The organism is Anabaena cylindrica UHCC 0172 (assembly GCF_034931625.1).
In the GTDB taxonomy this organism is placed as follows: Bacteria; Cyanobacteriota; Cyanobacteriia; order Cyanobacteriales; family Nostocaceae; genus Anabaena; species Anabaena cylindrica_A.
Window position 1 is genome coordinate 25,758 of sequence record NZ_JAYGGY010000012.1, and the last position, 54,994, is coordinate 80,751.

At 38.8% G+C, this 54,994-nt stretch carries 43 protein-coding genes, 1 tRNA gene and 3 pseudogenes; 22 read left to right on the top strand and 25 right to left on the bottom strand.

The features are described from left to right. On the bottom strand, positions 1–1,416 hold a 1,416-nt coding region (locus VB713_RS05430; RefSeq protein WP_323310560.1), incomplete at its 3' end, for an MFS transporter. A gap of 348 nt (positions 1,417–1,764) precedes the next feature. On the opposite strand from VB713_RS05430, the pseudogene VB713_RS05435 reads away from it, so the two are divergent. After that, positions 1,765–2,136, top strand: a pseudogene (locus VB713_RS05435) (extracellular solute-binding protein); the annotation flags it as partial. Here VB713_RS05435 and VB713_RS05440 read toward each other — a convergent pair. Next, entirely contained in the window at positions 2,120–3,097 is a 978-nt protein-coding gene (locus VB713_RS05440) for a hypothetical protein (RefSeq protein WP_323310561.1), read from the bottom strand. The pseudogene VB713_RS05435 and the gene VB713_RS05440 sit on opposite strands and share 17 nt — an antisense overlap. Positions 3,098–3,336: 239 nt before the next feature. Between VB713_RS05440 and VB713_RS05445 the strand changes: the two are divergent. Further along, a pseudogene (locus VB713_RS05445) lies at positions 3,337–3,531 on the top strand (hypothetical protein); the annotation flags it as partial. A gap of 149 nt (positions 3,532–3,680) precedes the next feature. Here VB713_RS05445 and VB713_RS05450 read toward each other — a convergent pair. The 3 genes from VB713_RS05450 to VB713_RS05460 are packed head-to-tail and all read right to left on the bottom strand — an operon-like array spanning position 3,681 to position 7,114. Next, entirely contained in the window at positions 3,681–4,589 is a 909-nt protein-coding gene (locus VB713_RS05450) for a mechanosensitive ion channel family protein (RefSeq protein ID WP_323310562.1), read from the bottom strand. Between the two features lie 2 nt (positions 4,590–4,591). Then, positions 4,592–5,752, bottom strand: coding sequence for a winged helix-turn-helix domain-containing protein (locus VB713_RS05455; RefSeq protein ID WP_323310563.1), 1,161 nt, complete (start codon positions 5,750–5,752; stop codon positions 4,592–4,594). Between the two features lie 21 nt (positions 5,753–5,773). Next, entirely contained in the window at positions 5,774–7,114 is a 1,341-nt protein-coding gene (locus tag VB713_RS05460) for a mechanosensitive ion channel family protein (protein ID WP_323310564.1), read from the bottom strand. A gap of 637 nt (positions 7,115–7,751) precedes the next feature. Here VB713_RS05460 and psbV point away from each other — a divergent pair. From psbV to petJ, 3 genes are all read left to right on the top strand, one after another. Next, positions 7,752–8,243 carry a photosystem II cytochrome c-550 gene (psbV, locus tag VB713_RS05465; protein ID WP_323310565.1) on the top strand — a complete coding sequence of 164 codons (492 nt, stop codon included), beginning with the start codon at positions 7,752–7,754 and terminating at the stop codon, positions 8,241–8,243. 285 nt (positions 8,244–8,528) lie between these two features. After that, on the top strand, positions 8,529–8,948 hold the full coding sequence (gene petE / locus VB713_RS05470; protein WP_323310566.1) for a plastocyanin: 420 nt from the start codon (positions 8,529–8,531) through the stop codon (positions 8,946–8,948). 288 nt (positions 8,949–9,236) lie between these two features. After that, entirely contained in the window at positions 9,237–9,626 is a 390-nt protein-coding gene (gene petJ, locus VB713_RS05475; protein ID WP_323310567.1) for a cytochrome c6 PetJ, read from the top strand. Between the two features lie 95 nt (positions 9,627–9,721). On the opposite strand, the gene VB713_RS05480 is transcribed toward petJ, so the two are convergent. The 4 genes from VB713_RS05480 to VB713_RS05495 all read right to left on the bottom strand — a co-directional run bounded on the left by VB713_RS05480 (position 9,722) and on the right by VB713_RS05495 (position 14,388). Then, on the bottom strand, positions 9,722–11,137 hold the full coding sequence (locus VB713_RS05480; protein WP_323310568.1) for a hypothetical protein: 1,416 nt from the start codon (positions 11,135–11,137) through the stop codon (positions 9,722–9,724). Between the two features lie 586 nt (positions 11,138–11,723). Then, positions 11,724–13,340 (bottom strand): ATP-binding protein, encoded by a 1,617-nt coding sequence (locus VB713_RS05485; RefSeq protein WP_323310569.1) that lies wholly within the window; start codon positions 13,338–13,340, stop codon positions 11,724–11,726. A gap of 70 nt (positions 13,341–13,410) precedes the next feature. After that, positions 13,411–14,016, bottom strand: coding sequence for a chemotaxis protein CheX (locus tag VB713_RS05490; protein WP_323310570.1), 606 nt, complete (start codon positions 14,014–14,016; stop codon positions 13,411–13,413). Between the two features lie 6 nt (positions 14,017–14,022). Continuing rightward, positions 14,023–14,388, bottom strand: coding sequence for a response regulator (locus tag VB713_RS05495; protein ID WP_323310571.1), 366 nt, complete (start codon positions 14,386–14,388; stop codon positions 14,023–14,025). A 674-nt stretch (positions 14,389–15,062) separates the two neighbouring features. On the opposite strand from VB713_RS05495, the gene VB713_RS05500 reads away from it, so the two are divergent. From VB713_RS05500 to VB713_RS05525, 6 genes are all read left to right on the top strand, one after another. After that, positions 15,063–17,249 carry a chemotaxis protein CheA gene (locus VB713_RS05500; RefSeq protein WP_323310572.1) on the top strand — a complete coding sequence of 729 codons (2,187 nt, stop codon included), beginning with the start codon at positions 15,063–15,065 and terminating at the stop codon, positions 17,247–17,249. Next, a complete protein-coding gene (locus tag VB713_RS05505) occupies positions 17,242–17,712 on the top strand; it encodes a chemotaxis protein CheW (RefSeq protein ID WP_323310573.1) in 471 nt (156 codons plus the stop codon). The genes VB713_RS05500 and VB713_RS05505 overlap by 8 nt, the downstream gene beginning before the upstream one ends. A gap of 17 nt (positions 17,713–17,729) precedes the next feature. Further along, positions 17,730–19,028: a methyl-accepting chemotaxis protein gene (locus VB713_RS05510; RefSeq protein WP_323310574.1), complete on the top strand. Its 1,299-nt coding sequence runs from the start codon at positions 17,730–17,732 to the stop codon at positions 19,026–19,028. 135 nt (positions 19,029–19,163) lie between these two features. Further along, positions 19,164–20,237, top strand: a complete 1,074-nt coding sequence (locus tag VB713_RS05515) for a chemotaxis response regulator protein-glutamate methylesterase (RefSeq protein ID WP_323310575.1) — start codon at positions 19,164–19,166, stop codon at positions 20,235–20,237. After that, positions 20,237–21,073, top strand: a complete 837-nt coding sequence (locus tag VB713_RS05520; protein ID WP_323310576.1) for a protein-glutamate O-methyltransferase CheR — start codon at positions 20,237–20,239, stop codon at positions 21,071–21,073. The genes VB713_RS05515 and VB713_RS05520 overlap by 1 nt, the downstream gene beginning before the upstream one ends. Positions 21,074–21,372: 299 nt before the next feature. Further along, a complete protein-coding gene (locus VB713_RS05525) occupies positions 21,373–22,023 on the top strand; it encodes a cytochrome b N-terminal domain-containing protein (protein ID WP_323310577.1) in 651 nt (216 codons plus the stop codon). Here VB713_RS05525 and VB713_RS05530 read toward each other — a convergent pair. Continuing rightward, positions 21,975–23,906: a cation:proton antiporter gene (locus tag VB713_RS05530; RefSeq protein WP_323310578.1), complete on the bottom strand. Its 1,932-nt coding sequence runs from the start codon at positions 23,904–23,906 to the stop codon at positions 21,975–21,977. The two genes, VB713_RS05525 and VB713_RS05530, sit on opposite strands and share 49 nt — an antisense overlap. Positions 23,907–24,240: 334 nt before the next feature. On the opposite strand from VB713_RS05530, the gene VB713_RS05535 reads away from it, so the two are divergent. Together VB713_RS05535 and VB713_RS05540 are read left to right on the top strand one after the other, a co-directional pair. Beyond that, positions 24,241–24,313, top strand: a tRNA-Glu gene (locus tag VB713_RS05535). 381 nt (positions 24,314–24,694) lie between these two features. Continuing rightward, positions 24,695–26,368: an AarF/ABC1/UbiB kinase family protein gene (locus VB713_RS05540; RefSeq protein WP_323310579.1), complete on the top strand. Its 1,674-nt coding sequence runs from the start codon at positions 24,695–24,697 to the stop codon at positions 26,366–26,368. 167 nt (positions 26,369–26,535) lie between these two features. Here VB713_RS05540 and VB713_RS05545 read toward each other — a convergent pair whose 3' ends face one another. Further along, positions 26,536–28,563 carry a GAF domain-containing protein gene (locus tag VB713_RS05545; protein WP_323310580.1) on the bottom strand — a complete coding sequence of 676 codons (2,028 nt, stop codon included), beginning with the start codon at positions 28,561–28,563 and terminating at the stop codon, positions 26,536–26,538. A gap of 614 nt (positions 28,564–29,177) precedes the next feature. Continuing rightward, the gene (locus VB713_RS05550) at positions 29,178–29,513 is read right to left on the bottom strand and encodes a hypothetical protein (RefSeq protein WP_323310581.1); all 336 of its coding nucleotides are present in this window, start codon (positions 29,511–29,513) and stop codon (positions 29,178–29,180) included. A gap of 83 nt (positions 29,514–29,596) precedes the next feature. Here VB713_RS05550 and VB713_RS05555 point away from each other — a divergent pair, with 83 nt between their 5' ends. From VB713_RS05555 to VB713_RS05565, 3 genes are all read left to right on the top strand, one after another. Next, entirely contained in the window at positions 29,597–29,833 is a 237-nt protein-coding gene (locus VB713_RS05555) for a hypothetical protein (RefSeq protein ID WP_323310582.1), read from the top strand. A gap of 81 nt (positions 29,834–29,914) precedes the next feature. Beyond that, entirely contained in the window at positions 29,915–30,433 is a 519-nt protein-coding gene (locus VB713_RS05560) for an HNH endonuclease (protein ID WP_323310583.1), read from the top strand. A 16-nt stretch (positions 30,434–30,449) separates the two neighbouring features. Next, complete coding sequence (locus tag VB713_RS05565; RefSeq protein WP_323310584.1) at positions 30,450–30,845, top strand: alr0857 family protein; 396 nt, start codon at positions 30,450–30,452, stop codon at positions 30,843–30,845. Positions 30,846–30,853: 8 nt separating this feature from the next. Here VB713_RS05565 and VB713_RS05570 read toward each other — a convergent pair. Then, positions 30,854–30,958, bottom strand: a pseudogene (locus tag VB713_RS05570) (polysaccharide deacetylase family protein); the annotation flags it as partial. A gap of 364 nt (positions 30,959–31,322) precedes the next feature. Between VB713_RS05570 and VB713_RS05575 the strand changes: the two are divergent. The 3 genes from VB713_RS05575 (at position 31,323) to VB713_RS05585 (ending at position 33,233) form a co-directional block, all read left to right on the top strand. Further along, positions 31,323–31,688, top strand: coding sequence for a hypothetical protein (locus VB713_RS05575; protein WP_323310585.1), 366 nt, complete (start codon positions 31,323–31,325; stop codon positions 31,686–31,688). A 203-nt stretch (positions 31,689–31,891) separates the two neighbouring features. Continuing rightward, positions 31,892–32,428 (top strand): Dps family protein, encoded by a 537-nt coding sequence (locus VB713_RS05580; protein ID WP_323310586.1) that lies wholly within the window; start codon positions 31,892–31,894, stop codon positions 32,426–32,428. A 37-nt stretch (positions 32,429–32,465) separates the two neighbouring features. Next, positions 32,466–33,233: a ChaB family protein gene (locus VB713_RS05585; protein WP_323310587.1), complete on the top strand. Its 768-nt coding sequence runs from the start codon at positions 32,466–32,468 to the stop codon at positions 33,231–33,233. A gap of 243 nt (positions 33,234–33,476) precedes the next feature. Here VB713_RS05585 and VB713_RS05590 read toward each other — a convergent pair whose 3' ends face one another. From VB713_RS05590 to VB713_RS05625, 8 genes are all read right to left on the bottom strand, one after another. Next, complete coding sequence (locus VB713_RS05590; RefSeq protein ID WP_323310588.1) at positions 33,477–34,049, bottom strand: RNA 2'-phosphotransferase; 573 nt, start codon at positions 34,047–34,049, stop codon at positions 33,477–33,479. A 20-nt stretch (positions 34,050–34,069) separates the two neighbouring features. Beyond that, a complete protein-coding gene (locus VB713_RS05595; RefSeq protein WP_323310589.1) occupies positions 34,070–34,483 on the bottom strand; it encodes a hypothetical protein in 414 nt (137 codons plus the stop codon). A 4-nt stretch (positions 34,484–34,487) separates the two neighbouring features. Next, positions 34,488–35,789, bottom strand: coding sequence for an amino acid permease (locus VB713_RS05600; protein WP_323310590.1), 1,302 nt, complete (start codon positions 35,787–35,789; stop codon positions 34,488–34,490). 104 nt (positions 35,790–35,893) lie between these two features. After that, the gene (locus VB713_RS05605; RefSeq protein WP_323310591.1) at positions 35,894–37,120 is read right to left on the bottom strand and encodes a DUF1501 domain-containing protein; all 1,227 of its coding nucleotides are present in this window, start codon (positions 37,118–37,120) and stop codon (positions 35,894–35,896) included. Between the two features lie 63 nt (positions 37,121–37,183). Next, positions 37,184–38,785: a DUF1800 domain-containing protein gene (locus VB713_RS05610; protein WP_323310592.1), complete on the bottom strand. Its 1,602-nt coding sequence runs from the start codon at positions 38,783–38,785 to the stop codon at positions 37,184–37,186. A 151-nt stretch (positions 38,786–38,936) separates the two neighbouring features. Then, the gene (locus VB713_RS05615) at positions 38,937–40,142 is read right to left on the bottom strand and encodes an AAA family ATPase (protein WP_323310593.1); all 1,206 of its coding nucleotides are present in this window, start codon (positions 40,140–40,142) and stop codon (positions 38,937–38,939) included. Positions 40,143–40,557: 415 nt separating this feature from the next. Continuing rightward, a complete protein-coding gene (locus VB713_RS05620) occupies positions 40,558–41,682 on the bottom strand; it encodes a hybrid sensor histidine kinase/response regulator (RefSeq protein WP_323310594.1) in 1,125 nt (374 codons plus the stop codon). 42 nt (positions 41,683–41,724) lie between these two features. Further along, complete coding sequence (locus VB713_RS05625; RefSeq protein WP_323310595.1) at positions 41,725–43,065, bottom strand: ATP-binding protein; 1,341 nt, start codon at positions 43,063–43,065, stop codon at positions 41,725–41,727. A 1,116-nt stretch (positions 43,066–44,181) separates the two neighbouring features. Between VB713_RS05625 and VB713_RS05630 the strand changes: the two genes are divergently transcribed. Further along, on the top strand, positions 44,182–44,904 hold the full coding sequence (locus tag VB713_RS05630; protein WP_323310596.1) for a response regulator transcription factor: 723 nt from the start codon (positions 44,182–44,184) through the stop codon (positions 44,902–44,904). Positions 44,905–44,910: 6 nt separating this feature from the next. On the opposite strand, the gene VB713_RS05635 is transcribed toward VB713_RS05630, so the two are convergent. After that, complete coding sequence (locus VB713_RS05635) at positions 44,911–46,251, bottom strand: lipid-A-disaccharide synthase-related protein (RefSeq protein WP_323310597.1); 1,341 nt, start codon at positions 46,249–46,251, stop codon at positions 44,911–44,913. A 322-nt stretch (positions 46,252–46,573) separates the two neighbouring features. Here VB713_RS05635 and VB713_RS05640 point away from each other — a divergent pair, with 322 nt between their 5' ends. Beyond that, positions 46,574–48,568 (top strand): BamA/TamA family outer membrane protein, encoded by a 1,995-nt coding sequence (locus VB713_RS05640; RefSeq protein WP_323310598.1) that lies wholly within the window; start codon positions 46,574–46,576, stop codon positions 48,566–48,568. Positions 48,569–49,049: 481 nt separating this feature from the next. On the opposite strand, the gene VB713_RS05645 is transcribed toward VB713_RS05640, so the two are convergent. Both VB713_RS05645 and holA read right to left on the bottom strand, forming a co-directional pair. Further along, positions 49,050–49,541: a DUF4168 domain-containing protein gene (locus tag VB713_RS05645; RefSeq protein WP_323310599.1), complete on the bottom strand. Its 492-nt coding sequence runs from the start codon at positions 49,539–49,541 to the stop codon at positions 49,050–49,052. Positions 49,542–49,642: 101 nt separating this feature from the next. Beyond that, positions 49,643–50,632: a DNA polymerase III subunit delta gene (gene holA / locus VB713_RS05650; RefSeq protein WP_323310600.1), complete on the bottom strand. Its 990-nt coding sequence runs from the start codon at positions 50,630–50,632 to the stop codon at positions 49,643–49,645. Between the two features lie 91 nt (positions 50,633–50,723). Here holA and VB713_RS05655 point away from each other — a divergent pair, with 91 nt between their 5' ends. Next, positions 50,724–51,512 carry a DUF1868 domain-containing protein gene (locus VB713_RS05655; RefSeq protein WP_323310601.1) on the top strand — a complete coding sequence of 263 codons (789 nt, stop codon included), beginning with the start codon at positions 50,724–50,726 and terminating at the stop codon, positions 51,510–51,512. Positions 51,513–51,885: 373 nt separating this feature from the next. Here VB713_RS05655 and VB713_RS05660 read toward each other — a convergent pair whose 3' ends face one another. Then, positions 51,886–54,585: a DUF3536 domain-containing protein gene (locus tag VB713_RS05660; RefSeq protein WP_323310602.1), complete on the bottom strand. Its 2,700-nt coding sequence runs from the start codon at positions 54,583–54,585 to the stop codon at positions 51,886–51,888. Positions 54,586–54,994 lie beyond the last annotated feature (409 nt).

Consider the following 54,994-nt stretch of genomic DNA (forward strand, 5'->3'; position numbering starts at 1 on the left):
CTCTGTTCTCTGTTCTTTGACAAAAATCAGCGGTATTAATGCTGCTAGTCTGAATATAGTAGAGAGGGCAAATAAACCTAATAAACCGCCAAAATGCGGAGATTGGGCGATAAAACCACCAATTGTTGTTCCTAGCGCACCAGTGACTCCAGCAATAGCAGCTGCGATCGCAAAATAGATTGATTGATTCCTCACCGGTGTAATCCCAATCTGCATATTGTTATTACATAAATCCACCCCCGCCCCAGTACCACCCACAAAAAGATGTAATAGTGGTAGCCACAACCAAACATCTAACTTACTGTTGCCAATTCCAAACCACAACAAAGGCGTAACAGCAACAATAATCCCTACAAATATCAAAATAGGGCGATTTCCCACCTTATCTGCTAACTTACCCCACAGCACAAACATCAGTAAATTTGCCCCTGCTTGCAAACTGCTATAAACCGTCACCCAACCCACATCTACATTTAAAGTTTCTAGCAGATAAAGATTAACAAAAGGGGCGCAGAGATTGAAAGCCAGCATCCATAAACTAAAATACAGTATAAATATCCAAAAATTCGAGTTTTTCCAAATATTCTCATCCCATTGCTTTTGAGGAACTGATACCGTATCACTAATAGTTATTTTACCCAATTCGATCTTGCTGCTTACCGAAGAATTAACTATACAAGTATTTTGTAATTGGGGATTAACATCAACTTTGAAATACTGACATCCTAAACTAATCAACCCAAACAAAATCCCTACAAACAAAACCACCCCATAACCTTGGAGAGTTCCCCCATACCAATGAGAAACAGCTAACCCAGCCAAAGGTACACACAACAAATTAGTCAAACTGGTAGCACTATTACGGATTCCAAAATACCTCCCACGCAACCGTCGGGGAACAATTATCGCTAACCAACTCATCCAAGATGCGCTTCCTAGTCCACCTGAAAGATGACTAAAAAAAACAATTAACAGAGTTAATATCACCAACTGTTGAGAATTTATAACTCCCCAACTTGTACCGATAATACCTATTACTAAAATCAGCCACAATAGCCGAGAAATCCCATAAACAAGCGCAGAATACTGAAAACGGCTAGTAGTGCGTTCTGAAATATAAGCACCCAACGGCTGAATCAGATTTACCAGCATGGGAATCGAGGAAAGCATTCCAAAAATAACTGGACTAGCATCCAACTCTACCAAAAAGTTACCAAGTAAAATCCCCCCAGTAGTAATAGAAAAAATCGCTGCAAAAATAGCATCTAGAGTAGATGCTTGTAAACTGGTACGAATAGCATTTTTAGAAAAACGAGAGCTAGATTTAGATTCAGAAGATAGAACTGTTGTTAATGAATCAATCTGAGGAATTTCCAGATTTAAAGATGCAACCGTTTCAACTTGAAGAGAGTCCATAAGTTATCATCCACAGATGACGCAACATAGCACAAATTCAGTAAATGACAATTATTTGTTATTTTATCTACTATTTCTCAACAAAAATTTAGATTAGTTAAATATCAGTCCTGAGTTACAGCAGATGTAAGAAAATAAAGAAAAATTTTTATCTGTCTGTGAACACACGTAAATGGTTATATTTTTGGGCATTAGTAACAGCAACTATTTTTATTAGTTGTCACCTTCTGCCACCACCCAGTACATCATCAGTCACCATTAAACTCAGTGGTTGAGGCAATTCCCCCGTAGAACAAAAACTCCTCAAACAGGTATTACAAGATTTTGAAACCAAACACCCAACTATCAAAGTTAAGTATGATGGTTTATACTGTTGCCTATGTAATGAATAAGCAAACAAAGCATAAAAAAGCCGCTTGGGAATTAATTTCTTACCTCACAGGTAAAGAAGAAATGGAAAAGTGGACAGGAACAGGTTTCGCTTTACCAACTCGTAAATCTGTAGCGGAGAAATTAGGTTACGATCAAGATCCTTTCAGATCTGCTTTAGTAGCGGGAGTTAATTACGCTACTCCTTGGCAAGTAGGGGAATATCCAGCAGCTATTGTGAATAATTTTGAAAATCAATTTTTAAGTGCCTTGTTGGGGGAACAGCCGATAAATCAGGCGATGTTGAGGGCGCAGAATAACGCTAATCAGCAGATTAAAATGATGGAATAGTAGGTTGGGTTGAGGAACGAAACCCAACATTTTCTAAAAATGTATTTTGCTCTATTTCTAGTGGAATTTTCTCCTCATTATATGAAGCATTAAGTTCTGGGAGAAAACCATAGCCTTCAAATAATTTTTCTGTGAGCCTCAAAATTTCCTGCATTTCTAATGTAGCAAAACTTTCCATCACACCTTTTGCTCTATTTTTACCATATTCATCTATTATTGATTTTGTATAAGCATTAAATTTATCATCGTCCTGAACGATTTCTTTACTTAGTTTTATGAGGCATAATTTAGCTTCCATAGAAAGTGCTTTTATCTTTTCAGATAATATTGTGAATTTAGTTGTACCGATGAATCCATTTATCTTTTCATAGCTATTCAGTATCTCATCCATATCAGAACTGATATTTCTAGAATATCTATAGATAAAATCTATAGTTTGACTGTCAAATATTCCTACTAATTTTAAAGCAGATTCATATATATAATCTGCTTTAATGCGGTTAATTATGCTTTCAATATTGTTTATATTATATTTATTTAAAGTAATGCTTAGATTTTGTTTTATTTTATTGAGATATTCTAAGTGAGATTCCATACTTGCAATAAATATCTTCGCTATTTTCTTTTGCTCCTGAGTTTTCCTGAAGCTCTCTAAAGCTCTATTTCCAATCCAGAAGCTGATAACTGCTCCAAAAGTTGTTAATACTTGTACAAGTATTTTATTGTCAACAATCTGATTAAAATTTGGTGGTAGATTATGGAAAATATATGTAGATAAAAATGGAGAAATCAAAAAAAGTAAAGAAGGCAAGATAATAGGTCTATCCCTAAACCAGTTAACTAATAATTGCAATATATCAATCTCAGAGTTTATCTTTACAGCCTGCCAAATTAGCCATAAACCTATCAGACTTGTTACGACTAAACTCCAAATATCTTCTGAAGGTAAATTTATATTCATATTTGATTTAAAAGGAACTTATGTAATCATAATAAAACAGTATTAATAATTACGCAACTAAGATGAAACTAGATATAATACGGTTTTTCTCTCGTTTGTCTCGTTCCCAGGTAGAACCTGGGAATGCAATTTAGAAGGCTCTGCCTTCTGTTATTATGTAAAGATACTAAAGATGACTTTTGAACAGTAGGTAGAACCTCGCAGAAGGCATTCCCAGTCAGAGACTGGGAACGAGATAAAAAGCCACCATTGGTTTTGTGGGAAGACGAGTAATTGAGCAAACCTTGAGAGAAAAACTACCTGAAGATTTCCAAACCGCTGAAGATTTACTCAAGCATGGGTTTGTGGATGATATTGTTCCCCGTACCCAATTAAAGAACACGGGGAAAATAACAACTGTCACCTATTCCCTATTCTCTATTGAGGGTAAATAAACCTAATAAACCTCCAAAATGCGGCGATTGGGCGATAAAACCGCCAATAGTTGTTCCTAGCGCACCAGTGACTCCAGCAATAGCAGATGCGATCGCAAAAAAGATAGATTGATACCGTATCTGTTATTTCACCCAATTCATTTTTAATGTCACAACTCACATTCGGCAACCATTGGTGTCGCAATTGATTTACCCAACTGATTTGTTTTGGGATAAGAAAGACCATATTTTGCAAACGCTTGTTTAGCCCGCTTGATCAAATCTGTTTTATAAACAAACTCATCTCTAGCATCCATTGGGTAAGACTTAAGTTTAAAGAGAGTACTCCAAGGTAGTTCTTCCATAATCACAACAATCGGCAGCTTTAACTGTGTGTACCGACTACTGTAAGCTGCCTGGTATAAAACTCGGATTATCTTTTCTACATCTACTTGATGGTCTAAATAAAATTCTGTAAGTACTTGTGCTTCTAGCTTCCCACTGTTGGCATTAGAGATGGCATCAGTCCAAGTTTTATTATGGGGAATAGTGACGGTATTATCGTCGGGGGTTTGCAGTCTGAGTCCACGTAAGCCGTAACCAATAACTTCGCCATAGTGTTCGCCTATGCGGATGCGATCGCCTACCCGATAAGGTGCTTCAAATAAAGTCACAATCCCGGCAATAATCGAACTCACATAGTCTTTAAAGGCAAATCCCAATGCCACAGCCAGAGTACCAGTGAGTGCCAAAAGATTACTTTGAGACAGATTGATAAACAGGTTGAGCAGGTAAAATATAGTAGTAATTAAAATTAAACCTTTCCAAAAAGGTGCTGATTGTTTAATTAATAATCTAAAGCGTCGCGGTACTCGCTCAGATAGCCAATTGATAAAAGATTGAATTGTAATTGAGATGCCGTAAGCAATTAAAATGCTAATTAGGGCTTTAAATATCTTGTTGACTGTGATGTCAGTCAAGATATTTTCGGCTGCACCATTACCATCTATAAATTGAGCAAACAGGCTAGTTTTAACTAAAAAAGTAGAACTTTCTGCCAAAAACTCAGGTAAAAGCATGATTATTTGTCTCCAATCAAAAAATTGTTGTTACTCAACTCTGTTTTGAGTGTGGGATAGTAAACAGGATTGAGACTTAATTCTTCTTGCTGTTGGACTATTACACCTGCACGTTCAAGCATTTGTATATGCGATCGCACAATCTGTTCACTTTCTCCTAAACTCAAAGCTAGATGAGGTCTGGTCATCTGACCATGAAGCAATAAAGAATGTAATAAGTAACGATCAAAGGCAGTTAAATCAGGTATGCTCGGCAAAATTGGCTTTGTCTGTCGCAGGTTAACAGCAACTTCTAGAGCTACATCACGATTCTTCAGATCCTGTTTGACTTCAGAATCAGGTACATCAGCAGCACGAATTCTTAGTGATTGCAACCAAAGATTTGCGGACACGCTGCTGATTCCGTTGGCAATACTGGCAAGAGATTTCCAGTCAGATAGATCAATCTCTTCTTGCTCTTCTTGGGGCTTTAATTCTGCGGTAATGGGTGCTAACCACTTCTGAATTTCGTCTCCTTCTAACTTAGTTAAAGGTTGAACTTGTTCTAAGTAGGAACTTATTTGACATATCTGGTTAAGAAATTTCCAAGCCCAATCATTACAACCAATTAGCCAGAATTGAGATTTATTTTGAATAACAGTATTTTGCAGAAACTCAATTCCTTCCCAACCTTGGATACATCGCAGAAAGCACTGTGTCAAAGAGGGAATTACAATCAGGGTTTGCCGTTCGCTGAGTTCTGAATCAACAGACTGAGATTCTAATTTACAGGAGAGAGCATTGCTAATTACTGTTTGCAGTGCTGAAGGGTCGGTTGATCGCTGCCATTCTGTAAAAGGATTAATTACCTCTATCTCAGGGAGAAAATCTACCGTCAAACTCTCTTGGATAATTTGAGCGATCGCTTCTACCGGAGAACCTAAAATTACAAGACTATTGGCAGCTTTAGGATTTTGTTGCCAGTTCTCTATGGCTAGACTCAGTGTTTCTTGAACAGTTGTGCGATATTTTAACGGCTGGGGCAGTTGATCGATTTTTTGAGCAAATTCCGCAATAATTTCTTCAGGAGGCTGATTGAGGAGATCATCAGGATTTGTGGTTTTAGCTTGAAAAAACCAAGATTGAAACTGGTGGATGGCAGACTGAATTTGTGCTTTTATCATCTTTAAGCGGTTTGATTCTTTTTAGGAATCTGAGGCAGACTGGGAGTTTGTTTCCCTACTTTCGGGTGTGGTTAGTTGATTGCGGAAAACTAAAGTATATATGTCAGTAGGCATTTCAATATTTTCTTGCTGTAACTTTTCTTTAATTACCTGTGTGGCTGCTGATGTAACTTGCAAAAATGACTGTCGGCGTGAATTTACCCAAAACCGCACTTCTAGATTCACCGTACTAGCCGCTAACTCTCGTACCAAGACAATTGGAGGTGGATCTGACTCTACCCCCTCTAAATTAATCACAGCATCAGCGATCGCTTGCTTGGCTTTGCTAACATCAGCATCATAATCAATCCCCACTGTGATACTACTACGTCGCACGGTAGAAGCTGTATTATTTATAATGCTGCTTTGAAAAACATCTTGATTGGGAATATAGACAAAGCGCCCATCATAAGTTTGTATGGTAGTCGCTCTTAACTGAATTTGAATGATTGTACCTTCGTATTCCTCAATCACCACTTGATCGTTAATTCGGAAGGGACGAGCCGCTAACAAAATCACGCCAGAAAGATAGTTACTCAACACATCTTTGAGACCAAAACCAATCGCAACACTGGTTAATCCCAAAGTTCCTAAAAGTACGCCAAAATCTAGCCCCAACACACCTAACGCTACAATCGAACCTAAAACCCAAACTCCTCCATAGCAAATTTGAGCAATTAAAATTTCTGTGTTGCGATCGCCTTCTGTTTGTTCAGCCCAAACCCGTGCTAATTTTCTCACACCTTTGGCTACCGCCCATGTAACAAAAACTACTAGTACTGCCCCCATGAAAGATGGTAAATTATTGATGGCACTACGAACCAGTTGCCTAGCAGTACCATCCAGGCGTTGTATCACATCTACGGCTAAGTTAGGTTGTGTTAAGGTGCTATTGAGTATATCTGCCCATTGTTTCGCTAAATCTTCGACTTTAGTATTAAAATCCAGTGCATCCTGTTGTGTTATTGTCATTAACACCCGGTTCTTAACCCGCAAACTAGCAATATTATGCTCAGTATTATATTGTACAGTGACTGGATCTAGGGATTGCGATTGACTCAATAATCCAGCAATCCGGCGATTAATAATTTTGGCACGTTCAGCAGCACTGAGGTTAGATAAACTTCCGACTTGTAAAATCGGTTGTCCTCGCACAAGCACATCAGCAAAAAAACTAGATTCTTCAGTACTTGTTGCTTCTAGTGAGGGTATTAAAGATTCTGTTTGCGCTTGGGATCTTTGAGGCATCAGTTGTGCTTTCGCCAAAAGCAGCATTGACAATAATAAACAAATGCCCCACAAACGAGATTGAAATTTAAACATACATTTTAACTTTTTATAATTTCTCCAGTGATGCGATTGCCCTCAGCAGTGCGCTCCGTGCAATCACGCGAGTATTCGCAGTTCTTTGGCAGGTAGGGATTGCCGCCAATTTTGCTTTGCCAGAGTTTTAGCGGATCTCCGGTGGAAATAAGTCAACAACTGTGATTATAGAAGCGATCGCATTTTTAGCAGTCATCATTACCATCACTTTAATTCAGCGGAAAGTCTAGCTATTGGAATTTACGCCTTCTTCAACCGCTACTTTATTCAAGGCATAACTTTTACAGAGGGAAAAGGTTAACATTGCAATTTGTAAATTTATTTATAAAGATTTATATCAAAAAATAAAATGTCCCCATTCTCATACCCGCTCTTGACCCTATTCTTACTTATAGAGAAACTCAGTTCAGCAATAGCATAGAGCAGCTAATGGTAAACTGATTCATGCTGATGTTAATGATAGCGAGAACATTTTACGTAAAGTAATCCCCATAGCTTTTAGCCGAGGGATTAGGGGTGTTCTAGTTCTCCCCGTCGGACTGATACCCGGCAAACTTTTAGCATCAGATAAATATCTATGCTTTTGGAACTATTAGTGTCTTAGCGATGTTGAGCATTAAAAACTGAGAGGGGAAATATGTTTAGAAGATTAATTGGCGTTGTTGTAATTACTGTTTTGTTGACTTTTCAGATGCTTGTCGGTAGTGCAACAGCCGTGGAAGTGAATAAAGCAACCCGGACAGTGCCATTGAATGAACAAGGTGATACTGTTGTCATCAGCGTCAAAGAACTGGCCAAAGGTAAACGCTTATTTAATGATACTTGCGCTCAATGTCATGCTGGTGGAGTAACAAAGACTAACCAAAACGTGGGACTAGAACCACAAGCTTTAGCAGGAGCTACACCCAAGCGTGACAATATTGCAGGGTTAGTAGATTACATGCAAAATCCTACAACTTACGACGGTGAAGAAGAAATTTCTGAAATACATCCCAGCATCAAGAGTGCGGATATCTTTACAGAAATGAGAAACCTGACCGATGATGACTTAACAGCGATCGCAGGTCACATTCTCATCCAACCAAAAGTTGTTGGTACAAAATGGGGTGGAGGTAAAATTTATTACTAAACATCTCCTAGTTAGCCTTTGTAACAAGTGAAGTAGGGCAATAATATTGCCCTGAGTGTAAAAAAAATCTGAGTTCCCAGTCCTGATACCTAAGTGCATTTAAGCGCAACCTTCATCATTAGTTACAGATGATTTCGGTTTTTGCTTGACTTTGTTCTCTGGAAGCAGGACTGGGAACTTTGTATTTTGGTTTAAAAAAATTCATCTATGACAGATTGTCATATTTGGTGTTGATTGTATTTAAAATGGGAACAGGAAAATAAAAATATATCTCAGGAGAGAGCCATGAAATTAATTGCAGCAAGTTGGAAACGCTTGACTCTAGCTGTACTGACCGTTCTTTTAGTTGTGAGCAGCTTTGCTGTTTTTGCTCCCACCGCATCTGCTGAAACATTTCAGGTCAAATTGGGTAGTGACAAAGGATTGTTACAATTTCAACCCAGTAAGTTGACAGTTAAACCAGGTGACACAATTGAATGGGTTAACAACAAACTTGCTCCCCATAATGTTGTTTTTGATCCTGCCAAAAACCCTGCTCAAGATAAAGCTTTAGCTGCATCTCTGTCTCACAATAAATTGCTGTTGAATCCTGGACAGACAGTAACAACAACTTTTGCCGCAGATGCACCTACTGGTGAATACAATTTCTATTGCACTCCTCACCGTGGTGCTGGTATGGCTGGTAAAATCATTGTTCAAGGCTAGAAGAGTTTCTGCGTGAACACCAGATAATTGTTTTTCGCTTATAAGTGGCACAAACTCTTGAGCAGAAGCGGTAACGAGTTGTATCCCCAGGTAATTATGGAGGGATAAGCTAGTTACCGCTAATTTTTATCAAATTATTCACAAAGGGAATCCGTATTATATTATACGTAATAGCTAATAACTGGAGATGTAACTAAATATTTGAGGCTGCTATTAGCCCTAGATATATTTACTAGCAACAGTTGTTCGGTGGCAGAATACTGGTTGCGAGGAAAGTTTCTTGAGGATATGTTTATTAAATTTATTGTTAGCGATAGCGTACAGCGCTCCCTAGGAATCGCTTTACTCACATTAGGCATCGCTTTTTTTAACTGGACAATGATTTATCCAGCCTTAGCAACAGAAACGTTTAACGGTAGAAAAATTTTTAATGCTAACTGTGCTTCTTGCCATATAGGAGGCACTAACATTCTGGTTGAACATAAAACTTTAGAAAAGGAAGCATTAGCAAAATACTTAGAAAACTATGATACTGAACCTATCCAGGCTATTATCCACCAAATACAAAACGGAAAAGGTGCTATGCCCAACTTCAAGAACAAGTTGAGCAATCAAGAAATTATAGAAACAGCAGCTTATGTTTTCCAAAAAGCTGAAAAAGGCTGGAAAAGCGAGTAGGGCTGAGTGTTCAGCTATGAATGATCCTATAACAGCGGAATTTAAGTAATGTAAAGGCTACTCGCGGTTATAGCGGTAGCCTGACCACAATAATTTTATTTTGCTTTATTTGACTTTTGTTGTCTTTCTTCCTTGATTTGACGTAAATTTTGGATCAGCTTTTGAGTAGATTGTGTAGAGACAGTAGGCTGATTTTCCCCAACGGATATCGGTGAAGGGTTGGGAATTACCACAGATTGAGCATTCGACTGATTTTTTCTATCTTCTGGTTTAGATACTGTTTGAGAATCTTGATTTTGTGAAGGCTGGATTTTTACAGTCGTTTCTGAAGTATTATCGCGATCGTTATTTTTCTGAAACCGTAATTGGAATGGATAAGAACTAGTCTGCTTGAAAACTTTAGGTGGATTAGCGCTAAAAAATTCCCTAGTTTTCGATTGCAGTTGAGGAGCTATTGACCTATCTTGAAACTTAATATCTAAAACCTTACCATCGGGATCTATAACCAATCGACCCACTACAGTACCTTCCATATCTCGTTTATCTGTCGAGATAGTTTCACGAATGACTGCTTGTTCTTTAACGTTGGGATATTCTTGCTGAATTGTTTTTCTGAGGGCATTGTAAGAGTTGAGGTTAGCCAATAACTCTTCCCTTTTTTGGGCTTGTGAATCAGACTGATTGAAGTTAGTCCGTTCTGGTTGTTGCCTCGTTGTAGTTTCTGGGGATGGCATTAACCTGCTTGGTGCTGATGCTAATTCGCCTTTACCTGGTAAAGATTGTTCAGCAGCCAAGTCAGATGGAGAATTTGCAGCAATTTGAACTCCATTTTCTCCCAACTGCATTTCTTGTGGTTGAGCAATTCCTGAAGCTGTTGTTCTAGAGCCAATGTCAATTGGGTCAGGAGATGGGTTATTTAGCGGTTCTCCAAATTTATTATCTGCCTGGACTTGTGGCAACCTATTGATATTCAGTGGTTGAGTTTCTTTAATTTTGGCATCTAGGTCATCAACAAACGGAGAAGCTGAGGGATAAAATGTACTTTTAGGAACTCGAAAATTAGAAATTTGCGTCCGAAAATCGTTTCGAGCAAATCTCTGGACGGGCTGCCTTCTGGGCAAATAAGAAAGATTATAGTTGGCAGATGATTGGGGAATGGGTGGCAGTACTTGCTGGCTAGATAAAGGTGGCTGCAAGGGTGGCATTATTGTTGATTGACTGCTCAAGTTTCCCGAAGGCAGTTGCTGTTGTAGAGGCAGTTGGGGTGTTTGTAATGCAATTTGGGATGGATCAATAATTTGTGGCAAACGGCTTTGGTCAGATGGACTCAATTCCATTAATCCGACCGCTTGTGCTTGAGATGAATCAGTTTTTGTAGATTTGGAATCAACAGGCATTAAGGGAACAATCAAAGCGATAGCACCGTGGATGCCAAGAGAGGCTATAGCTGCTATCCCAGTTGGTTGACTTAATATTTCTGGTATATTTTTCAGTACGGAGGTGTAAGACATAGCTGTTATCGTTCACTCGGCTCGGTTGCATTTGACTAGTCTAAAAAGGCAGAAGTCAGGAGATAGAAGACTGTAACGCTGATAAAATCTACTTTTTGTCTCTTGCTAACTACTGAGCCATTTCTGCCGTGCTTTACTAGCTATTTTATATTTTTCGATTATATTCCCATCTTCAGAGATGGGTTCCTCTAACCAAATAATAACTTCTTATATTGGCATTCAAAACAGGAAGATTCAAGTAATCTTAAGTTTTTGCTTTTTTTCCCATTTTTCTCGGATTATACTGCAAACGGGTCAAACTTGGACTTATGTCATACTGACCGTAACGTAGTGCAGGGAAGTATCTCGGAGATTCTTCACTTCGTACCCTACGGGAAGCAAGCTACAGAATGACACTTTTAACCCGTTTTTAGTATAAGTATAATTTCAGTATGACATAAGTCCAGATTTCACCCGTTGGCAGTATAATTCAGAGACTTGAAAAAAGTATAAATAATATTAGGTATTAAACAGCGACACTTTTAGGAGATCGGAGTTTGTTCAAGGATTTTCAACAATACATCCAGAAAACCTTTTGATTAAGCAGTTAGTCCTCAACGAGTGCTGTAATTGCAGCTACTAATTTTGAGGGATCGGCTGGTTTAGTGATATGAAGTTGGAATCCAGCGGTTAAAACCTGTTTTTGTGTGGTTTCTGCGGCGTAAGCAGTTAGAGCGATCGCGGGAATCTGTCCACCTTGACTAGCAGGCATTGCTCGTAATTTTTTGATCAAAGCGTAGCCATCAACTTCTGGCATACCCAAATCGCTCAACAGCAAATCGGGTTTTGACTGTGCTATGATCATAAATGCTTCGCTGGCAGATGCTGCGCTCGTCACAATTGCGCCATGCTGTTCCAATAGGAAGACAAGAAAATCGCGCGTATCAGCATCATCATCCACAACTAATAACCGTAACCCTTCTAATGGAGTATGGAGCATAGAGAATGGATGGGAATCGTCAGATATGTTCCGATCTTCAATTTTAAATTCCAGACTCTGTTTAACCACTGGTAGGCAAACTGTAAATGTCGCGCCTTGTCCCTCACCAGAGCTTTGTACCCAAACTCTACCACCATGCAGCTCGACAAGTTGACGTACAATCGCCAAACCAAGTCCTAATCCGCCAGAACTTCGGCTTGTACTACTATCTGCCTGACGGAAATACTCGAATACGTGTGGCAAAAAATCAGGATTAATACCTTTACCCGTATCACGGACTCTCAGTTCTATCTGAGAATCAATCTGTTCTAAGTAGACTTCGACTTTTCCACCGGCTGGTGTGAATTTAATGGCGTTAGAGAGTAAATTCCAAACAACTTGTTGAAGACGACTACCATCACCCTTAATTTGTCCAATTTCTATATCTAGATAAAGACTAATTTGAATAGACTTTGCTTCTGCTGCCAAATGCACTGTCTCTAAAGCAGCTTTAATAGTAAAAGCAAGATCAACAGTTTCTAAATTAAGTGCTAGTTTGCCTCGGAGAATGCGGGAGATATCCAACAGGTCTTCAATCAACTGAGCCTGTAGCACAGCATTGCGTTCGATTGTCTCAAGGGCCCGCGCAGTAGTAGCTTCGTTTAATGAGCGGTTTCTGAGTAGCTTTGCCCAACCTAAAATTGGATTAAGAGGGGAACGAAGTTCATGAGAAACAATTGCGAGAAATTCATCTTTGATCCGGTTTGCCATTTCAGCAGCTTGTTGAGCTTTCCGGCGTTCTTCCGCTACTGCTAGTGCTTGATCTCGTAAGTTTTTATATTCCTGAACTCGAAAAGTTAAAGCTGTGACATCCTCAATTGAGAAAAGGGCATAAAAACTATTTCCGTCGATTGCAGGCACAGCAGTTACAGTTGTCTGCTGAATGCGATATTTATTTTCAGATAACGGTATAGGAATAATATATTTATGCAATTGAGAAGAAAAGATTGTGGGAAGACCACCTTGAAAAATTTGATCTAAGCGACTTGTATAACGAGGCTGATTCAAATGAGGAAAATATTCATGAAGAGAATTTCCTAAAATTTGACTTCGGGAAATTTTTGTCCATTCCTCTAAGCAGCAGTTCCAGAATAAAACAATGTAATCTGACTGTAGAACAAAAGCTCCTAAAGGAATTTTATCTAAAAGGCTAAATTGTTCATGAGTTCTTTCTATGATATTCATTGTTTCATCGTCGGGATTTGATCAGAAGATTTAAATATTTTTATCTAGCTAGATGAGGAAGTTTTCTAGATCACATGACTGCCATTTCATCATTAATTGCATTGATGAGCGCATCAAATGTGCCTACGTGAAAGATTAAAATAATATCACCAATAATTTCTAACTGTTCAATTATAAATTGAGCTTGTGCTAGCAATATTTTGGAATCGCTTTCATAACTAGATAATAATAAGTTTTCAATTGTATCTTCTAAGTAAATAGGTAATGTATAGTTTACATGCTGCTTAAGCACATTACTAAGTGAACCCATGACCCCGTTGATGACAATGTTACCAATTTCACTCAGAGTGCCAATTTTCACTGCATCTAGATCGGCAGAACCTGGCTCTTCACCTGTAAGCACTGAAACTAGTGATGATGCACTGTCAGTAGGAAAAATCAAGCCAGCAGCACCAGAAAAAGAACCTGTAAAGCCTAGTCTTACAGATGCCAAGCTGTCATTATGGAATCGTGTTGCTAATTCCTGATAGACTTCAGCAGAAGTTAATATTTTCACAAATGGAATTTTGAGGCCAATGTGAGAGTCTACCATCTCATTCAGTAGACTTGCGGCTCGACCAATGCCAATATTAATCAACTCTTGAAGTGCATCCAGTTGTTCTGCTGTTACATTCATCAAAACTTATTCCTTAGTATTAAGAACTTGCTGGACTGCTTTTCGCAATTCATTTTCTTTTGCTGGCTTATTAATAAAGTTAATAGCTCCAAGACTATAACATTGATTGCGCGCCCCTTCTTGGATATCGGCTGAGACGATAATTGTGGGAATTTTTAATTTTTCATCTTGTAAAGCTTGCAAAAATTCAAACCCATTCATGTCTGGCATGAGTAGATCCGCTAATACACAATTGGGTTTGCGCTGATGAACTAATTCTAATCCCTCACGCCCATTAGTTGCTTCTATAATTTCGTAACCATCAACTTGCAAATACTTGCGGATCATTCTGCGAGAAAAGGCTGCATCATCAATAATCAAAACCAATGTCATTATTTCTGCCCTTTTATGTTTTAGCTCAAGAATTGTTGATTTATCTCAGTTCACTAATATTATTAATCAAATGGCATCCATACCATCAAAAATTATTTAAAATTAGTTGCTTAAGTTGGAAATATTTAAAATTTATCTACGGGAAGTTTAATGGTATAGGGTATAACTTAACTAAAGTTAAGTATTTGGAGTTTCATCTATAGCGGTTCTCGGTTGAGTGAGATACAAGAACCCCACACCCAAACAAACCCCTTGTATCTCATCCAAGTGCATACAGCTATAAGTCAAACCTGGCTTTTACGAAGCTAATGCAAAATTGTCGTGTAGTGAATATCTTTTGCCCGCTCGCTCGATTTCTCGCAGATTCATGCTTTTAATATGTATCTTGAGACACAATTACTTACCAAGTTTGATTAGCACCAAACTTGATAAGTTCGAGGAACTGATGACCACATTGTTTACATTTGTAACATTGTCTGCCTTTCAGAAAACAATTCTTGAGCGTTTGAGTTGAATAGCAACAAGAATATTGCATATTTATTATTTTACCATTAAAATAACATTATCTTTTCAGCATGATAAATATAAATATTATTTGAAAACGGTATATTGCTGAGATTTAAAATTAAATTACCATAAACACAATAGGATATAGATTTTAAACTGAAAAGGCAATGGAGTTAACTGAAATTAACGATGATGATGATATAGAAGCGTTCCTGATTGAGAGCTATGAAAATCTTAATCAAATTGAACAAGATATTATTGCTATAGAGAAAGGAGCAGAACAAGGAGAAGCCCTAGTTCGCATTTATCGCTCACTCCACACAATTAAAGGAAACTGCGGCTTTTTACCGTTTCCCAAATTGGAATCACTTGCTCATGCGGGAGAAAATTTGCTCTCGTCTTTACGCGATCGCCAGTTAGTAATCACTCCCACGATTATCAATACTTTCCTAAAAATACTTGACAGCATTCGGCAGATTCTGTCCCAAATTGAAGCAACGAGGCATGAGGGCGATCGCGATTATTCAGCACTGATTACGACTTTAACTCAATTGCAGTTAACTGAACAGGTAGCGATCGCATCTGCTATTAATCCGCAAGGGTTACAAGTAAATCCAGATATTACCCATCTCAATCACGAATTTCCTGAAATTTCAACCTTGACAGCATCAGAATCTTCTCAGATCCGAGTCAATGTTAACTTGCTAGATCAGGTGATGAACCTCATGGGTGAACTCGTTTTAACCCGTAATCAGGTGATGGGATTTAGTACCAAGTTTAAGGATAGTAAGTTTGCTGCTGCTTGCCAACACCTTAGTCTTCTGACATCCCAGTTGCAGGAAGAGATCGTGAAAACTCGACTGCAATCAATTAATACCATTTGGCAAAAGTTTCCTCGCGTAACGCGCGATTTGGCGATCGCATCCGGTAAACAATTTAAAGTTGACATGGAGGGAATAGATACTGAACTAGATAAAAGTATTATTGAAGCGATTAAAGACCCCTTGACTCACTTAGTCCGCAACTGTATAGATCATGGCATTGAGTTACCAGCCGAGCGGACTGCTGGTGGAAAGTCATCTGTCGGGCGGCTATTTTTAAGGGCTTTTCATGAAAGCGGCAAAGTTAATATTGAAATTGGCGATGATGGTCGTGGAATCGATGTAGAAAAACTCAAACGGCGATCGCAGCAACTTGGTTTAGTCAGTGCCGTAGAAGCTGCGTCCATGAGTGATTCGGAGGCGATTAACTTAATTTTTTTACCAGGCTTTTCTTCTTCAGAACAGGTGACAAACCTTTCGGGGCGTGGAGTCGGCATGGATATTGTCAAGAGTAATATTGATAAAATTAACGGCACGATTGAAATTCAGAGCCAGCCAGGACAAGGAACGACATTCAAAATTAAGATTCCCCTGACCTTGGCGATTATTCCCGCCTTAATTGTCACAAGTGGCTGCGATCGCTATGCTATTCCCCAAGCAAATATACAAGAGCTAATACGTATAGATGCACAAGCGGTTCATCAGATTGAGATGTTTTACGATATACCTGTGTATCGCTTGCGGGACACTCTTGTAGCATTAGTTTATTTAAATCAAGTATTACAAATACCCAATAATGATACCAAATTAGAAATATTCAGTCTAGTAATTGTGCAAGTTGATAACTATCAATTTGGATTAGTTGTGGACACAATTGAAGACATCCAAGATATTATGGTGAAACCTTTAGGGAAACAGTTAAAGGCGCAATCTTTATTTGCCGGAGCCACTATTCTAGGGGATGGCACAGTGACATTAATTATTGATGTTGTTGGTTTGGCAAACCGATCTGGTGTAACCGCAACACAAAAGCAGCAGTTATTGATTAAAAACGCTATCAAAGACCAAGTTGTTGCCCGTCAAACCATATTATTGTTTGAGGGACCAGGAGGCGATCGCATGGGCATTCCCTTGACCATTGCCTTTCGGCTGGAAGAGATTCTTGGCTCTGCGGTAGAGAAAGTAGGTAATCAGGATGTTATACAATCCTACGGGAAAATTTTGCCGTTAATTGACCTGAACAAAGTGTTTTCCCAGAGTTATGAAAATGACCTCCGCGATCGCACTAAGGCAACTGTTGCAGAGACTCTCCAGATAGTGATTGTCTCACCCTCCTCAGAACTCAGCGTTGGGCTAGTGGTTGAGCGGATTCTTGACATTGTAGAAGAACCACTGATAATTACAGGTGTCTCTAGTAGACCAGGTGTGCTTTTGTGCGCCGTATTTCAGGGTCAAATTACAGAAATCCTGGACATTGAGGCTGTAATTCGCATTGCTAACCCTCATTTGCTGCAATTGATTACTAATGGCTGAACAACAAATTTGTACATTTTTTCTCAAAGGAGTTTTTTTTGGTATTGACGTGCTACACGTTCAAGAAGTGATTCGCCCCCAAGCAATAACTCGTATACCTTTAGCCCCACCAGATATCTGTGGCTTAATTAATTTACGTGGACAAATTATTACTGTAATCGATTTGCAGTGCCGATTAGAGATGAGCGAACCGCAGACACAATTAAATATAAAACTTGTAGATGAGCCGCAAGGATTTAATATTATTCTACATTTTGAGGATGAAGTAGTCAGTTTGCTCGTCGATAATGTTGGTGATGTCTTAGAGTTTCCACAGAACACATTTCAACTTCCACCTACAACCTTAAAAGGTAAAATGCGTGGGATGCTAGCAGGGGCTTACCCTCTCCCAGATGGATTTCTGCTAGTTTTAGATGCCAAAAAAATTCTAAATGTTAATTTGACAAATCACGTTACCGAGTAATTGAGGAGCGCCTTGCAATGACTACGAATCGGGCTGCAAAAACAGCTAACTCTAAATCTTCCTCTGAGGATAGTGTCGCTTCGCCGAATGATGGTGTAACAAAAGAGCAACTACAAGCGTTACTATTAGCACTAAAATCTGTAAAAAATGGTGATTTTAGCGTCCGTTTACCTGCCGAGGATAATGAACTAGGTGAAATTGTCTTAGTTTTTAATGAATTGGTAAGTTTAAACCAAAACTTTGCCCAAGAAGTTTCTCGCTTGACAACCGAAATTGGTACAGAAGGGAAGCTCGGCTCTCAAGCTGTTGTCAAAGGAGCAGAGGGGAGTTGGCAAGGATTGCTTGATAACTTTAACCAAATGTCTACAAATTTAAAAGAGCAAATTGAAAGTGTTAATGAAGTCACCCTAGTCGTTGCCCAAGGAAATTTAGCCAAACAAATTGAGGAACGCAATGCTGGAGATTTTAAGCAACTCACAGATAATGCCAATCAAATGATTAGCAGCTTGAGGTCTTCAATCAGACAGATGGCAGAGGTGGCAACGGCAGTTGCCTCTTCATCAGAAGAATTGACCGCAGTCAGCACAGAAATGACTCAAAACGCCGAACAAACGGCTGAACAGGCAACTTCTGCATCTAGCTCCGCCGAACAGGTGAGCCAAAATAGCAGTACAATTTTGACTGCGGTAGAGCAGATGAATGCCAGCATTCAAGAAATTGCAAAAACCGTCATAGAAGGGGCAAAAGTCACGACTCAAGCTGTTAAAACGGCTGATAACACCAATGAAACAATTAATAAACTTGGTCAAAGCAGCATTGAAATTGGCAAAGTAATTAAAGTTATTACTGCGATCGCAGGGCAAACAAACTTGCTGGCGCTGAATGCGACAATTGAGGCTGCCAGAGCCGGAGATGCCGGCAGAGGATTTGCTGTAGTGGCAAATGAAGTGAAAGAATTAGCCAAGCAAACAGCAAATGCTACTGAGGATATTAGCCAGCGCATTGAAGCGATTCAGACAGATACTAAAGCTGCGGTTCAAGCCATTACTCAGATTACTGATATTATCAATCAAATCAACGACTTTCAAAGCACGATCGCTAGTGCTATTGAAGAACAAACAGCAACGACAAATGAAATTAGCCGTAATATTGCTGAAGCAGCCAAAGGGACATCTGATATTGCCAAAAATATCGCAGTTGTCGCCTTAAATACTCAAAGTACAACAATTGGTACGAGTAATACGTTACAGGCAGCCACAGAATTATCCCGGATGGCAGTAGATTTGCAGAAAGTCGTTAGCCAATTTATATATTAGTTTTTTCATTGTCCCTTGATTTGTCAAGAGGATATCTCACGCAAAGGCGCAAAGGCGCAAAGGAAAACAACGGATGTACACCACCACCGTAGGTTCCCCAATGCCCCATGCCCAATACCCCATGCCCTATGCCCCATGCCCAAGATCCGTGTACTAGTTGTTGATGACGCGGTAGTAGTTCGTAGCCGAATCAGTAAAATTTTATCTATCGATCCAGAACTAGAAGTGGTAGGAGTCGCTGCTAACGGTCGCATTGCCCTGGCCAAAATTCCCCAGGTCAATCCTGATGTTGTGATTCTGGATATCGAAATGCCAGAAATGGATGGTTTACAAACTCTCTGTGCGATTCGACAAATCTATCCGCACTTGCCAGTGATTATGTTCAGTACTTCTACACGGACAGGAGCGATCGCCACGCTGGAAGCTCTCTCTTTAGGGGCTTCCGATTATGCCACAAAACCCAGTAATTTAGGAAGTGTAGAGGCGATAAATCAACATATTCAAACGGATTTAATTCCCAAAATCAAAGTATTTGGTGCAGGAACTACTCTATTTCCGACACTAAGCACAGTTGCTCATCCAGTAGTTTTTCCCCTTAATACCAATCCCAAGCAGGTAGAGGTTGTAGCAATTGGGGTTTCTACTGGAGGGCCTAATGCCCTAACTGCATTGCTGACAGAGCTTCCAGCCGATTTATCAGTTCCCATCTTGATTGTGCAACATATGCCCCCCATGTTTACAAAGCTATTAGCTGAACGATTATCTTCTAAATGCCAAATCCCCGTGAATGAAGCGATTCCCGGAGTGGTATTAGAACCTGGACAAGCTTGGATTGCACCGGGAGATTTTCATTTGGTTGTGCAACGCGATAAAGATGTGGTTCGACTGGCTACTCATCAAGCACCGAGTGAAAATTCCTGTCGTCCTTCAGTAGATGTTCTGTTTCGCTCGGTAGCAGAGGTTTATGGTGCCGGAGCGATCGCAGTCATCCTCACAGGGATGGGGAAAGATGGGTTACATGGCTGTCAGTGCATCCGCGAGGTGGGTGGCCAAGTGTTAGCTCAAGACAAAGCTAGTAGCGTCGTGTGGGGGATGCCTAGTTTTGTGGTTAATGCTGGACTTGCCAATCAAATTGTCACCCTTGATCAGATGGCAAGTGAAATTATGCGCCGAATTGGTGGCAGTCAAATTCCTATTTCAGGTCTGTAATGAAACAGACTAAAGGTGTAAGCACCAATGATTTTGAGTATCTTCGTCAATTAGTTCGTGATCATTCAGCAGTTGTGTTGTCTGCTGATAAAAGCTATCTGGCGGAGCTACATTTACAGCCAATTGCCGAATCAGCAGGATTCGCTTTCATTGCTGAACTGGTAAAATATCTACGCACTCAACCCTTTAACAATCTTCATATCCAGACAATTGAGGCGTTAGTCACTAATGAAACCTCATTCTTTCGAGATCATCACCCTTTTGAAGCACTCAGACAACACATCCTACCAGAGTTAATCAAAAAACGAGCCATTGAGCGATCGCTCAATATTTGGTGTGCTGCTTGCTCTAATGGACAAGAACCCTACAGCATCGCTATGCTAATTCGTGAGCATTTTCCCTTACTTACCAATTGGTCTATCAGGCTAATTGCTAGTGATTTTTCTACCAAAGTTTTAACGCGTGCCGAAAAAGGGCATTATAACCAACTTGAAATTAGCCGGGGACTATCTGAAAATCTCCGTGACAAGTACTTTGATCGGCTAGATAGTGACTGGCAAATAAAGTCCGAAATTCGCCAGATGACAGAGTTTCGTCAGATCAACCTGATGCAATCTTGGTCATCCCTTCCTGAAATCGACGTGATTTTTTTACGCAATGTTTTAATCTACTATGATCTAGCGACAAAGAAAGTCTTGTTGAGAAAGGTAAAACAGCAATTAAGAACAGATGGCTACTTGTTTCTCGGTAGCGCTGAGACAACTATCAACCTGGATAGCTCATTCAAACAGGTTTCATTTAACAAGGGTATCTGCTATCAATTGCACAATGCTTAACCCGGTTTTATACTAAAAACGGGTTGAAGATTTACTCTTGAAATTGCTCAAAGTATTGACATACAAGGATTTTTGCCTAAGAAAAAGTCTAGTATTTATCCGTTTTTAGTATATCGCTTGTGTAGCAAAAACTTCTTGAGGATAAGTAACTACAGATGCCGCCACGAGTCAAAAATAAAGTAAGTAGTTAAGGGCAGCGCCTTGTCAAGTCTTAAATTTAGAATTGCTTTTCTAGCTTTGTTAAAAATTGATTACAATTGTTATATAAATACACAATTAATCAAGCGAGAGGTTTGTCTATGCAAAGTACCTTATTTGATCGGTTTTTGCGGCGACTGGCGACAGTTTTATCTGTCGTGGTTTTGACTCTGAGCCTCATTTACATCTCAACGGGAGTTTTACTGTCTTTTTACTACGAACCAACAGCAGGTGGTGCTTATCATTCATTGGAAATGATTAAAACACAAGTACCCTATGGCTGGCTATTTTATACAACTCATGAAATTGCTGGTAATGCCGTGATTGCGATCGCACTGATTAATCTTATTGTCATGTTTTTAGGTCGCCAATTTCGTCCTAGTTGGTTAACTGCTTGGATTAGTGGCATTTTATTGACATTAAGTGCCATTGGTTTAAACTGGACAGCCATGCTGATTGGCTGGGATCAATTAGGATACTGGCGATTCCAAATTGAGCTAGGCACAATTGAATCAATTCCTCTCATTGGTGGACAACTGCGAGACATTTTAGTTGGTGGAGGGGCGATTAACACTCTGACAGTCCAACATCTTTATAGCCTGCATAGCTACGTGATTGGGGCTACAACCATCATTTTGGCTGTAGTACATCTGTCTGCTTTGTTATGGCAAGAGTGGGAAATGTCTCAAGATCACAGTGTGCTTCAATTACTAGATAGTTCATTAGCAGATACATCACTAGCAGAAAGTTGAGACAATTTAGCGGTGGGTAATTCTTCTACCTCCGCTAACTTTTCCAAGGACAGGGGTGTAGACTGACTCGCACCAGATAAGCGTTTTAACAGGTTCGGTCGAGCATCGTGTAACAAGTAGATAATGCGATCGCCAATTTCCCAATCCTGATTTGCTGACATTACCTGTAGACGACCTTCTCGTTCTATCAACAAAGGTACTAACAGCCCATTGCGAATCTTTTCTTGTATATGCTCCTGCTGACTCCCAAATTCCTCTTCACTTAAAGTCGTAGTCCCCAGTTTCACCCTGCCATCGTTCAAATACTCATGCCAAGTTTTAATTGGTAAATCAGAGATGAAAGCTTGATTTACCTTACTATTCGAGTTAGAAGATTGAGGATCACGGGGAAAGACGGCTAAGACACGAGGTGGATTAAATTCCTCCGCAGCTCGTTGTGCTAAGACAAAATTCACCTCCCCATTATTAGTCATTGCTAAAAAAGTTCCCGTCGCAGCAATTCCCGCTTCTTCTAAAACTTCCGCATCTAGCGCACTACTAGCAATTACCCGCAAATTTTGGGCTTCAGCTTGAGCAAAATATTGGGAGTCAGTATCAATCATGATCACGCTTTCTCCCCGTTCTTGAAAAAATCGGGCAATTAACAAACTCAAGGGATTACAACCAACTATCAGCGCCCCAGTTGCATCTTTAGAAGTGATTCGTAACCATTTAACTAACCAACCAGCTGTTAACCCTTGACAAAAAACAGTCATGATAATTGTCAAGAACACCAGAGCTTTAATCGCATCACCACCATTCACACCTCGTTGTGTTAGGGAAATAGCAAATAAAGAGGATACAGAAGCAGAAACGATTCCTCTCGGTGCTACCCAACCTAAAAATAGTTTCTGTCGCCAATTGAGATTACTGTTCCAAGTACATAACAGCACGTTAACTGGGCGGACAACAAACATTAACACCAAAACCGTGAATAAACTCCCCCAACCTAAAGCCAAGACACTGGCAATAGATAGGTCAGCAGCTAGGAGAATAAACAGCACAGAAACGCTCAAGATTGTCAGCTGATTCTTAAAGCTTTTCAACAAACGTTCTTCTGGAACTGATGAGTTGGCAAATACTGCGCCGGCAGCAACTGTAGTCATAATTCCTGACTCACTGCGAATAGTCTGCGCTAGAGTAAATAAACCCCACAATACTGCCAGGACTACTAAGTTTTTTAGTTCAAAAGAAAGAAAATTAGCGTGTTTGAAAATCCAACTCATCAGGTAGCCACCAACGCCACCAATGGCTGCACCCACACCTAAACGCATTAATAAACCAATGATGGCATTAATCGGATCACCATCACCATTCAAAATCGTATCCAGGACGACATAGGCGAGAATAGCTCCCACTGGGTCGATTAAAACCCCTTCACCTTCCAACAAAGTCGCTACTTGTCGATCTACGTTGATTTGTTTGAGCAGCGGTCCAACAACAGTTGGCCCTGTAACAACGACTATGGAAGCATAGAGAAAAGCTATATTCCAAGGGAATTCTCCCAGCCAGTGAGCCGCCATACTCCCACCCAGGAGAGTTATGAGCGTTCCCAGGGTGACTAGTAATTGTAAACTAACTGAAACTCTGCCCAACTCCCGCACATCTAATTTGAGTCCACCCTCAAATAAGATAATTGCAGTTGCTAGAGAGACGATAACTTCTAGTCCAGTTCCTAGCACGTGCGGATGTAATAGTCCTATCCCATCAGCGCCTAATAGAATGCCGAACAAAAGTAATAAGACAATGCTAGGCAGCTTGAGGTATGCAGCCATTACTTGGGCGCTAATGCCAGCAATGACTGTGAATACCACTTGTAAGGTAATTTCAAAAGATGCTTCCATGTTGTAGATTTTGAGAGATTGATTTCAAAATCCTTTGTAAAGAATCATAAATACTCACTTTACAGGGTACAACAGCACACCCATCGTTAAGAAATTAAGAGATTCTTTTGTGCTGAGTCTTCTATGGTACATCTTTTTTAGCTAGTTGGCGACCAAATAGGCTCTGTTTACCACAAGGAGTATGGCTTACGCCACCCTGTGCTATCAAAAGTATGGCTTACGCCATGATATTTTTCTAATTTTCTACTGATTTAGATGCCGTTCAAAATTTTTTTGCCAAATTTGTTGACAATCTCTGAAAAATCCGTTACTTTATAAAAAGTCTGAGTCCAATGCCCCCATCGTCTAGAGGCCTAGGACACCTCCCTTTCACGGAGGTAACGGGGATTCGAATTCCCCTGGGGGTACTTTAAAATTATAGATAAATTAGAAAAGTAGAAAAGATTTAGTTTTTTCTTTTCTACCCCGTAACTAATTTTTTCTGAGTCATAGATTGACGCAATGCTCAACTTATTCGCATATTCGCACTTTGACTAATCGCCATAAGATTGAATTGTCAGTTTTGGTTGAAGCGGAGTTCAATAATTAATATTAGCGTTGTCAGCATCAGCATTTAAGAGGGTAGAAAAGAAATAGCCAAAAATTACCCTCACAATCTGATAAATTAAGCGACATGGAACAGAAGAGAAAAATATTCTTCTTCCTCCTGACTCCTGAATTTTTATTTTTTGGGGTTGTTTTTATTTTCCTGTACATCCTCTGAATGCTTACTATTTTTGTTGATATTTATGATAGCAAAATCTCAAAAATTTCGTTGGCAAAAAACTAAATATTCGGCTTTATCTCGAAAAATCGACATTTTTATAGCTGCGGGGAAATTTATTTTATTTCTTTGGTGGGATAGTATTTTTCCCCAAGATTCTTTAGAACATAAAAAAAACCGCGCTACTTGGTTGGTTAATACTTTGATTAATTTAGGGCCTACTTTTATTAAAATTGGTCAAACTTTGTCAACTCGTGCTGATTTATTACCTTTAGAGTATGTGGAAGCTTTAGGAACTTTACAGGATCAAGTTCCGGCTTTTAGTAGTCAAGAAGCGATTGCTATGATTGAGTTGGAATTAGGTAAACCTTTGCAATTTATCTATAAAGACTTTGAATTCAATCCTCTGGCTGCTGCTAGTTTAGGTCAAGTTCATAAAGCTAAATTATATACTAACGAAGAAGTTGTAATCAAAGTACAACGTCCGGGTTTAGAGGCTTTATTTAAGTTAGATTTTAAGATATTATTACAGTTAATTAAGTTTGGCAATCAATATTTTGTTCAGGTTAAAAAATATAATTTAGAAGCAATTTATGATGAGTTTTTTAATTTATTATTTCAAGAAATTGATTATATTCAAGAGGGTAAAAATTCTGATAGATTTAGGGATAATTTTTATGGCTATCCACGAATTATTGTGCCTAAAGTATATTGGCAATATACTACAACTAAGATATTAACCTTAGAATATAGACCAGGCATTAAAATAAATGATAAAGCCGCTTTAGAAGCTTGTGGAATTAATATTAATAAGGTAAATGAAACGGGTATTTGTTGTTATTTAAAACAATTATTACAAGATGGATTTTTCCAGGTTGATCCTCATCCAGGTAATATGGCAGTCAATCCAGATGGTAGTATCATATTCTATGATTTTGGCATGATGGCAGAAATTAGAACTTTGGATAAGGATCAGATGATTAAAACCTTTTTTGCTGTGTTAAAAAAGGATAGTAATGAGGTGGTAAATACTCTAATGAGTATGGGATTACTTGAACCTATCCCAGATATGACTCCAGTGAGAAGATTAATCACATTTTTATTAGATAAGTTCACCGATAAACCTTTAGATATTAGAGCGTTAGGCGAGTTAAAAAGCGAACTCTATGAAATGTTTGAACAGCAACCATTTCGCCTACCTGCTCAAATGACATTTATCTTAAAAGCTTTAACCACATTAGATGGTATTGCTAGAACTTTAGATCCTAAATATAATCCTACGGCATCAGCCCAAGCATTTGTTAAAAGTCTGGCAATTGCGAAAAGTAAAGGAAATTCTATCGCCCAATTAAGCAGACAAGCAAGGGATTTTCTTCAATATCAACTGACAAAACCGAATAAAACCGAAGTTTTAGTTAAAAAATTAGAGGAAAGAGTTGAAAGGGGAGAGTTACAATTAAGAGTTAAAAATGTTGAAAGCGATCGCATATTAAGACGAATTTATCAAGCAGTCAAAACATTAATTTATGCTTGTTTAACAGGATTTAGTATGTTGACAGGATTAATTTTGATGATCGCCAAGTATAATAATTGGGCGATTGCTATTTTTTGTGTATGTGCTTTTTGTCTATATTTATTAGTTAAATCCTTAATGAAATTAGCAGTTATCGAGAAAATAGAAAAATTGAGTAAAAAGTAGCTGTGTCAGGATTTAGGTCTAAACTTGGGTTACTCAAGAAAGAGTTAAGACAACAGGCTTAAGTATCGCTTTTATAGCTTGATCAAAAAACTCACCTTGACAGCGGCAAGGAAAGGGTTCAGGGGGTGGGAGTATGACAAAAAATTCCGTTGTGTTGTTTTTTGTCATCACTGTTGGGAATATGGCTGAGTTGGTGGAGAAAACTGAGGTAAAGTGAGGGTAAAACAAATTTCGCTGAGAGGAGAGTCTGTAATTGGAGTACTCTCAATAGCGATCGCACCCTGCAAATGCTGTACTAGAGATTTTACTAGCGCTAATCCCAAGCCTGTACCTGGTGTCCAACGTCCTTTACCACGACGGAATTTGTCAAAGATATAGGCTGCTTCCTCTTGTGAGATGCCACGACCTGTATTAGTCACTTTAATAATAACTTGATCAATTTCTTGTTCGACTCTGTGACTGACTTGTAAATGGACAACAGTATTACGTTCTGAGTATTTACTGACATTCGTGAAAAGTTCTTGTAAAATGCGCTCAAAACTCTCTATTTCGGTTTGGAGTGTTAACGGTTCCTTGGGTAAATCCACGGTGATAGTTAATTCCTTCTCCGTCAGTTGCTGTTCAACACCAGCGACAAACTCATTAATCTTAGTATTTAAATCTATAGTTTCAAATTGTGGTGCTTCTTGATGAGATTCAAGTTTTTGGAGTGTCAGCAGGTCATTAATCAAGTTAATTTCTTTGGTACATTCTGATTCTAGAATATCTAGATATCGAGATTGACGATCTGCTGAAATTCCCGGCAACCTGAGGTTACGAATAGACATTCGCATATTTGTCAGGGGATAACGCAAGCGATCGCTAATGTTGCTGACAAATTCATCTTTGAGTTCATTTAATTGTTGTAATTGCTCAACATATTGCTTTGTTCTTTCATACAATTTTGCCTGTACTTCCAAACTCCGCTTCAGTTGCTCTGTCCGTTCATCTACTAAATTTTGGACTTGTCGTAGTGTCTGTGACTGAATTATGGCATTACTCAATTGAGCGCAGACCATTTCCACCAGATTTAATTCCGCAGGTTGCCAATTGCGAGCAACTTCTTGCTGTAAAACCACAAACCCTAAAACTTTGCCCTGATTTTCCAATGGCATTAACAGTGTAGCAGGAAACTCCTCAATGGCAAATAATGGATTTGGTTGCCAATCATCTTTTTGTTCTGTATGATTATCAATCATAATCGGTTTCCCCGATTCTACGAATACACGTTGGCATAAACTACAATCTGATAACCAAAAAGACTGCTCTAATTTTTCTAAAGCAGTGGCTGAAATGCTGTTGGTCTTATTCCATTCCCCGACTACAGTAGCTTTGGCTTTAGGAATTTGCTTTTTTGGGCGATTCCTAAACATTGGATCTGTGTATTTCAATAAAATCAATAAACCTCGATCTGCTTCTAAAGATTCAGCAGTCGATGAAATCACCAACTGGAGCATTTGATTTAACTCCAAGTTACTAAGACTTAGTATAGTTAATTGCTTAATTAAACTTTGATGCTGGCTAGTCTTATGCAGATACTGCTTTTGAGTGGTGAGTAGATGTGTTTGTGATATTTGAGCTAATGCGATCGCACAAGATAATGCTACTAACTTGAGTAATTGTTTTTCTGATTCATTCCAATCATAAGGTTGGAATTTTAGCAGGCTGATTACACCATTCTGTTTCCCATGAAATCGTGTGGGAATTGCTAAAACCGATTTAATCGGGACTGATATAGATTGACACCCAATTACTAGATTTTTTTGAATGATGGAAATATCATCAATAGTCAACGGTTCAGCTGCACATTGTACAACTGGTGAACTCATCATCAACTGTTCCATTGATAATATTTCGCCGGAGTGTGATAATTCCTGATATTCTTCACTGCACCAATTGGCTGTCGATACTTCAGCAGATTCATCACCTGTGACTGCTACTAGACAGCAGCAATCTACTTTAAATGCTACTCCCAGTAAGTGAGCAATTTCTTGCAGCATCGAGGATTGATTTGTACTATTGGCGATGATATGATTAATATCCCGTGCCAAAGCATGGGCTGTTTTTTCCTGTTGCTGCATCAGCTTGGCGGGGTATGTTTGTAGTTCTTCTACATCATTTACGTATTGCAGGGGTGACAATAAACGCTTTTTCATTACTGGTACACTAGTGGATGATCATCCGATACAAAAATGCTAACAATCTGATGAATCCTGAGTCATTTATGAAGATTTTCGGTCAAATCTTAATTATTTATTTATATTTCAGGTACTGTTTTTTAACGGCCATATCAATCTAGATATTAGCGGATAAAGCAGTAAATTTAGGTGTGTAACTGAAAAACTGCTGCAAGGCAAGTCTTCTATACCCTTGGTAGTAATTTAGGTATCAATTTTTTGCCTGTACTCAAAGAGCCTCTTATATCAGCATTTTGAGGTTGAATTAGTTTAGCGTCTGAGAACTAGGATATCGTGTCTGTAACTTTACATAAACCGTAATTTCTCTAGAATTAAATACAAAATATCATAGTTGGTATCCGAGTTAATACTGGAGATGTTATTGACATCCCCGATATTCTATCTCGATTATTTTATTTGGTTTACCGAGTCGATTTATCTAAATCTGTGTGGCCAGATCAAAACCAAATTTTAAAAGCAACCTAGTTACTCTTAGGAAAACTAGGCTGCTTTTACCAAAATATTAAGACTAGTGCTGGCAGAAATGATTAACGAGTAGAAAGTTTCTTTCAGCACTCAGAACTCAGCACTCCTCACTCAGCTAGACTCTCAACACTCAGAGGAACCATATCGCCATTCTTTGTTAGCGCCAATAACATAGACTGTTGAGCTTGAATTAATGTGCCTGTAAGTACACAACGCTCTTCTTGCTGGGCTGTAGCCGGTATACTAGCTCGAATATCAGCACGGGAAAATCTGGGTTTCCATTCACCTGATTTTTGCTGGACGTAATTCCAGAGGATATCTCGGATCAGGGCTTGATATCCTTGATTACCAGCTATCTCTTTGAGTTTATCTTTAAGTTCGCGTTCCAAACGGATGCTGGTAACTTCCATGTCGGTGGTTGGGGTGCGTGCGATGGTATGCATGATTTTTTCTCCTTAAGGGTATAGACAGGATAGTAATACAAGTGTAGTATGTTTAAAGAAATGTTCAATAGGTGAAATTTTCTGTGAAATCCATTTACCCCATCTCTATCTCCTCATATCCCGCCAATTGCCAAGCCAATTGGGAATTTGCTGCTGTGGAAGTGGAGTATCTATTTATGGCCGATGGTAGCCAGCATCAAAGGCAAAACACAGAGGGTAATGATGATTTTAGATATATCAGTTTTGATGGGCTGATTAGTAAACCACAAATAGATACAAGAAGCGGGAGGTACAAGCGCATAAATGCTGTACCGCAATAAGACCAGAAAAGTATCAGGTCAATTTCTAACCCCCGCTTCAACCAAATCAGAAGCGGGGGTTTTTTAATAAGGAGTCGGGCTGTGACGAGCGCCATACAAGTTTTAGAGCAATCCGTGGTGGTGTTTTCTCAAAATTATTTACCACTGTGTCGGGTTAATATCAAACGAGCGATTGTGTTGTTAGTGACTAACAAAGCTGAACCACTAGACTTTTCCACAGAAGGGGGATGGCTAGTTCACTCACCGAGCTTAGTGTTATCTGTACCAAAGCACATCCGGTTGAAAATTGCTGCGGCTGAGAGGATGTGGAAAGTTCCCCCAGTAAATCGGCGGGAAGTACTGCGACGAGATCATCACAGTTGTCAATATTGCGGTACTAACAAACGTCTGACGTTAGATCATGTGATTCCACGTTCTAAAGGTGGTTCTCATACATGGAATAACGTAGTCACAGCCTGCGAAAGATGTAATTCTCGTAAAGGCGATAAAGCGATCGCAGAAACTGGAATGCAATTGCGTAGCAAGCCAAAAGCACCAGTCCACCCAGCTGTTTATTTTGCGGAACAGTTCTGGATAGATCTACAAGCAAACCTGGAATAACAGGAGAGCATAAGGAATGCTGAAATTAATTTACACTGAAGGGAGTTTTAATTTAGAGTGTCTTACTCTGTCACTAGAAGAATGGGTGGCGCAAAGAGTAATTTTGGCACTACGCATTGGTCAACCTCTACATTTTGAACCTAGTACGGCTTCCTTTTTGCTTCCTGTTGATTTACCGGGAGTAGAAAGGCTGAAGATTGAGGTGCAACGAAATGATGGTGAAATCATAGTGCTGTCTACTTGTGATGCTGAGTATCTGGAAGTCACTTTGCGGGGTTCTTGGTTATCAGATGGTGATGATGATGCTGTGGGTGTGTTTGTGACGACAATGAGCGATCGCACTGAGTTCTTCCTAAACAAACTTTGGAATGATGCTCAAGCTGATGCTTCGGTAAAAAGTGCTGAGTGTTGATTGAATCTTTATCGTTGCATTTCCAGCAATTGGGGAAGTGTAACAAATCGGTAGCCTTGCTGTTTGAGTCTGTTGATGATTTCTGGCAAGGCTTTTAACGTTTTAGTGCGATCGGCTATTGTTCCATTTCTAATAATTCAGGATGCGTATGAAATAGAAGAATTATTAGAAAATTGATGAGAGGTTTTCGAGCAGCAATCTATCTCAGGAAATATGTCTTATAGCCTATATTATTTTAGTTTTAATGGTGCGTGCCATCAACAAGATAAGGTGAACAAGAAAATACTCAAAGATAGAGTAAATCGAAACCAATACCTGGAAGATGAAAATAATCGGAACATCACAAATACTATTTTTTATATCTAAAGAGTGATTCTATCTAATTCATGATTCAGGCAAATTATATCTGAAGATTGATGAAATGAATAGTTATTCTAATTACTATGTAATGAGAAACATAAAGCGCAAAAATATCAAATGAAAATTCTTGACTTTGCTACATCTAAATTTCAGTTAGCGTCCAGATACATATTCATAGCTTTTGCTTGTGCCTTCATATTTTTATTTAGTGCTTCTCCTGCTTTAGCTATCAGTAGTTATCAAAGTGAAGCCACTGAAGGAACAACACAACTATTGGAAACCCAACGTCAAGCGGATGAAGCGACTAAATCTCCACCGATAGGACTCAAAGAAACTCAAAAAAAGACAAAGAAAGGGCTGAACGAAGTTCAGGGAGATGCTGATATTGACAAGATGAAGACTCCCAAAAATTCACAAGGTGCAACTTCTGTAAAACAGGAAGTAGAAGGTTTTTTGGAAAAAGTCACAGGCGGCGATAAGTAAATATCATTCATGGTTTAGGGTCAATACACACATTATAATTGACCCTAATAAATAGGGTCAAATTTTTAGTTATTTAGATAGATTAAAATCAGAGTCTTTCTAAAGAAATAGAAGGGAATAAACATTAATATTCCTATTGATTGATGTGGATTATGTCAATATTATGAGAAATTACATTTAAGTACTAACAGACAGAAAAATTAATGACTAAAATTAACATTGGCTTGACAGAAGAACAGCGTTACGGTGTGATGAATTTGTTAAATCAAGATTTAGCAGATTCTTATGTACTCGTAGTAAAAACTAAAAAATATCATTGGGATGTAGTTGGGCCTCAGTTCCGCACTTTGCATGAGCTTTGGAATGAACAATACGAATTACTGACTGAAAATATTGATGCATTAGCTGAAAGGATTCGTAAGCTAGGCGGTTATCCGACTGGCACAATGGCAGGATTTCTCAAAATTGCTACTCTCAAAGAATATAGTGGCGAAATTCCCACAGCAACGGGGATGGTAACTAGATTATTGGAAGATCATGAGCAGGTTATTCGCAATTTAAGAAGTCATGTAGACCAGTGTAGTGAAGAGTTTAGTGATCAGGGTTCTGCTGACTTTTTGACTACTTTAATGGAAGAACATGAAGAGATGGCTTGGATGCTGCGCTCATTTATTCAAGGGGATTCATTAGAATCTAATAGACAGGAACAAGCAGAAACTAAAGTTCCAGTTGGTGTGTAATCAAAGATTGTCAACAATAATTAAAAGGAGTATAAAAGTGTCAGAAGTATATCAAGCAGAACGGACAATTTCGGCTGTATTAAAAGAGCAAAAACAAGTTGATGATGTAATTCGCCGGTTACTAGATAGAGGTGTACCAAAGGATCATCTTTCGGTAATGGGTAGAAATTTCCAATCAGAAACACGAATTTCGGGTTTCATTACAAAGCGAGATGTAATTTTAGGGGGTTTGAGAACAGGGGCTGTTTTTGGTTCTTTGTTTGGTTCCTTCTTGAGCTTGCTGACGGGTGTAGGTGTATTGTTTATTCCCTTTGTGGGACCGATTGTGGCAGCAGGACCGATTGGTGCTGTGTTATTGGGGGCTGCTAGTGGTGCGATCGCAGGTAGTGCTGGTGCTGGTTTAGTGTCAGTTCTGATGGCTTTGGGGATGCCTGAAGAGAAAGCAGCAATTTACCAAACCCGCTTACAAGCTGGAGAATTTTTATTAATGGTGGAAATTCCCAGCGATCGCACAGGAGAATTTCAATTACTATTAGAAAGCGCTGGTGCTGAAGAAATTCACACAAGTGATAAAATTCTGGATCGTCCTTGTACTGGACTATGTAAAAGTCCAGAGGATTTATCCCCAGAAATTCGCGCTCATCTATCAGAAGAAGCCCAACAAGTATTCATTAAGCAATATAACGCTACACTGACTGAAACTAGCGATGAGTCTACATCTGAAAAATCTGCTTGGGATGTAGTTCATCAACAATTTGATGAAGATGAAAAAGGTATCTTTTCAAAGCAAAAAGTCAGCGTTTAATTTTTCACACCTAAATAATTAGTAACAGGTAATGGGGTAAAACTCATTACCTTTTTATAATTTACTAAGGTAGTATCTTTCTATTAAATAAAGATATTTTGAAAATTAAATTCATTTCAAATTAATTATTTAACTTCTATAGAATCTATACTAAAAACGGGTTAAAAGTGTCATTCTGTAGCTTGCTTCCCGTAGGGTACGAAGTGAAGAATCTCCGAGATACTTCCCTGCACTACGTTACGGTCAGTATGACATAAGTCCAAGTTTGACCCGTTTGCAGTATAAATATTCTGGTGGTACATTATCCACTAACCAAACACCATTATCAGAACAATAAAAAATGTACCCATCTGCGTACATAGCCGCACCATTAACAGTAAAAATAACCGGTTTTCCGTGCCTTGCACCCACTACTTTGGCGGTATTAATATCTGCTGATAAATGAACATGATGACGTGACATTTTAGAAAGTCCTGTTTGCAAAATCGAATCTACAGATATGTTTCCTGTGCCGTGATAAAGCACATCTGGAGGTACAGCAGGTTGTAATTGCAAATCAACTTCTGTACTATGTCCTTGATTGACACGAATGAGAGTAAATGTAGAATCAAAAGCAAAGCGTTTTTTATCGCTAGTAGCCACTACTTCCTGTAATTCTTCTAAGGTAATAGGAAAGTTATGGTTAGTACAAGCTGTTAGTAATTCATCAACAGCAACCCAACCACCAGGAGCTAATTTAATTCCAATTTCTTCTGGTGTATGACGTAGCTGTTTACTCAGAAATTTGCTGACTTTTACTAAGCGAGAGTTACTCATTTTTAGTCATTAAAGATGATTTAATCATTTTTTGAATGCTGAACTTTCAAATAATCCCAAAAACAAACTACAAAGCCAATAACACAACTTGCTTTCCAGAGCAACAGCCACCAAGGTTTCCACCAGCCTCCAGTTTGAACTTCGACAATATCCGATAATCCAAACAATAAAAAGATCATAGATGTAATTTTATTTTTGCGTTTAGCAATGAGATAATCTCGTTTATAACTATAGATGATAAACCCCAATGAAAATAAACTCCATAATACTGCCTCAATGTAATTTCCCTGACGGTAAAGAGTTTCTAAAAGTTGTGCATTTTCCAGTGAACCAGATTGGTGTAACCACAAAAAAAATCCTATCATTGCCATAAACAAAAGGCTTAAACGCAGAATTGCTCCTTTAGTCAACTGCAAGGTAGATTTTGAATTCATCTATTTAAATTGATAAAATTTGTTTGATAATTAAGGCTAATGCGATGGTAATCATCACAGTTAATGTGATTTTACCGCCAGGTATAAGCGATTGGTAGATATTATTTGCTAATTTTTGTTGTTCCCTTTGTTGCCAACTCATAAATGCAGGAATAATTCCACCTAAAATCGAAATACTAAAGATTCCTGTGTAATCTAGCGCAGCAAAAAAGATAGTAGGGTTTACGGTTCCTAAACTCATTGGAGGAAACAGAACGAGTGAGTAAAGAGGTAGTCGAGAAAGTTCAGTTTTTTTAATTCGAGAAATATCTTGGAAAAAATCTACTAACCCATAAACAAAACCGATAAATGATGTAATGATTGCAAATTCTGAAAAAACAGTTAGCAATAATCCTATTAATTCTCCTGCGCTACCTGTTCTGAGAATTTGTAGTGGATCAAAAACACTGCTATTAGCTAAATTATTCGGAAATATCTCAGGATTAATGCTTCCTAAAATTACGGCATTCCAAGCTAAGAACATGATTAATGGAATTGCCGAACCAATGATAATTGATTTGCGTATTTTGGGTATATCTCCTTCTAGTTGCGTCACAACTACTGGAACAATATTATGATAAAAAAGGGCTACACACATCACTGAAATAGCGCTACCAAGAGTATGCCAATTTTGAAATAGGAATTGGGTGCTTTTTACTTGCCCTGCGCCTAATAATAAGAGACCTATAAAAGAAATAATCACAATGGCGACAAAAGCACTATTTAATTTCTGAATAAACCTTTCTTTTCCTAAATAAAGAATACCTCCAAATAATAGGGTAAAAGTTGTTGTTCCTATCCAGTTAGGTAAAAGATTTTCTAATCCTGCTATTTTGGTTAATGCTGATGCCAAAATATCTCCACCTTTGCTGATATATGCCACTAAAAGAGCATAGTGCATAAATAAATATGTAGCACCAGCAACTCTCGCACCTACTTTACCAAGGGTTTTTTCGACAATTGCTAAAAAACCTAGATTGGGAATACCCTCTAAACGCATGACGTTCAAAGTCACTTCCGCAATTAACAATCCTGAGAATAGTGTGTATAGCCAAACTGCAATTAGTAGGGTTGTAGATGGCAAAATACCTGATGGTAATGTTACCGCAGGTAGAGCTAGAATTCCAGCCCCTACGGTAGTTCCGGCAATCAGAGCAGTACTTCTTAGGACACTACCTGGTTGATAATTTAACTTATTACCATCAAATTCCAGATGAGAAAATAATCTAGTGATTTGCTTTTGTTCTGATTTTAGAACTGTCTTCATAGGGTTTTTGCTCAGATATCTATCCAAAGAGGGAAACTTATATTAACTTATGTAAATAAATTTAGCAAAAACCTGGGATTGAAGATAAAGACTGCCACGAAGCGTTAGAGCAAGACTATTTTTTGAGTAGGGGTGTAATTAGGTAAGATGTGATTGAGTTGGCTGGGGTTGAGATGAAGATGATGTTGCAAGAGAGTAGAAATGACATCACGAAAATCGGTAGCGATCGCTAAATCTCTTTTCTCATACAATTGAGATGCTGATAAACCGGGCCATTCTCCATAAACCTTTCCACCTTTAACATTCCCACCTAAAACCCAAACGACGTTACCATGTCCATGATCTGTACCACCGTTATTATTTTGCCGCACGGTGCGACCAAATTCAGACATGACAACAATGGTAGTATTTTGGTAAACACTGCCCAAACCTTGAACTAAAGCGGCTAAACCTTTTCCCAATTTGCCCAAATTCTGAGCTAATGTTCCTTGGGTGCTACCTTGATTAGCATGAGTATCCCAACCACCTAAGGCCATAAATCCTAATTCAATTCTGGAGTCTCTAACCATTAGTTGTGCTAATCTGCTCGCATCTCTAGAAAAACCATTAGGTAAAGGCGCTCCATTGTTGGCCATTTTCATTTCCTGATCCAAGTCTTTCATGATAGCTTCACGTGCCATTCTGCCCTGACGATAGGTTTGACTAAGGCTATCTTCTCCACTGTAAAGCTGATCAAATGCTGTTGCTACTTGCGGACGATCTATCAGTAGCCGTTTTTGAGGATTTGCCCCTGATGGTAAATTAGCAATGGGCATCTGACCATACAGAATCCAAGGTGTGTTTTGTCCCACTGTTACTGCTTGCACAGGGGTTTTTTTCGCTATCACACCTAGTAACCTGTTCATCCAACCATCTTTAGTCCCTTTGTTACCGGGAGTTCCACTTTCCATATATTTTTGAGCATCAAAGTGGGAGCGAGTCGGGTTTGTTAAACCGCAAGCATGAACAAATGCTAAATGGCCTTTTTGCCAAAAAGGAACTAATGGAGATAGTACGGGATGTAATCCGAAACGACCATCTAAATCTATGACTCCACCTTCTTTACCAGGTTGGGGAATTGCAATTTTTGGTCTGGCTTGGTAGTAGGCTGTTTCTGAATAGGGAACGACAATGTTTAAACCATCGACTCCACCTCGGAGAAAGATCACAATTAAGCGTTTTGGATTGCTGTTGGCAGTCGCTGAATGGGCAACCCAAGTATTACTACCAATAGTGGTGATGGCTGAAGTGGAAAAAAGTCCGGCTTGGATGAGAAAATCACGTCTGTTCATAAGCTAGGAAATAGATGAAAGACAAGAGAGCAGGAAAATTTTGACTCAGTACTCGTTACTAAACTAGCGCCGCATAAATTCTGGACTACCTAAGATTAAGCCGCTACGAATTTCTAGTGGACTGGATGCGATCGCTTTTTGGGTTTGAGGAGAAAAAGAATTACCCAATGTATTCATCAGTTGTTCATAGTCCACAGGTATAGATTTAGTAGCTTTTCTGTTTTGAGGAGCTTTGACTTTACCTGGCTTCATTTGTCGTCTTGGTTTCAATACAGATGGGATAGTTTTTCTAGGTTTTGGTGCTTTTCCCTTATTTGGGTTCCTTTGCGGCGGTAAACTGGATATTAGTAAACTATTATTAGCGATCGCAGTCGCAAAACTCAGTCGTCGAGTCATCGCATCAGGATTTAACCAAGCTTCTTTCGTATTTTTGTAACCATCTGGAGTCGAACACTGATAGAGAGGCATAGCTAACTGACCAAACAATCCCAGGATTGGTCTGGTATTTTTCAGTTCCATCCCAGTTACTCGAACTACGGAAATTGCATATTGATAAGGTGTTTTAAACTTGCTATTAAAATTTTTCTCATCCCAAAATTCAGAACTTTGAAATAGAGTATTCAATACCTCACGAATATTGCCATCAGTCGCCAGATATCGCTGTGCTAGTTTTTTGACTAAAGTTTCTGGAGGGCTATCGCTAACAAAATACTGGGCTAACTTATAACTAATATGACGAGCAGTAGCCGGACTCCTAGCCAAAATATCTAAAGCTTCTTCTCCCTCAGCTTCGCCACTTCCTTTAATTTTGTGTCCTAAAAAAACTTTGTCCCCAAAATCATGATATTTGGAATTGAATTCAAATCCAGAACTATTATTTTGATGAGGATTATTAACAATTCCCCAACCACTAAAAATTTTTGCTAAAGCAATCACATCTTGTTGAGTATAACCTCCATCTACTCCCAAGGTGTGTAGCTCCATCAACTCACGGGCATAATTTTCATTTAAACCCTCAACTTTACCCTTAGCATTAGGACGATGAGAAACCTTATTTTTGGCATTATCTAAATAAAGTAACATCGCCGGATGGTGTGCTGTTGCTCCTAATAAATCCCGAAAACGCCCCAAAGCATAAGGACGAATCGCTTCTTGTTCATAAGCACCCACCCAAATGCGATTACGTCCTTTAAAGGCATCCACATTAAAATGGTTATACCAAAAATCCACCAGCACTTCTTGCAGTTGGCGGTTGCTACTCGTCGCCCTTAATAATCTAGATTGGATAGTTTCGGTGAAGATTTGACCAGTTTGCTTCATTAAAGCCTGCTTTTTTTCCTGCCCTGATGTTATCCCCGCAGGAATATTTGCAGCATATTGCAAACGTTGCATCGGATTTAGATTCAGAGTTTTCATTTGCGAAAGTTGACGAGTCAAACTTTCTGATTCAGAAATGGAATCAGGGGAGAGTTGCTGTTTAATGTAGCTCTCTACACCCATAGATTCAACTTTTTTCATATCCCCAGGTGCAGGACCAAAGCTTAAACGATTGATGATATGCAGAACTTTGGGATTTACGGTTGTAGCGGCAGCATCACTAGAAATAACACTTCCTAATAACAACAACAGCGACAATACCCAATATTTATTCTTTGGTAAGGTCATAATTCGGGAACGATTTTACGCTATTTGAGGCTTGTCATTGAAAGATTTACCTCGGATTATTGAGGGGTTGCTATTGACCTATGTCGTAATTACTGAAAGATGTGACGCTCATTTTTTCTATTTGTTTCCGTTACTATATAAACTGATTTTTTTAAACAAACCGTTGTGTAAATTCGTATATTAAATCTACCCTGCCTTTACGTAACATAGCTGGATCTAATCTTTCTGTGGTGTTACAAGTCATCAATACCACTAAACGTTGCTTGATTTGCACGCCAGATTCGTCAATTACACTTTGGTATAAAGTGCCATCTAACAAGGCCAAAATATGCTCAGTTTTATTATTATATTGGGCTACTTCTGAAGCTCTATCTTGAGCTAAATTATCAGCTTCGTTGATGATAATACAAATTCTTTCTAAGTAACTTGGGGGAACAAAGTTAGTAATAGCATCATGATCCAAAATAAAAATGACATAACCTAATGGTACAAGAATTTCTTTAGCTACTGATTGTGTCCAGGCTGTTTTACCTGTACCCGGTTCTCCATGTACTACAACTGCTAATTGGTTCTGATTGAGAATTGCTTGTTGAACTGAGTCACTAAAGTCTTGAATTTCTTGAGGAAATGTACGAATAGGAAATTGATTATGAACTTTACCAACACGACTTTGATATCCACTCAACATCACTGCTAAATCATAAGTCGCTTTATTAATTAACGGTGCTAGATTTTGGGACATTAAAGTATATTGTCTTCGTCCACGATCATAGGGATCAATCTGTAACCAAATATCGTATTTAGACCAGTAAGCATAAACAGTATTGATGACATCTAGTCGTTCCCAACTAACAAATTTTTCTGCCGGAAAATAGAAATCTCTCTCTGAGTAATATTGGGTAATAATATCAGGACTTTCTAATAAACGTAAAACCCGCAAAACGGTAATTTCTTGCAATAGATTCAAAACATAATCAATGGGGATACTATTACGACTCACAAATTGGACAATGGGTGTTTCTGTAGTTAAAATATCCTTGTAGCGATGGTCTGGCGTTATTGCATCAGGTGTGATAAAGTTCCAATATTTTTGCAATTCACCACGAGTATAGTCTGAAGCTAGATTTAATAGATTTGCCCACCAAGCATAATCTTTTCTTGCTAATGCATCTGCATAATAACTTGCTAGATTAATAGTTTTTTGGCTTAATTCATGGGTATCATGAAATATAATTTGCTGGAAATAGCCCCAATCAAAGTCACGTTGAAATGGCCTCCAACCCTTAGAAAGTAAGTTTTGCCGATTGTTATTCTGGGAATTATTATCGTCGTTATTTCTGAAATAATCAAAATCCATATTTTATGCAATTTAGTGATGGTTGAATTATTTGGTAATAATGCAGGAGATGATGGAAAAGTTTTATCGTACTATAAACTACCTGCGTGTTATTTGCCAAAACAAAATTATTTCCTTACTGCCAAGAAACTCTATTGGTGAATTATTATACGTATTTTACTCAGAATTTATGCAACTGGCTGGCTTTGTAAGGTGCGTCAGATGCTGAAAATGTGTTGATTGTTAGCAAATTATCGAGTCTGACGCATCCTAATAAGAAATATTGAGTGTGAGGCTTGCGTAAGTCCTGGTAGTAGAGGATCATGATGATAGTCTAGGGCTTGCTGTTCGTGGGGCGTGCCGTTAGGCATATAAAGCAAAAACCTATATATATCAAGAGTTTGAAGTATATCAGGAAAATTAGGTATAATCGCAATCAATTTTCTTTAGGTAGTCTCACTGTGAATATACTACCTTTACCTAATTCTGAGGAAAGTTCTATTTTGCCACCGTGTGCTTCTACAATTCGTTGTGATAGATGCAGTCCTAAGCCACTACCGGATCTTTTGTTTCTACCTTGACGAAATCTTTCAAAAGCTGTTGCTTGATCTTCTGGGGAAATTCCATAACCTGTGTCTGCAACTTTAATTAAGATTCCACTTTGCTCAGTCTTGGTGGATAAGGTTTCAAAAATGCGGATTTCGACACCACCTGTATCTGTGAACTTGATTGCATTACCGATTAAGTTATTCAACACTCGTCGTAGTTCTAGTCTATCGCCCAGAATAATTCCAGCATGATTCCCTAGCTGGTTTAACTGATGAGTATCTAATTTGAGAGTCAAGTTTTTCTCACTAGCAAGAGGAATTAGTTCACTAATTACTTCTGTGGCTATTTCCTGTAAGTTACATTTTTCCAAATTTAAGGTCTTTTTTCCTGCCTCGAAGCGATAGACTTCTAGTAAGGTGTTGACCATTTGCATTAAATTTTGGTTGCTGCGAATCATGACAGAAATGGCTTGTTTCATTTCTGGAGATATCTTACAAAAAGTTTCCTGTTGAAACAAAGCCAGCATTCGATCAGCAGCTACTAGGGGTGTGCGTAAATCATGAGTCAGACGAGAGACAAAATCTTCTCGCTGACGTGTCATTTTTTGTTGTTCGTCAATGCTGTGTTTAAGTCGCAAGAGCGATCGCACTCTGGCTAGTAGTTCATCGGTATCAAATGGTTTGCGAATAAAATCATCAGCACCAGCATCTAATCCTTCCACTACGCTAGATTCGTGAAAGGCTGTAATTAACAATATGGGAATATAGCTGAGATCGGCATTGTGACGAATTCTACGTGTGACTTCATAACCATCCATCCCTGGCATCATCACATCTAGTAAAATCAGATCAGGTGGAGATTGTAATACTTTTTGCAAAGCAGTTGCACCATCTGATACTAAGTCAATTTCATAGCCCTCGCTTTCTAAAATTGTTTGCACTAAAATTAGATTATCTCTAGTATCATCAACGGCAAGGATACGGTCAACTTTATCTCTCTTGACAACAGACATAATTTATCAACTTTTTTGAAATAAATTTCAATTAATCTTCATTTAAAAATGAAGATAACCCATCACAGCTTTGCTAAATTGAGATGGGAATTCGGATGGATTTTGAGAAGAATAAAAAAATCCATCGCCATTGCTTAAGTTTAAACTATAATTGTGTTCTAGATGAGAACTAGGTAATAATGTTATTTGACGAGGTAATTCAATTTTAAATATTGAACCTACTCCTAATTGACTTTCTAAAAATATTTTACCACCCATCATTTTTACTAATGAATTAATAATTGCTAAACCCAAACCTGTTCCAGGATATTTACGGCTAATACCTTGATCTATTTGTCGAAATGCTTCAAAAATATTTTGAAAATCTTGAGGAGAAATGCCAATTCCTGTATCTCGAATAGTAATTGTGATCCGATTTCTAGAAATAATTTCTTTGACTTCTAACCAAATACTTCCATGTTCGGTAAATTTAATTGCGTTGGAGAGGAGGTTAATTAAAATTTGATGTACTCGAATTGGATCATTAAACACTAAAGTGTTTTCTAAGTCTATGTCTACAAACAAAGATAACTTTTTAGCTTCAGCTAAGGAACGTATTTCTAATACCGTATTATTAACTATTTTTGAGAAGTCAAATATTTCCGGTTTTAGCTCTAATCTACCAGATTCTAATTTAGAAAAATCTAGGACTTCATTGAGCAATATTAACAAATGCTTACCATTATTGAGGATACGCTCTACCATATCCGCTTGCTGATGAGTAAGTTGACCAAATTTTGGACGTAACAGGATTTGAGAAAAACCAATGATGGCGTTCATTGGTGTTCTTAATTCATGGGATATGGTTGCTAAAAATTGCGATTTTAGCCGTGATGTTTCCAAGAGTTGTAAATTTTGTGCCTGAATTTGTTGCCGTTGTTTCTCCAATTCTTGGTTTTGATTAATTAGTTGCTCATGACTTTCTTTTAACTTTTTATATGCCAAGTCTGCTTTAATTTGTGCGCTGTATAATCGAATTGCACTTCGCAAAATCTGTGCTAGGGTTTCGGCAGATAGTTTGGACTTAACAAGATAGTCTGTAGCACCTGCTGCTATTAATTCAATGGCGAGTTGTTCATCTTCTGGATCAGTGAGGATGACTAAAGGAACTTTGATTTCTGAAGAGCGTAGTTTGTTAATTAAAATTAAACTATCTTGGTTTGGTAAGCGATAATCTAGAAATACGCAGTCGAAGTTAGTATTTTTGAGAGCAGAGAGCGCATTATGAATATCACTGACTTCGCACAATTCCATATAAACACCTGCGTTCGTCAAGGCTAACCGAACTGCCATGCGATCTACTTCATTATCATCTATAACCAAAATTTTCAGCGTCTCTTCCATCAGTTTTTATTTATTTTCGCTGTTTAATAATATTTATGTACAGCATTTCCATGTGAAAACTATGTAACTACAGAATTCAAGATGTTTGTGTATCATCAGATATAGATATAGGGTAATTCAGGGATTTTACACATTATCTAATTGATGTTCATGAAATTCAATTTATAATCCTGCGTTCTTCCTTTATCTAGATGAAAATGATTATCTTCTAAATTAGGCAAGGTCGATATAAAGTAAAATAAAATACTTTATAAATCTCAACATAATTTAATTGTAAATGAGCAGATGATTCACTGTCATCGGCCATTAGTGAGAGTTACATATAAACAGAAGTGTACCAGAAGCTTGAGAAGTTGTACCCACTAGAACAGTTCTCAGTATTGATTAGTGATAATCAGTGTTAACTCATTTAATATTAAAGAGTTTTCAGTGCATATTTTTGAGAGTAGGAGTTTGCAAGTTTAAATTTGAATCAAGAGTAAGCTCTGATGTTCATCTTGAATTTTACCTAATTTGTTTAAATAACTTTTATTCATTTTTAACTATGTTTGCTCCTTACTGCATAATCTGATATTTTCTTAATAATGTCTAACTATGCTTTAGTGTGCTATGCTAATTTTTGAGCGAAATTAATTTTACCCTGAATTAAAGAACTCCACAAAAAGAAATGCCCAATGTCATTCTGAACGGAATGAAGTGTAGTGTTCGCGTAGCGTTCTGAAGGAAAGAATCCTCCGAGATGCTAGAGCCTCCGGCACGCTAACGCGAACGCTTCGCTACACTCAGCATGACAAAACAGGATCATTTATTTTGTGGCTTACTCTTAGTTGTTGCATTGTGTAATTATGAACTTCAAAGTTGATTAAGTCATGACAAAGAGGTTAGATAGTTTTACATTAGTCTACATATTTCATGTTTTAAAAGATAATAGCCATATATCCGTAGCTAGATTTTTACTTCTACCCAACATGAAATAAATCAATTTTATTATTTCTATCGACGGATGCAGGGGAAACTAAATATCATCTATCTTTGGTTTGGAGAAATAAGATTAAAATACTTACAAAAAGTTTTAACTTTAAAATAAGCGGACAGATATTCTAGTTAGGTGTAACGATGAGTGAAATTAGCATTCTTTTAATTGAGGATCATGATTTAACCCGGATGGGACTAAGGGCTGCATTGCAGTCACACAGCGGATTAAGAGTTATTGGGGAAGCGGCAAATGCGACCCAAGGTCTAAAACTTTTGGAAACGACTAAACCAGATGTGGCGGTAGTAGATATTGGTTTACCCGATATGGATGGTATTGAACTAACCCGCAAGTTTAAGCGTTATCAAGCAGAAACTGGACAAACTAATACAAAAATTTTGATTTTAACGATGGATCATACAGAAGATGCTGTCCTAGCGGCTTTTGCAGCAGGGGCAGATTCTTATTATATGAAGGAAACAAGTATTAATAAATTGACAGAGGCGATACAAGCGACTCATGCTGGTAATTCTTGGATTGATCCAGCGATCGCTAATGTGGTACTCAAGAAGATGCGTTTGGCCATACCTGGGGAAAGTTTCGCATCTGATCAACCAAAGACTGTAAAAATCGAGGCGTTAGCGACAGAATATGAACAAGTTCTGGAAACCTATCCTTTGACTCAACGGGAATTGGAAATTTTAGAGTTGATTGTGGCTGGTTGTAGTAATGGGCAAATTGCGGAAAAGCTTTACATCACAGTGGGAACAGTCAAAACTCACGTTCGCAATATTTTAAATAAACTGTGTGCGGATGACCGTACCCAAGCTGCGGTGCGGGCTTTGCGTTCTGGGTTGGTTGGTTAAGATTATTTATCCTAATCGGTCTTGTAAACATTCAGCAATCCGTTTCGCTGCACCAGGTTGTCCCATGCGTTGAACTCCATTTTCGGCAATTGTTTGGATCAGGTCGGGATTTTTGAACAGGGATTGCACTACTTGAAGAACTTCTGCTGGTTGGTTCACTAAAATTAAAGATGTTCCTAAAAGACGACTTTGCGCCTCAGCAAAAGCAAGGTTATATTGAGGGCCTTGACCTGGAATAGCGATCGCAGGTTTGCCTAAACCAATAAATTGTTCTGTTGCTGTTCCTGCCATAGCGATCGCTAAATCTCCTAAATGTAAGCAGTCATTGTAAGCAGCTTGAGTGAGAATTAGATAGGCATTATTTTGTTTAAATCTCAAACAATCGGGGTCAGAAATTTGTACAGGAGACGCTGTACATCTTTGCCAGCCGTGGATTTGCAAAGTTTGAGCTAAAATAGTGCTATCTAGACCAGGAGCGATCGCACCTAAAAATACCAAATCTCGCTCCTGCCAACTAGCACTCATAGCCGATACAGCCATCATCATAATTTCCCAGTTAGCATAAGCCTCAGGCACACGGGAACCAGGAAGCAGAGTCACCATCAAAGGACGAACCATTTCTTGTTGTTCAACATCAGCACCATAAAATCTGGGAGTTCTCAAAGTCGATTCCAAACCATCCATCATCGGATTTCCCAAATCAAAAGCTGGAATTGACCACTTTTTTAATATTTGCGTCGTCAGCGAATCTCTAGGAAACACCGCACAACAACGACGACGACTCATCAACAACCTCTCCCAAGGATGATAAATAGAACCAGAAAAATTTTCCCAACGTGCCGACTTTGACTTCCTAGGCAATAAACCCACCTCATCCCGCACATAATATTCAGATTTAGCCGTCCCCACAAAAGCATAATTAGCACCACTAATAGCAGCAAACAACAGCGGGACAATATCTCCCACCGCTAAAATAGCCTTTTTATAACCTGATTTCGTTTGCGAACTCACCCAACGACGAATAGCTAGAATTTGATTCCAAGTCAGTTGCACCAAACCACCACGGACATCTCCCATAAGTTGGCGACTATCCATGTAAATAAAACCACCAGAAGGCATACTCCGCACCGAACCAATACACGGCACATTCAACTTTTGGTAAGCACGTCCTTCACCAACTATCGGTAAAGCAAAGATGTCTGGTGGTGAAGATAGCCGTTGCAATTCTTGTAAAATACGCACAGCAATAATATCTTCTCCATGACCATTACTTAAAACTAGTAACTGCAACCGAGAAGCAGTATCTGACGAATTTGCAACTAAAGGTAATTGGGATAAATCACTCATAGAATTTTAGATTTTGGATTTTAGATTAGTAATATTTGCAGGGTATTGCAATTTGTGATCATAAAATCTGATAATAAGTATTGTCGATCGCACTAAATCAACCTCAATATCATCTGGTAGAAAAAACTCTAGATATAAATACTCATTAAATCTGTTTTAGGCATTAGGAATAATTGACAAGAAACAAAAAATTACAAGTAACAGTCTCTTGATTTACTGGCATAGGCATATAAATCGGCAAAAAGCTGGAAATTAGCATTATCCCCAGTACTTGCCCTGACTGCAACTAACTACCAGTTAATTAAATTAATCAATATTAATTATGCGAGTTCCTTCTGCGGCAATTTTTACCTTAGCTACTTTAGCTGCTAGTAATATCACCCAAAAAGCAAATGCTGTACCGACTCAAACCACAAATCAGGAGGAAGCAAACGCCACCAGCGATGTGATCGTCGTCCCATTTGTGGAAACTCAAACAGCACAGGTAGAAACCGTAGCATCTCCAGAAACTACTTATGCCATAGAATTTAGCTCCCAGCCAGTGGTTGTACCGAACAATATCAATAACAACTTGACTACAGATAACAATTTAGTAGTTACTGCCACCAATGTCCAGATAATTGGTGCTAATCCAGAATTAGAGCAGATAATTCGCAAAGTTATTAAAACCCAAATAGGTGGGAGTACCAGTCAACAACAACTCCAAAAAGATGTAACAGCCATTTTAGATACTGGTTTATTTGCTAGTGCCAATGTCAATAGTAGTAGTACATCTGCTGGTTTGAATGTAGTGTATCAAGTCAAGCCAGTAGTCGTACAAGCCCTACAACTATCTGGTGCAAAGGTTCTCAATTATAAAGTAGCCTTAGAAAGTTTTCAAAGTCAGATTGGTAAAGATATTAGTCCAGCCAAACTCCAGGAAATAGTCCAAAAAATTAATCAGTGGTACACAGAAAATGGTTATACCTTAGGTAGAGTACTATCAATTAAACCCAGCCGCCAAGGTATTCTCACAGTTAATGTGGCTGAAGGTTTGGTAGCTGATGTTAAATTTCGCTTTTTGACTGAAGAGGGAGAAAAGGTTGATAGTAAAGGCAACCCAGTCAAGGGACGTACTCAAACTGAGTTTCTCCGACAGCAACTCAAGTTGCAGCCAGGTCAAGTCTTTCAAGACAAATTAGCCCAGCAAGATGTACAAAGTTTATATAAATTGGGCTTATTTAAAACTGTCAATGTTGCTTTTGAAGGGGATGCAAGCAAAGCTGATTTAATCTACGAACTCCAAGAAGTTGGGGCGCGTTCAGTTAACTTGGGTGGTGGTTACAATGCTGATGATGGGATCTCAGTCATTGTTAGTTATAAAGACCAAAATGTCGGCGGTGTCAATGATACATTGGCTGGAAATATTGAAGTTAATAGACAGGATGTACTGTTTAATACTAATTTCACCAGTCCCTATCGGGCAACTACCCCCGATCGCTTTGGATATAACATCAAGACATTCCGTAGAAGGGAACTTTCGGATACTTTCGACGATACTATCAAGCTAGAAAATGGTGACAAGGTAAGGGAAGGCCGGATTGGTGGTGGAGTCAGTATTCAGCAAGAGGTTGATGGTTGGGATGCTTCTCTAGGTATTAATTATACTCGTGTTTCCATCCGCGATCGCGAAGGTAATATCACCCCAAAAGATGCCAATAACAACCAATTATCTTTTAGTGGTAATGGAATTGACGACCTGACTACCGTATCTTTCACAGCCACCAAAGACGAACGAGATAACCCTAATAAACCAACTCAAGGTTCTATCCTCAGTTTCACCACCGAACAATCTGTTCCTGTTGGTCACGGACAGATTTCTATGAATCGTCTCCGGGGTAATTACAGCCAGTTTATGCCAGTTAAATTATTCAACAGCAACAAGCCACAAGTATTTGCTTTAAATCTGCAAGCTGGGACTGTAATCGGTGATTTACCACCTTACGAAACCTTCAATTTGGGTGGTTCTAATTCGGTGCGTGGTTATGATGCTGGTAAAGTGGCCAGTGGACGCAGTTATGTGTTAGCTTCTGCTGAATATCGCTTTCCCATCTTCCCCATTGCTGGGGGTGTACTTTTTGCAGACTTTGCTTCAGATTTAGGTTCTGGTGACACCGTTATAGGAGATCCTGCCGGTGAGCGGAATAAGCCTGGAAATGGTTTTGGTTATGGTGCAGGGGTAAGGGTTGACTCACCTTTGGGCTTAATTCGGGCTGATTATGGAATTAATGACCAAGGAGATAGCCGAGTGCATATTGGCATAGGTCAACGGTTTTAGAGCATTCAAAATCATGGCTCATGGCTCCAGTTTTGTTAAAGATACGAAATCCTTGGGTTTAATGATAGTTTGTGTATGCTTCAATTAAGTAAATTGGAGAGATTAAACGGAACTATGTAAAGTTTTGTAGAGGAAAGGTTAAAAGGTAAAGGTTTTTCTTTTTTCCCTTTCCCTTTATCCTTCTGAAGATAGTTGTGTTTTTTGTACCCACCTACTTAAGTCAACCTCATTGGATAAAACTGATGTCAAAAGAACATAAAAGTAATAAAGAAACTAAAAAGCCTAAAAAAGATGCCAAGGACAAAAAAGAAAAGAAAGACCCAAACAGATAAGATCGTTAACGATGGCGATAATGCCTTCTTTCTCTGCTTTCTGTTCTGAGTTTAACTTGCTTAGATAGCACCAAATAAATACACTAGAGACGTTGTATGGAACGTCTCTACATTGGTAAATAAAGCCCATCCTCATACATAAATGATGGCTAAGGAGCAGAAGCACCCGACTTAGGATCGGAGACTTTCTGTAAACGTAGTAGAGTATTATATACCTGTTGTTTTAAAGCACTGTTAGTTTGCAGTTCTACAGTAATTTTATTGAAGCGGTCAATCTTTAAGCCATTTTCTTCAACAATTTTTTGAGAATCGTTGCAATAATTAACTGCTATATCCTTGGCCTTGTTGGGTAGGGAGTTCATACTGTTGGGTTCGTTGCAAACAATTGTGGGAATTTCTTTTCCACCAATTAGTTTTTTAATTTCCTCAAAGGCTTGCTGCCGTTTTGGTTCCATTGCTAATACAGATTCGGCATACTTGGTAATTTCTGTATTGTTAACTGTCAAGGTTTGAGCATCAGCTTTGGCACTCAATCCCAAAGTGCTAATAATTATACCAGTAGTCAGAGTTGCAAGTACCAAGGACTGAGACAGTACTTGTCTGATTTGTGTTCGGAAAAGGACAAAGTAATTTTCCTGCATACGATAGATGACACAGAATATATGTTAGAGGTATGATAGTGGATTTGAATTATTTTAGGAAGAAGAAGTTCCAGTAAACCTGAAATCAGCTAAATTTTTACTTACCTTCTTTGACATACTTGACAAAGTTCGATAATTTTAGTTTGGAGTATTGAGGTTTCTGAGGCTCCTTGTTTAAGGCTAACTTCTAATTCTAGTAGTAGAGGTAAAGATGAGATTAATTGTTGTACAGAAAGAGAATTAACCTCTTGTTGTAAAAAATAGATCCGTTTGGGGTTAGCAATTTCGGCAGCTTTTGCGATCGCTTGAGGATTTCGCTCTCCACCTTCCATCATAATCTTTACCCATAGCCAAGTACGAAACTGACCAATTAAAGTGGCAACTATCCGCAACCCAGGTTCAGAGGCATTCATCAAATCAGCAATAATCCCTAAAGCTTTAGCTGTATCTCCGGTTCTAATGGCTGCTGCTAATTGTAAGGTATTTTGAGTAGTATTTCTGACTAGCTGAGATACGGTTTTTACGTCTAAAGATTTATTGCTACCTTCAGTAAAAAGCCGCAGTTTCTCCATTTCCGTGTAGAGAAGCCTTGTATCGTTACCTATAGATTCCGCCAACAGTTCCGCAGTTTGGGAAGTTAGTTTCACACCCACAGTTTGAGCCGCTTGATTGACAGCTTGCACCAATAATTCCGTTTTCCAAGGGGGAATGAGGGAAAATTCCCGGAACTCCTTAGCGAATTGTTTCAAAAATTTTGTAGCTTTGAGGCGTTCATCCGGCTTATTTCGGCTGGTAAGCAATAAAAATGAGTCTTCAGGAATTACGGCTAAAGTGCGTTGTAATTCCCCTAGGACATTCTCTGGACACTGTTGACACAGAGTGGTATTAATCAACCAAACTAACCGTCCACCTGCGCCAAAGGTGGGTGTCATGACTTGATTTAAAGCCTGAATGATAGCATCGGGTTGATCTGGGGGGAAGGCGGTATAATTAAAACTAGTCCAGAGGGGATCAAGAATGCGATCGCGCAAAACAGCCACCGCTTTTTCAATCGCAAAATCATCCTCACCCCAGTAAACATAGATTGGCATAAATAAACCCCCCCGAACACAACCAAAATCAAAAACCCAAAATGGTCTAATTTTCCCTACAATCTATCAAGAGATCGCGAGGCAATGAAGATTGGACGACAACTACCAAACCTATTTAAATCGGGTAGCACGCATGACGCTACCAGAAGCTTACAGATCCCAAGTTCAGCACATCCAGGAATCTTCTAAATTTCAGCCAAATTCTGGAATCAGAGAACCAGCACCTTTTCCTGGCTATACGCTGATTACTCCACCTGCGGGAGAGGATACAGAAAACGCTGCTTTTTACAGCCAAATAGAGTCTTATCAGCGATCGCTTTTAGAATTACCAGTTAACTGTGATTTGATTGTACCTGTCCCACCCGCCAGCTTTCATGTCACCGTAGCCGACCTAATCTGGGATCATGCCTTCGTTCATGCCACTGAAAAAAATCCCCAATTTGCCGAAGAACTAAACTCTTGTCTAGGTGACTTGTTTCAACAGTATCAAGAATCCATGACAAAGGCAAATAATCCAATTTCTTGGCAACTGCTGGGACTGATCGTCATGCCAAGGGCTGTGGGTGTTTGTTTAATACCCAAAGATGAGCGCAGCTATGAAGAGATTATTCAACTCCGCCGACTAATTTATCAAAATCGTAAATTAATGGGCTTGGGAATTGAGCAACATTATAACTTTACAGCCCATATTACATTAGGCTATTTTGGAGAAATTCCCACAGAATTAGACCGCACAAAACTCAGTACTATGTTGTCTGAGTTAAATCAACAATGGCTATTAAATTTCCCAGAAATTTTAATCAATAGAGTTGAATTGCGGAAATTTGATCACATGACACACTATTATCGTCAACCAGACTGGGTAAGTTTAGATTTTTGATTTAATTCTAATTCGTAATTAACTCAATTAATTACGAATTAGAAGCAAGTCTAAAATTTTTGACTCCTGACTCCTGACTCCTGACTCCTGATTCCTGATTCCTGATTCCTGACTCCTGACCCTTACAGATATACTAAAAACGGGTTAAAAGTGTCATTCTGAACGAAGTGTTCGCGTAGCGTGCCGTAGGCTCTAGAATCTCCGAGATACTTCCCTGCACTACGTTACGGTCAGTATGACATAAGTCCAAGTTTGACCCGTTTGCAGTATAACTTTTATGGCTTACGCCACGCTATCAGCAACTCCTAGTTACGAAAGGGATGGGAAGAATTTATGTTTTGGTATCATTCCCATCTCAGTTAATCTTTCAGTCCTAAGCCAACGGTTTAAAAAACATACTCATATCAACGGCTAATTTTTGTCCTAATTTTAGCAACTGACTACACTGATTAGCTTCGACTGGATTGTTAACGTTGCTAAGACACAGGGGGACAATTTGACTATGCAAATAGCTAAAGTAGAGTTCTTGGGATTTTTCCAAAGAAATACCTAGATTTAGTTGATAACCGACATCAATGAGTTTTTCTAAACGTTGGATATCTGTACCAAAAGAACCATTAGCATCGTGCAGTAGTTGTCCTAGAAAGCGCACAATTAACTGTTCTAATATCTGCTTACCTTCTGGTATATTTAGCTGACAACGCAGATTTTGAGTTTCAGTCGCGATCGCTTCTAATTCTAAGATATGATTCCAACTTAATTGCGGTTCGGTAATATCTTGATCTAGGGAGCGTAATGTCATCATGCAGCGATAACCTAAAGCAATCTCTGCTGCTACTTGCAATTCTTGGGGAACTTCTAACTCATCCCGATGAAACGCCATAATCACACCGTAATTTTCACGATATGTCTGGGTATATAATTGGTCTAATCTTGTTAGGGTTTCCTGACTTAACAACCGCATAATTCGGTGGCGTTCTTCTGCAAATAGATTCTGTAGACTAAAGGCTTCATCCCCAAGTAGCTGTGTCATCACCAAAATCGAGTGAGCCGCACTTGCTTGTTGCAGTGATGCGAATAGCTTTTCTTTCAAGAGGGTGTAATCACGTCTGCCTGTAAATGTTTGAATGCAGCAATGGAAATCCCAACCCCCTAAATGCAGAACCGCAAAGACTAAATTTGCACTCTCCCAAGTAATATCTGATACCAGCTTCAACTGTCCTACTGCCATAGTCAACGCGCCCATACGTTGCATTTGATAATCTAACTCATGGGCTGTATAGCAATAAACTTGCTTTTGGTAAGTCAGGATGTTTTGATTATCACTTTGTACTGTAGGCGCATTGGTGTGATTGTTAAACAGAGAAGTAATAGCGTAATGAGCAGCAACTTGTTTAAAACCAATTTGGGCAGTTAGTACCGACTGACGATAAATTTCTGCGCCATCCTTAAAGGATTCTACGTTACTAGGGGCTAAACCCAAATGTTTGAGGAAATCTTTTTCTAGCTGTACACCAGCTACATCTCCAGCTAATTCTAAAGCACGGGAGGCATAACGGAGAATCTGCGTTCCTTCGGGGCGGGATATTTCTTCAAAAAACCAGCCGCAACTGGTAAACATGAACAAAGCATGACGCTGCATTTCTAGTAACCGCAGAGCATCTACTTGTTCTAAAGCTGTCAGTTTGTGGGTTTGATGGTGGGATAGAAAACGAGTCACATTGGCAGTAGAGCGATCGCGCAAAACTTGAATATATTCATCCCTTGCTAACCAGGGATCACGAAATAATTTAGCCCCATGTTCCTCATACACCTCAATTAACTGATCCCGTAGCCAGTTTAAAGCATTCCGCAACGGTCGTCGCCATTGTTGATGCCAGACACCGCCTTCTCCACCACAACCACAATCATCCTGCCATCTATCTACTCCGTGGGCGCAACTCCAAGCTGTAATTGACTTTAATTCCACTTCCCAACTAGGAGAATTTAAACTCAAATAGTGAGCAAAGTTTGTCACTGTCCAACCATGACGGGGAAACTCGTCAATAAAGGCATAGGCTAAAGTTTTCTCGGTTCCCTTTTTGTGATGTCCAAAGGTTTCCCCATCTGTGGCCACAGAAATTAATTGGGACTGACGATGATCCCCGCGCACTGCTGCACCAACCCTACCTGCAAAGTGATGGGAATTATAAACCACATCACTAAAACCCATATCCCGCGAAATCGGTCCGTCGTAGAAGAAGATATCAATATAAGGTAGACCTTCTGTTTTATCTGAGTTAGTCGCGTTATTTGAACTCAGAGGAGAAGAAGCAATACTCAGAGATGGTTTTAAATAACAACGATATGGGCGAGTGGGATCAATTTGACTACCGCCTACTTCATGCCATTGAGGTTGGGGATCGTCTTGAGTTCCTAGAGGACGACAACGTTGGGCTTGAGATGGTGCGAGGACAATAAAGCGAATTCCTTCTGCAACTAAAGCTGCTAGAGTGGCATAATCTACAGCCGTTTCAGCCAGCCATATCCCTTCGGGTTCACGTCCAAATCTGGATTTGAAATCTTCTTTACCCCAGCGAATTTGGGTATGTTTATCCCGTTCATTAGCCAAAGGCATGATGATGTGATTATATACTTGAGCGATCGCATTCCCATGACCATGCAATCTTTCACTACTCTTAGCATCAGCCTCCAAAATTCGCTCATAAACTTCCGTATCGTAACGCTCCAACCATGACATCAGCGTTGGGCCGATGTTAAAGCTCATGTATTCATAATTATTGACGATCCCCACCAATTCATTGCGGTCATTTAAGACTCTGGCAAAGGCATTGGGGCGATAGCATTCCCAATGAATGCGTTCATTCCAATCATGGAAAGGTGCCGCACTTGGTTGGCGTTCAATTGCATCCAAATAAGGATTTTCTCTTGGTGGCTGGTAAAAATGACCATGTACCGTTACATATACACCCTGAGATTTTTGAAGAGGATCGTTATTTAGCCTATGTTGAGAATCTTGGTTTAATTGCAATTTTGAGCCAGAGCTAACTGGCGTTTCAGTAGCAGAAGTCATGATATTTGTATCCCAAGTAAAATTGTATTTGTAGCGCAAGTATAGTTATAGGAACATTTTTACGGTTGTTTTTTCACAAAATCCGGTATAAACAACATCATTGAAATCAAGCTGAATCGGAATTTCAGCAAAAATAGTCTTAATCTGACGGGAAATCTGCATTATCGCGCAGTCATGTCCCCAAACGCAAAAAAGCATCAAGTATGGAATCAAAATACATATTGTGAATTTTATCACTAGCAACGCCAATCAGCTAAGAAAACTAATACTCTTTTAATCCATTGAAACCTATTTTTGTGATGAAATCCTGGCGTGAAGTCATAGTTTTGCCGCAACTCATTAAATCGCAATCTTATTTTATACTGCAAACGGGTCAAACTTGGACTTATGTCATACTGACCGTAACGTA

Excerpts from the sequence above, each read along its gene's own strand:
- VB713_RS05525 (WP_323310577.1), top strand. The coding sequence starts at position 21,373 with ATGCAAAGTACCTTATTTGATCGGTTTTTGCGGCGACTGGCGACAGTT.
- petJ (WP_323310567.1), top strand. The coding sequence starts at position 9,237 with ATGTTTATTAAATTTATTGTTAGCGATAGCGTACAGCGCTCCCTAGGA.
- VB713_RS05565 (WP_323310584.1), top strand. The coding sequence starts at position 30,450 with ATGCTGAAATTAATTTACACTGAAGGGAGTTTTAATTTAGAGTGTCTT.
- VB713_RS05660 (WP_323310602.1), bottom strand. The coding sequence starts at position 54,585 with ATGACTTCTGCTACTGAAACGCCAGTTAGCTCTGGCTCAAAATTGCAA.
- VB713_RS05640 (WP_323310598.1), top strand. The coding sequence starts at position 46,574 with ATGCGAGTTCCTTCTGCGGCAATTTTTACCTTAGCTACTTTAGCTGCT.
- VB713_RS05530 (WP_323310578.1), bottom strand. The coding sequence starts at position 23,906 with ATGGAAGCATCTTTTGAAATTACCTTACAAGTGGTATTCACAGTCATT.
- VB713_RS05500 (WP_323310572.1), top strand. The coding sequence starts at position 15,063 with ATGGAGTTAACTGAAATTAACGATGATGATGATATAGAAGCGTTCCTG.
- VB713_RS05515 (WP_323310575.1), top strand. The coding sequence starts at position 19,164 with ATGCCCAAGATCCGTGTACTAGTTGTTGATGACGCGGTAGTAGTTCGT.
- VB713_RS05605 (WP_323310591.1), bottom strand. The coding sequence starts at position 37,120 with ATGAACAGACGTGATTTTCTCATCCAAGCCGGACTTTTTTCCACTTCA.
- VB713_RS05450 (WP_323310562.1), bottom strand. The coding sequence starts at position 4,589 with ATGCTTTTACCTGAGTTTTTGGCAGAAAGTTCTACTTTTTTAGTTAAA.
- VB713_RS05505 (WP_323310573.1), top strand. The coding sequence starts at position 17,242 with ATGGCTGAACAACAAATTTGTACATTTTTTCTCAAAGGAGTTTTTTTT.
- VB713_RS05550 (WP_323310581.1), bottom strand. The coding sequence starts at position 29,513 with ATGCATACCATCGCACGCACCCCAACCACCGACATGGAAGTTACCAGC.
- VB713_RS05625 (WP_323310595.1), bottom strand. The coding sequence starts at position 43,065 with ATGGAAGAGACGCTGAAAATTTTGGTTATAGATGATAATGAAGTAGAT.
- VB713_RS05510 (WP_323310574.1), top strand. The coding sequence starts at position 17,730 with ATGACTACGAATCGGGCTGCAAAAACAGCTAACTCTAAATCTTCCTCT.
- VB713_RS05545 (WP_323310580.1), bottom strand. The coding sequence starts at position 28,563 with ATGAAAAAGCGTTTATTGTCACCCCTGCAATACGTAAATGATGTAGAA.
- VB713_RS05485 (WP_323310569.1), bottom strand. The coding sequence starts at position 13,340 with ATGAATATCATAGAAAGAACTCATGAACAATTTAGCCTTTTAGATAAA.
- VB713_RS05645 (WP_323310599.1), bottom strand. The coding sequence starts at position 49,541 with ATGCAGGAAAATTACTTTGTCCTTTTCCGAACACAAATCAGACAAGTA.
- VB713_RS05460 (WP_323310564.1), bottom strand. The coding sequence starts at position 7,114 with ATGTTTAAATTTCAATCTCGTTTGTGGGGCATTTGTTTATTATTGTCA.
- VB713_RS05600 (WP_323310590.1), bottom strand. The coding sequence starts at position 35,789 with ATGAAGACAGTTCTAAAATCAGAACAAAAGCAAATCACTAGATTATTT.
- VB713_RS05580 (WP_323310586.1), top strand. The coding sequence starts at position 31,892 with ATGACTAAAATTAACATTGGCTTGACAGAAGAACAGCGTTACGGTGTG.
- VB713_RS05540 (WP_323310579.1), top strand. The coding sequence starts at position 24,695 with ATGATAGCAAAATCTCAAAAATTTCGTTGGCAAAAAACTAAATATTCG.
- VB713_RS05440 (WP_323310561.1), bottom strand. The coding sequence starts at position 3,097 with ATGAATATAAATTTACCTTCAGAAGATATTTGGAGTTTAGTCGTAACA.
- VB713_RS05520 (WP_323310576.1), top strand. The coding sequence starts at position 20,237 with ATGAAACAGACTAAAGGTGTAAGCACCAATGATTTTGAGTATCTTCGT.
- VB713_RS05490 (WP_323310570.1), bottom strand. The coding sequence starts at position 14,016 with ATGAATGTAACAGCAGAACAACTGGATGCACTTCAAGAGTTGATTAAT.
- petE (WP_323310566.1), top strand. The coding sequence starts at position 8,529 with ATGAAATTAATTGCAGCAAGTTGGAAACGCTTGACTCTAGCTGTACTG.
- VB713_RS05495 (WP_323310571.1), bottom strand. The coding sequence starts at position 14,388 with ATGACATTGGTTTTGATTATTGATGATGCAGCCTTTTCTCGCAGAATG.
- VB713_RS05630 (WP_323310596.1), top strand. The coding sequence starts at position 44,182 with ATGAGTGAAATTAGCATTCTTTTAATTGAGGATCATGATTTAACCCGG.
- VB713_RS05610 (WP_323310592.1), bottom strand. The coding sequence starts at position 38,785 with ATGACCTTACCAAAGAATAAATATTGGGTATTGTCGCTGTTGTTGTTA.
- VB713_RS05595 (WP_323310589.1), bottom strand. The coding sequence starts at position 34,483 with ATGAATTCAAAATCTACCTTGCAGTTGACTAAAGGAGCAATTCTGCGT.
- VB713_RS05620 (WP_323310594.1), bottom strand. The coding sequence starts at position 41,682 with ATGTCTGTTGTCAAGAGAGATAAAGTTGACCGTATCCTTGCCGTTGAT.
- VB713_RS05635 (WP_323310597.1), bottom strand. The coding sequence starts at position 46,251 with ATGAGTGATTTATCCCAATTACCTTTAGTTGCAAATTCGTCAGATACT.
- psbV (WP_323310565.1), top strand. The coding sequence starts at position 7,752 with ATGTTTAGAAGATTAATTGGCGTTGTTGTAATTACTGTTTTGTTGACT.
- VB713_RS05480 (WP_323310568.1), bottom strand. The coding sequence starts at position 11,137 with ATGTCTTACACCTCCGTACTGAAAAATATACCAGAAATATTAAGTCAA.
- holA (WP_323310600.1), bottom strand. The coding sequence starts at position 50,632 with ATGCCAATCTATGTTTACTGGGGTGAGGATGATTTTGCGATTGAAAAA.
- VB713_RS05455 (WP_323310563.1), bottom strand. The coding sequence starts at position 5,752 with ATGATAAAAGCACAAATTCAGTCTGCCATCCACCAGTTTCAATCTTGG.
- VB713_RS05590 (WP_323310588.1), bottom strand. The coding sequence starts at position 34,049 with ATGAGTAACTCTCGCTTAGTAAAAGTCAGCAAATTTCTGAGTAAACAG.
- VB713_RS05575 (WP_323310585.1), top strand. The coding sequence starts at position 31,323 with ATGAAAATTCTTGACTTTGCTACATCTAAATTTCAGTTAGCGTCCAGA.
- VB713_RS05615 (WP_323310593.1), bottom strand. The coding sequence starts at position 40,142 with ATGGATTTTGATTATTTCAGAAATAACGACGATAATAATTCCCAGAAT.